The organism is Stenotrophomonas nitritireducens (assembly GCF_001431425.1).
Lineage (GTDB): Bacteria > Pseudomonadota > Gammaproteobacteria > Xanthomonadales > Xanthomonadaceae > Stenotrophomonas > Stenotrophomonas nitritireducens.
The window spans coordinates 57,672-114,089 of the sequence record NZ_LDJG01000002.1; the positions used below are offsets into that span (position 1 = coordinate 57,672).

Consider the following 56,418-nt stretch of genomic DNA (forward strand, 5'->3'; position numbering starts at 1 on the left):
CCGCTGGGCCAACCGCATCCGCGCGCGCATGCTGCGCGACGACACCCCCGACACCGGCTGCGGCATCAAGCTGTTCGAGCGCGCGTCCTTCCTCGACCTGCCGTACTTCGACCACATGCACCGTTACCTGCCGGCGCTGATGCAGCGCGCCGGCTGGCAGACCACCAGCGTGCCCGTCAACCACCGCCACCGCACCGCCGGCGTGTCCAAGTACAACAACCTCGGCCGCGCCCTGGTCGGCATCCGCGACCTGCGCGGCGTGGCCTGGCTGATCGTGCGCAGCAGGCGCACGGCGGTGGAGGAGGTCTGAGCATGGATTTCATGAACCAGCCGCTGGCCTGGCTGGAGTGGACCGGCGTGCACATGTCGCCGTGGAAGCTGATCGGCCTGACCGGCACCCTGATGTTCGGCGGCCGTTGGCTGGTGCAGTTCATCGCCAGCAAGCGCCAGGGCAAGCCGGTGATCCCGCGCCTGTTCTGGTACATGAGCATCTTCGGCAGCCTGATGACGCTGAGCTACTTCGTGTTCGGCAAGAACGACGCGGTGGGCATCCTCGGCAACCTGTTCCCGACCTTCACCGCGCTGTACAGCCTGTACCTGGACATCCGCCACCGCGGCTGGAAACGGGACAAGGCCGGGCACTGAGCGGTCCGGGCAGGGCCCGGTTCCGGCGTCCCTGCGCTTCCCGGGCGGCGCCGCGGCTTGCGGTCTGCGGCGGCGGTTCCGTGGGCAGGACTTTCGAACCATGCACGGGCGGGTCGCCGGTGACATGATCGGACCCTGCTTCCCGAAGAGTCCGCCGTACGTGAAAACCACCCTGTCCCTCGCCCTGCTGCTCGCCCTGGCCCTGCCGGGCGCCGTCGTCCACGCCGCGCCCTCGAAGGCGTCCGCGCCCGCCACGCTGGCCGCGCAGAGCGCCGATGCGCGGTTCAAGGCGATCTACGAGAAGGAATGGGCCTGGCGCCAGACCGGTGGCGGCGAGGCCAGCGAGGACGAGGACGGCCCGGCCAACGCCACCCGCCTGCCGGACGTCGGCGCGGAGGCGCAGCAGGCGCGGCTCAAGGTCTGGGACGACGTACTGGAGCAGCTCAAGACCGTCGACCCGGCCACGCTCTCGGCCGAGAACCAGGTCAACTACGCCATCTACAAGTACCAGGTCGAGAACCTGGCCGACGAGGTGCGCCTGCGCGCCTACGAGATGCCGTTCAATTCGGATTCCTCGTTCTGGTCGAACCTGGGCTTCATGGCCCGGCGCGAGATGAAGACCGCGCAGGACTACCGCAACTACATCGCGCGCCTGAACGACGTGCCGCGCTACTTCGACCAGCAGACGGCCAACATGCGCGCTGGCCTGGAGCGCGGTTTCAGCGTGCCGCGCGCGGTGCTGGAAGGCCGCGACGTGTCGATCTCGACCGTGGCCGAGCTCAAGGATCCGGCGCAGTCGCCGCTGTACGCGCCCTTCAGGAAGCTGCCGGCCGGCATTCCCGCCGACGAGCAGCAGAAGCTGCGCGAGGAGGCGCAGCAGGCGATCGGCGGCAGCGTGATCCCCGCCTTCGGCAAGCTGCTGGCGTTCTTCCGCCAGGAGTACGTGCCGCAGGCGCGCACCACCCTGGCCGCGGAGAAGATGCCCGGCGGCAAGGCGTTCTACCGCCAGCAGATCCGCGAATACACCACGCTGGACATGAGCCCGCAGCAGATCCACGCGCTGGGCCTGAGCGAGGTCAACCGCATCCAGCAGGAAATGAACGCGATCATCGAAAAGCTGGACTTCAAGGGAAAGAGCGAGCAGACGCGTTTCGCCGATTTCCTCGAATTCCTGCGCACCGATCCGCAGTTCTACGCGAAGACGCCGGAGGAGCTGCTGTGGCGCGCGGCATGGATCTCCAAGCGCGTGGACGGGGTGATCGGCAAGTTCATGACCCTGCCGCGCGCGCGCTTCACCATCGTGCCGGTGCCGCCGGACATCGCGCCGTTCTGGACCGCCGGCCGCGGCGGCATGGGCACCTACTGGGTCAACACCTACAACCTGCCGGCGCGCCCGCTGTACAACCTGCCGGCGCTGACCCTGCATGAATCCGACCCGGGCCATGCGCTGCAGGGCGCGCTCGCCGCCGAGCAGGGCGAGCAGCCGGACTTCCGCCGCGGCGCCTATATCTCCGCCTATGGCGAGGGCTGGGGCCTGTACAGCGAGAAGCTCGGCATCGAGATGGGCATCTACGAAACCCCGTACGAGGATTTCGGGCGCCTGACCTACGAGATGTGGCGTGCCTGCCGCCTGGTCATCGACACCGGCGTGCACCACTACGGCTGGAGCCGCGAGCGCGCCATCGCCTACCTGCGCGACCACACCGCGTTGAGCGAGCATGAGGTGACCACCGAGGTCGACCGCTACATCTCCTGGCCGGCGCAGGCGCTGAGCTACAAGCTGGGCGAGATCACCATCGTCAAGCTGCGCGCGCAGGCCGAGAAGGAGCTGGGCGACAGGTTCGACGTGAAGTCCTTCCACGACGCCGTGCTCAAGCAGGGCTCGGTGCCGCTGCCTGTGCTGGAAAGCCAGATCAAGGCCTACATCGAGGAACGCAAGAAGGCCTGACCGCCCGACGATCCGGGTTTGCAGCCGCCCGCACCCAGCCTTGTGGTGCGGGTTTTCCAGGGTCGTGCGGTTGGCCGGCGGTAAAGCCGCATCCTGTCACCGGGCGGCATCGGCCGGTGATATCCGGCGATGGACCCGCAGTGTTTCTCCGCGGCCGCTCCGGAAAACCTTCGGGCGCTCCCTTCCTTCGTCCGCGGCGACGAACATCAGCTGGTCGCCGTTGAAGGCATAGATCGCGGGGAACGTCCTGTTCCTGTCGGTTCCGCACGTGTCGGTCCAATCGACGGCGCTGGGTTCCCGGGACGGGTCAATGGTGAAATGGCCTTCCAGGACGACCTTTCCATCCGGGAGCGTCACGACATAGGTGTTTCCGGAGAAGGTGGTAAGCGGCCGGTCGCCGAATTCATCCGGGGGATTCTCGACGCCATCGGCTTCGCACCTGATCTGTACCCAGGTGCCCTGGAATTTCCGCAGCTCTTCATCGATGCGTGCCTGCATGAGGCGCCCCGTGGTCGTGTTGTCGGCAATGAGGATCGAATCCGTCCAGAGTGCTCCGCGCACTTGTGCCGGAAGGGTAGCGCGGACGCGCCGGTCAGGCTCGAGCGCCTGGCGGCGATGGCGCCCTGCGATTGTGTAACGCGCGTGGCCGCGGCTACCCTGCCGCGCATGATCGCGTTCCTGCGCCGCCGTCCGCCGTCGCTGCTGCTCCGCCTGCTGGTGCTGGCGGTGGTCGCGCTCGGCACCGCCGGCGGCGCACTGGCCTCGGCGCTGGGCGAGCTGCACGCGATGAGCCACGCCGATCATCCTGTCGCCGTGCACGATCCGGTGCTGGAAGCCGATACCGGCCACGACGAGGCCGACGGCAGCGCCCGCCTGCTGCATGCGCTGGTGCATTGCGGCCACTGCCACGGCCACGGCGGCGTGCTGCCGTTCGCCGCGGTGGCCTGGGACGTGGCGATGCCGCCTGCCGCCACCGGCGCCACCCCGCACGACACCCGCTGGCGCCCGGCGCCTACGGAAAGCCTGCTGCGTCCTCCGATTCCGGCCTGATCCGCCGTCCGCCGCGCGGACGTCCCGATCCCTTGCCGAAAACCGGAGATTCCCCATGTGGAAACGCCTGGCCGCGCTCGCGGCCCTGGCGATCGCACCGTGCGCCATCGCGCAGGTGCCGTCGCCGCCTGCACCCTTGACCCTGGACGAGGCGGTCAGCCGCGTCGCCCGCACCCATCCCGACCTGCGCCTGCCCGAACTGCAGCGCGCCGCAGCCCTGGCCCGCCGTGACGGCGCCGGCTTCAAGCCGCCGCTGGTGTTCGGCGTGGACATCGAGAACGCACTGGGCAGCGGCGACAGCCGTGGCTTCGATGCCGCCGAGGTCGCCGTCTCGCTGGCCGGCGTGCTCGAGCGCGGCGGCAAGCTGGACGCGCGCCGCACGCTGGCGCAGGCCAACATCGATGCGCTGGCCCCGCAGCGCGAGATCACCCGCCTGGACCTGATGGCCGAAGTGGCGCGTCGCTACCTGGCCATCACCGCCGCGCGCGGCCAGCGCCGGATCGCGCTGGACGACATCGAGCAGCGCCGCCGTGCGGTCGCCGCCGCGCGCCTGCGGTTGCAGGCCGGCGCTTCGCCGGCGTCCACGCTGATGACCGCGCAGGCCGCGCTGGCCCAGGCCGAACTGGACCGCGACCGTGCCGATGAAGCCGAACGCGCCGCACGGATGGCGCTGGCCGCCTTGTGGAACGCGCGCGAAGCCGATTTCGCCGAGATCAGCGGCGACCCGCTGCGGCTGCCGGCGCTGCAGGATTTCCAGCAGCTGGCGGCACTGTTGTCCGACACGCCGGAACTGGCGGTGGTCGCCGGCGAAGCGCGCGTACGCGAGGCGCAGCTGCAGCTGGCGCGTAGCCAGCTGCGCAGCGACCTGTCCTGGCAGCTGGGCGTGCGCAACAACCGCGCCAGCAGCGACACCGCGCTGGTCGGCGGCTTCAGCCTGCCGCTGGGCAGCGCCCGTCGCGCAGCACCGGAAATCCGCGCCGCCCAGTCCGAACTTGCAATGAGCGCGGTGGAGCGCGAATCGCGCGCGCTGCAGCTGTACGCGACGCTGGCCGAGGCCCATGGCCGCTACGGCACCGCGCGGCTGGAAGTGGCGCGCATGGACAGCGACGTGCTGCCGCAGCTGCAGCGCGCCGAGAAGGCCGCCGAAACCGCCTGGCGCGCAGGCGCCATCAGCTACCTGGAGTGGGCGCAGCTGCAGGCCATGCGCATCGAGGCGCGGCAACGCCAGCTCGATGCCGCGCTCGCCGCGCAGACCGCCCTGATCGAAATCCAGCGCCTGACCGGGCAACCCCTGGTCGCCACCGCTTCCGAAGGAAACACGCCATGAAGGCCTCCCTGCCGCTTTCCCCGCTGTTCCGGCCAGCTGCGCTGGCCGTGTTGCTGGCCGCGCTTGCCGCCTGCGGCGGCAATCCCGACACTGCCGCCAAGGACGCCGCCCAGGACAGCCCCGGCCATGCCGATGGCGACGACCACGCCGACGAAGACGGCGCACCCGAACAGACCACCATCCCGGCCGCGCGCGCGAAGGCCGCCGGCATCGTCAGCGCCGTCGCGGGTCCGGGCACGATCGCCGACGAGCACGACGTGCAGGGCCTGCTGGCGCCCATCGACGGGCGCATGGCGCAGGTCACCGCGCGTTTCCCCGGCCCGATCCGCGCGCTGCGGGCGAACGTCGGCGACCGCGTGCGCGCCGGCCAGCCGCTGGCCAGCATCGACAGCAACCTGAGCCTGACCACCTACGGCATCAGCGCGCCGATTTCCGGGGTGGTGCTGTCGCGCCAGGCCCAGGTGGGCGGCGTCGCCGGCGAAGGCCAGCTGCTGTTCGAGATCGGCGATCTCTCGCAGCTGTGGGTAGACCTGCACATTTTCGGCGCCGATACCCAGCACATCACCGCCGGCGTGCCGGTCACCGTCACCCGCATGACCGATGGCGTCAGCCAGGCCACCACGCTCGAGCGCGTGCTGCCGGGCACCGCCACCGCCAGCCAGAGCACCGTGGCGCGCGCCACGGTGGACAACGCCGACGGCCTGTGGCGGCCGGGCGCGGCGGTGCGTGCGCGCATCGTCGTGGCCAGCACGCCGGCCGACATCGTGGTGCCGCTGACCGCGCTGCAGAGCATGGACGGCCGCGACGTGGTGTTCGTGCGCGAGGGCGAAACCTACCAGGCGCGGCCGGTCGCGCTCGGCGCGCGCGACGCGCGGCAGGTGGCGGTCAGTGCCGGCCTGCAGGCCGGCGAGGAGGTGGTCGTCGAGCAGAGCTATACGGTGAAGGCCGACATCGGCAAGGCGGGGGCAGGCCATGAGCACTGACCTCACGCCACGCGCCGGCCTGCTCGAACGCATCGTCGGCGCGGCCATCGCCCATCGCTGGCTGATGCTGCTGCTCAGCGGCGCACTGGTGCTGCTCGGCGCCTGGAGCTTCACCCGGCTGCCGATCGACGCCACTCCCGACATCACCAACGTGCAGGTGCAGATCAACACCGCCGCACCGGGCTTCTCGCCGCTGGAGACCGAACAGCGCATCACCTTCCCGGTGGAGACGGTGCTGGCCGGGCTGCCGAAGATGGAGAAGGTGCGTTCGCTGTCGCGCTATGGGCTGTCGCAGGTGACCGTGGTGTTCGAGGATGGCACGGACATCTACTTCGCCCGCCAGCAGGTGGCCGAACGCCTGCAGCAGGCGCGCTCGCAGATCCCGGACGGCCTGGATCCGCAGCTCGGGCCGATCGCCACCGGCCTGGGTGAGATCTTCATGTACACCATCGACGCCGACCCGAAGGCGCGCAAGGCCGATGGCAGCGCCTACACCGCCACCGACCTGCGCACCCTGCAGGACTGGGTGATCCGCCCGCAGCTGCGCAACGTGCCCGGCGTCACCGAGGTCAACACCATCGGCGGTTTCCAGCGCCAGGTGCACATCACCCCGGATCCGGCGCGGCTGCGCGCGCTGGGCTTCACCCTGGAGGACGTCGCCGCCGCGGTGCAGGCCAACAACCAGAACGTGGGCGCCGGCTACATCGAGCGCAACGGCCAGCAGTTCCTGGTGCGCGTGCCCGGCCAGGTCGCCGACCTGGAGCAGATCGGCAACATCGTGCTCGACCGCCGCGAAGGCGTGCCGATCCATGTGCACGACGTGGCGACGGTCGCCGATGGCCCCGAGCTGCGCAGCGGCGCGGCCACCCAGAACGGCCACGAAGTGGTGATGGGTACGGTGGTGATGCTGGTCGGCGCCAACAGCCGCGACGTGGCGCAGGCCGCGGCGGCAAGGCTGGAACAGGCGCAGCGCAGCCTGCCTGAAGGCGTCACCGTCACCGCCAGCTACGACCGCACCGCGCTGGTGGACCGCACCATCCAGACCGTTGCGAAGAACCTGCTGGAAGGCGCGCTGCTGGTGATCGTGGTGCTGTTCCTGCTGCTGGGCAACCTCCGCGCGGCGCTGATCACCGCCGCGGTGATTCCGCTGGCGATGCTGTTCACGCTCACCGGCATGGCGCGCGGCGGCGTGTCGGCCAACCTGATGAGCCTGGGCGCGCTGGACTTCGGCCTGATCGTGGATGGCGCGGTGATCATCATCGAGAACTGCCTGCGCCGTTTCGGCGAACGCACGCATGCGCTGGGCCGGGCGATGACGCGTGCCGAACGCTTCGCCGAAACCGCGGCCGCCACCGCCGAGGTGATCCGCCCGAGCCTGTTCGGCCTGGGCATCATCACGGCCGTGTACCTGCCGATCTTCGCGCTCACCGGTGTGGAAGGGAAAATGTTCCACCCCATGGCGATCACCGTGGTGCTGGCGCTGAGCGGCGCGATGCTGCTGTGCCTGACCTTCGTCCCGGCGGCGATCGCGCTGTTCCTCGGCGGCCGCGTGCAGGAGAAGGAGAACCGGCTGATGGGCTGGCTGCGCCGGCGCTACCAGCCGCTGCTGGACTTCGCCCTGCGCCGCGGCCGCTGGATGGTGGCCGGCGCGCTGGTACTGGCGGTCGGCTGCGGCCTGCTGGCGACCCGGCTGGGCAGCGAGTTCGTGCCCAACCTCGACGAGGGCGACGTGGCGATGCACGCCATGCGCATTCCCGGCACCAGCCTGACCCAATCGGTGCAGATGCAGCAGCAGATCGAGCAGCGCCTGCTGCAGTTCCCCGAAGTGGCCAAGGTGTTCTCCAAGATCGGCACGCCGGAAGTGGCCTCCGACCCGATGCCGCCGTCGGTGGCCGACACCTTCATCATGATGAAGCCGCGCGGGCAATGGCCGGACCCGCGCAAGCCGCGCGCGCGCCTGCTGGCCGAGCTGGAGGAGGCGGTGGAGGAACTGCCGGGCAACAACTACGAGTTCACCCAGCCCATCCAGATGCGCATGAACGAGCTGATCTCCGGCGTGCGCGCCGACGTGGCGGTGATGCTGTACGGCGACGACCTGGACACGCTGATGGAGGTGGGCCGGCGCATCGAGAAGGTGGCCGCCGGCGTACCCGGCGCCGCGGACGTGCGGCTGGAGCAGACCAGCGGCCTGCCGCTGCTCACCGTCACTCCGGACCGGCAGAAACTCGCCGGCTACGGCCTCAACCCGGGCCAGGTGCAGTCCACCGTCGCCACCGCGGTGGGCGGGCAGGTGGCGGGACAGCTGTTCGAGGGCGACCGCCGCTTCGACATCGTGGTGCGCCTGCCCGAGGAACTGCGGCAGGATCCGGCGGCGCTGGCGGACCTGCCGGTGTCGCTGGAAACCGCGTTGGCCAGCGGCAATGCCGACGAGCTGAGCCGCACCGGCGCCGCCGGCGCGTTCACCGGTAACCCGCGCACGGTGCCGCTGCGCGAACTGGCGCGCATCGACACCAGCGAAGGCCCGAACCAGATCAACCGCGACAACGGCAAGCGCCGCATCGTGGTCACCGCCAATGTGCGCGACCGCGACCTGGGCGGTTTCGTGGGCGAGCTGCAGCAGGTGATCGACGCCGGCGTGCGACTGCCGCCCGGCTACTGGATCGACTACGGCGGCAGCTTCGAGCAGCTGATCTCGGCCAGCCAGCGCCTGGCGGTGGTGGTGCCGGCGACGCTGGCGCTGATCTTCGCGATGCTGTTCTGGGCGTTCGGCTCGGGCAGGGACGCGGCCATCGTGTTCAGCGGCGTGCCGCTGGCGTTGACCGGCGGCGTGCTGGCGCTGGCGCTGCGCGGCATCCCGCTGTCGATTTCCGCGGGCGTGGGCTTCATCGCGCTGTCCGGGGTGGCGGTGCTCAACGGGCTGGTGATGATCAGCTTCGTGCGCAGCCTGCGCGGGCAGGGACGCCCGTTGCTGGAGGCCGTGCGCGAGGGCGCGCTGGGCCGCCTGCGGCCGGTGCTGATGACCGCGCTGGTGGCCTCGCTGGGCTTCGTGCCGATGGCCTTCAACGTCGGCGCCGGCTCGGAGGTGCAGCGCCCGCTGGCCACCGTGGTGATCGGCGGCATCGTGTCCTCCACCCTGCTGACCCTGCTGGTGTTGCCGGTGCTGTACCGCTGGCTGCATCGCCGCGAGGCGTGACGCCGCCGGGCCCGCGCAGGCGGGCCCGGCTTTTCCCGCCGGCGTGGCCGCCGTTCGACGGTCGCGCCGGCGTGGGAAGCGGGAACACGAATCCAATCGTGGCCGGTATCTGAATGAAGCGCTCGGATAACGGTCACGGGAATGACGCAGCATGCAGGCTGGTTCCAGACCTGTCCCATGGAGAACGTCGTGCGCCTATTCCCCACCTCATTGCCGGTCCTGTTGCTGCTGGCCGCCTGCTCGCCCGGCACTGACGCCGATGCCGATGCGCCCCCTGGTGGAGGCGCTCCCACGCCGGCGGCGTCCCCGGCGACGGTGTCGCGCCTGGCAATCACCAGCTGCGACGCCCTGGCCGCCACGCTGGGCGGGCTGATCGGCGGCATGGAGCCGGTGCCGGGCGATCCGCAGCCCGCCGATGACGACCTCCAGTGCGCCTGGTGGGATATATCGACGGGGCGCTCGTTCAGCGTGCAGGCGCGTGTGGCCCCCGGCATCGGGCCGGTGCCGGTGGATGACGGTTCGCCCGCGGGCAGCGGCATCACGCCGGTCCCGGCGCCGGCGTTCGAGCGCCGCGGCGGGGCCGCGGCGATCCGCACGGAGCATGACGCCGGCGCGGTATCGGTGACCTTCTGGCTGCACCTGCCCGATGCCGAGGTCATGCTGGTCAACCAGGCCGGCAACTCCGCGCCTTTGGACGCGGCGCGGGCGCTGGAGATTTCCGGGCGGCTGCTGGGCGATTGATCCGGCCCCGGCACGGCCGGCCGGGGCCGACGCCCGGTGTTGCGGCTCGCCCTGCGCCGGATCCCAGGCCGGCGTCAGCGCCGCGCCAGCGCTTCGATCGCCGCCACCGCGGTCGCCACGCCGTCCTCGGCGGCCATCGCCTGCCCGAGGGTAGCGGCATTGGCGCGGGTCTGCGCCTGCTCGGCGAAGGCGATGGCCTTGGCCAGCGTCGGGCCGTCCAGCCGTTTCGGCGACAGCGCGGGCGGTGCCACGCCGAGCCGCCGCAGGCGGTCGGCCCAGAAGAACTGGTCGCCGGCGAACGGCATCACCAGCGAGGGCACGCCGGCCCGGCAGGCCGAATGCGAAGTGCCGCTGCCGCCGTGGTGGATCGCCAGCGCGCAGAGCGGCAACAGCGCCTCATGCGGCGCCGGTCCGGTCACGAAGACATTGTCCGGCAGCGGCGTGTCGGGCAACCCGGCCCAGCCGGGAAACAGCAGGACGCGGCGCGGTGCCAGCGCGGCCAGCAGGGCCGGCAGTACCTTTTCGCGGTCGAATCCGGCCATGCTGCCGAACCCGAGGTAGACCGGCGGCGGGCCGGCATCGAGGAAGGCCTGCAGATCGGCGGGCGGCACCCACTCCGTTTCCGGCAGGCGCCACTGGCCGCAGATGCGGTGGTCGGCCGGCCAATCGTCCGGACGCGGCAGCAGGCTGGGCGAAATGCCGTACAGCATCGGCTGGCTGGTCCACAGCGAGCGGCGCGGCGGCAGGCCCAGCACCTGCTGCCGGGCGCGGTTGAGCGGGCCGCGGAACTGGCGCCAGATCAGGCCGTTGACCAGTCCATGGCTGGCGCGGCCGAGCCAGTCGGCGATCCGCCCCGGCGGCAGGAACGGCGAGGGGAAGGCGCGGGTCGGCGTCAGCGGGATCATGCCGGTGCCGATCAGCGGCAGGCCGTGGCGCTCGGCCACGCTCATGCCGACGAAGGCGGCCAGGCCCCCGGTCAGGATCGCATCGCACTCCCGCGCGGCGGCATCGGCCTGCTGCGTCCAGCCGGCGATATGCCGCCGGGCCAGGCCGGCCAGCCCGCGGGTGGCGGCGGCCACGCCGCTGCCGCCGGCGACCAGGGCGCCGATCTCCTGGCGGATGTCGCCCTCCAGCGCCGCGTGCGGCACGCCGAGCGCCCGCGCGCTGTCCAGGGTGCCGCCGTCGGCCAGCAGGGTGGCTGGATGGCCGGCGCCGATCAGGCCATGGCACAGCGCGGCCAGGGGCCGGGTGTCGCCTTCGGTGCCGTAGGTCAGTGCCAGCAGTCGCATCGGGCCTCCGGGGTGGGTGTCTGTGGACAACTTGCCATCGCGGCATGCAGCACGCATAATGCGCGGCTCGCTGTGCCCGGAATCCCGGGCCGGCGGCCGGCAGCACGTCGCCCGGCCGCCCTGCAGCGTACCCCTGACTCCCGTGACGTGTGGCGGACAACCGCCGGGGCCGCCATCTTCCTGGCCAAGGGAGATACAACCGACATTACCGAGGTGCGCAATGTCCCGAGTTTGCCAAGTTTCCGGCAAGAAGGTGCAGACGGGTAACAACGTCTCGCATGCCAACAACAAGACCCGCCGTCGCTTCCAGCCGAACCTGCACGAGCGCCGTTTCTGGGTCGCCAGCGAGAACCGCTGGGTCAAGCTTCGTGTTTCCGCGCATGCACTGCGCACCATCGACAAGAACGGCATCGATTCCGTTCTGGCTGAGCTGCGTGCCCGCGGCGAAAAGGTCTGAGGAGTAAAACATCATGGCAGGCAAGCGCGATAAGGTCCGTATGATTTCCTCGGCCGGTACCGGCCACTTCTACACCACGGACAAGAACAAGAAGAACACCCCCGGGAAGATGGAATTCCTGAAGTACGACCCGGTGGTCCGCAAGCACGTTCTGTACAAGGAAGGCAAGATCAAGTAATCCGCACGGATTGCTTCGACAGCCGTTCCACACTGGACCCGCCGCAAGGCGGGTTCCGTGTTTCAGGGGTATGGAACGCGCCATCAGCGTGTTCCATCAGCACATGCGGCGGCGGCATCAGGCTTCGCTGGCGGCATCGCCTACAATCGGCACATGACAGTTTCCGACCAGACGCAGGCCTGCGACATCGCGATCATCGGCGGCGGTGCCGCCGGCGTGCTCACCGCGATCGGCGTGCTGCGCGGCGCCAGCGGCGCGCTGCGCCTGGCGATCGTCGAACCGCAGCTGCCGCTCGGGCGCGGCGTGGCCTATGCCACGCGCCATCCCGAACACCTGCTCAACGTGCCCGCCGGCAAGATGAGCGGCTTCCCCGACCGGCCCGACGATTTCCTCGACTATCTGGTCGCGCAGGACGCCTTCCCAGGCGTCGAGCGCGACGCGCTGGCGCAGGCTTTCGTCCCGCGCCGCCACTACGCGGCTTACCTGCGGCAGCGCCTGCAGGAGGCGGTGGAGGCCAGCCCGGCACAGCTGGACGTGCGCGCCGCGCGCGTCGTCTCCCTGGAAAAGCAGGCTGACGGCATCGTGCTGCAACTGGACTCGGGGCAGCCGCTGCTGGCCGCATCGGTGGCGCTGTGCACTGGCAATGCGCTGCGGCCGCTGCCCGCGCGCGGCGCCGGCGCCGTGCCGCCAGGCAAGCGCATCGAGGCCTGGGATTTCGACGCGGTGCAGGACATCGCCGCGACCGCGGACGTGGCCATCGTCGGTTCCGGCCTGAGCATGGCCGACAGCGTGGTATCGCTGACCGCCACCGGGCATCGCGGGCAGGTGCACGTGCTTTCGCGCCATGCGCTGCTGCCGCTGCCGCACGCCAAGGGGCCGGCGGCCGACTACGATCCGGAACCGCTGCTGGCGATGAACCTGCGCCAGCGCGTGCGCGCGCTGCGCCGCCATGCCGCCGAGGCCGCGCCGCGCGGCATTCCGTGGCAGAACGTGATGGAACGCATCCGGCCGCTGGGCCAGGCGCTGTGGCAGTCGCTGTCCTTCGACGACCAGCGCCGCTTCCTGCGCCACGTGGTGCGTTACTGGGACGTGCACCGGCACCGCATCGCCGCGCCGGTGCATGCCCAGCTGACGGAGCTGCGCCGGCAGGGCCGCCTGCACCTGCATCGCGGCCGCCTGGAAACCGCGATCGCCGAGGGCGCCTGCGTGCACCTGGGCGCGCTCGATCCGGGCCGGCAGCCGTTCCAGATCGACGCGCACTGCGTCATCAACGCCACCGGCGTGGAGATGCGCGCGCAGGCCATGCGCAACCCGCTGCTGCAGCAGATGCTGGGCAGCGGCGCCGCCCGCCCCGGCCCGCACGGCATCGGCATCGACAGCGCCGCCGACGGCTGCCTGCTCGACGCCGACGGCATCGCCGAACCGCGCGTGCAGGTCGTCGGCAGCCTGCGCATCGGCCGCCTGTGGGAAAGCCTGGCGGTACCGGAGCTGCGCGGGCAGGCGCAGCAGGCGGCGCGGAGCCTGCTCGGCGTGGTCGCGTAGCAGTATGGCGGTCGCGACCGGGCCGCTCCGCCATGCCTGGCCGCTCCTGCAGTCGGCTAAAATGACCGCATGGATGTTTCCCACCTGCTCGACGGGCTGAACCCGGCCCAGCGCGAGGCCGTTTCCGCTGCTCCCGGCCACTACCTGATCCTTGCCGGCGCCGGTTCCGGCAAGACCCGCGTGCTGACCCACCGCATCGCCTGGCTCAACGAAGTGCATGGCGTGCCGACCCACGGCATCTTCGCGGTGACCTTCACCAACAAGGCCGCCGGCGAGATGCGCCACCGCATCGACCTGCAGCTGCGCAATGGCGCGCGCGGCATGTGGATCGGCACCTTCCACGGCCTGGCGCATCGCCTGCTGCGCCTGCACTGGGCCGATGCCAGGCTGCCCGAGGCATTCCAGGTAATGGATTCGGACGACCAGCTGCGGCTGGTCAAGCGCGTGGTGCAGGCGCTGGAGCTGGACGACGGCAAGTTCCAGCCCAAGCAGATCGCCTGGTGGATCAACGCGCAGAAGGACGAGGGCCGGCGCCCGCAGCACATACAGCCCGAGCCGCACGACGCCTGGCTGGAAACCATGCGCCAGGCCTACATCGAGTACCAGGCGCGCTGCGACCGCGCCGGGCTGGTGGATTTCGCCGAACTGCTGCTGCGCGCGCACGAGTTGCTGCGCGACAACCCGGCCCTGCTCGCGCATTACCGCACGCGATTCCGCGAGATCCTGGTCGACGAATTCCAGGACACCAATGCCATCCAGTACGCCTTCGTGCGCGTGCTGGCCGGCGACTCGGGCAACGTGTTCGTGGTCGGCGACGACGACCAGGCCATCTACGGCTGGCGCGGCGCCAAGGTCGAGAACGTGCAGCGCTTCCTCAAGGATTTCCCGGGCGCGCAGACCATCCGCCTGGAGCAGAACTACCGCTCCAGCGCCAACATCCTCAATGCCGCCAACGCCGTCATCGCGCACAACCCGGACCGCATCGGCAAGCAGCTGTGGACCGACAGCGGCGACGGCGAGCCGATCGACCTGTACGCGGCCTACAACGAGATGGACGAGGCGCGCTACCTGGTCGAGCGCGCGCGGCAGTGGGTGCGCGATGGCGGCAGCTATGGCGATGTCGCCGTGCTCTACCGCAGCAACGCGCAGTCGCGCGCCTTCGAAGAAGCGCTGTTGTCCGAACAGGTGCCGTACCGCGTGTACGGCGGCATGCGCTTCTTCGAGCGCGCCGAGATCAAGGATGCGCTGGCCTACCTGCGGCTGCTGACCAACCGCAACGACGATGCGGCGTTCGAGCGCGCGGTGAACACGCCGACGCGCGGCATCGGCGAGCGGACGCTGGACGAGGTGCGGCGCATCGCCCGCGCGCAGGCGGTGTCGCTGTGGGAGGCCTCGATGCTCGCCACCCAGGGCAACGACCTCACCTCGCGCGCGAAGAACGCGCTGGCCGGTTTCATCAACCTGGTCCAGCAGATCGGTGGCGAAACCGCGCAGATGACCCTGGCCGAGCGCATCGACCACGTGCTGGTGCGTTCGGCGCTGCGCGATCACTGGAGCAAGGAAAGCCGCAACGCGCTTGATTCGGAATCGCGCAGCGACAACCTCGACGAACTGGTGTCGGTGGCCTCGCGCTTCGTCCAGCGCGACATCGACGAAGAGGGCGCCGCCGACATGAGCGAGCTGGTCGCGTTCCTGTCCTACGCATCGCTGGAGACCGGCGAAGGCCAGGCCCAGGCCGGCGAGGACGGCGTGCAGCTGATGACGCTGCATTCGGCCAAGGGCCTGGAGTTCCCGCTGGTGTTCCTGGCCGGGCTGGAGGAAGGGCTGTTCCCCGGCGCGCGTTCGCTGGAGGAAAGCGGGCGGCTGGAGGAGGAGCGCCGCCTGGCCTATGTCGGCATCACCCGCGCCCGCCAGAAGCTGGTGCTGGGCTATGCCGAGTCGCGTCGCATCCATGGCCAGGACAACTACAGCCTGCCGTCGCGCTTCCTGCGCGAGATCCCGCGCGAGCTGCTGCACGAAGTGCGGCCCAAGGTGCAGGTCTCGCGCCCGGCCTCGCTCGGCACCAGCCGGGTGATGGGGCACGCGGCCATCGAGGCGCCGCCGGTCAAGCTCGGCGCGCTGGTGACCCATCCCAAGTTCGGCGAAGGCATGGTCACCGACTACGAAGGCAGTGGCGCGCATGCGCGCGTGCAGGTCGAGTTCGCCGATGCCGGCAGCAAGTGGCTGGTGATGGCGTATGCCAACCTGACCGTGCTGTAGCGCGTCCGGGCTGCCCCGGGCCGGCGGCAGCGCCGGCCGTTTGATCGAACTCAATGCGCGGCGACAACATCGGGTGTGCAATGGTGGCCTCCCACCCTTCCCAAGGAGAACCGCCATGTACAAGCGCATCCTGATCGCGACCGATGGTTCCGAACTTGCCGGCAAGGGCCTGCAGAAGGGCCTGGAGCTGGCTGCCCAGCTCGGTGCGGCGGTCGACATCGTCACCGTCTCCGAGCCCTGGGCCGTGGGCATGTACGACGCCATGGGCTGGAGCGCCGGCTATGAAGCCAGCCCCGAGTACAAGCAGGACCGCGAAGCGGCCGCGCAGAAGATCCTGCAGCCGTCGCTGGACGCGGCGCGTGCGGCCGGCGTGGCCGGCGTGCAGGGCCATCACGTGCTCGACCGCTATGCCGCCGACGGCATCATCGAGACCGCCGACACCTGCGGCAGCGACCTGCTGGTGATGACCTCGCATGGCCGCCGCGGCGTCACCCGCGTCCTGCTGGGCAGCCAGACCGCCGAAGTGCTCGCGCGCAGCACGGTGCCGGTGCTGGTGATCCGCTGACGCGCGCCCCTCTGCCTGACCGGCCCGGGATGCCGTCACGCGGCGTCCCGGTGACGGCCGGCGTCTTCCGTTTTCAGCGTACCCCCCTTCATCGCCATCGTTGCCGAAGGGGGCTTTTCTTAGGCGATTGCAGGGCGCGTGCCCAGTGGAAGCGTGGCCGGCGAAGCCCCAGCGGGGCGTTGCCCCGCTCTACAGGGTGGCTCGCCGCGGTTCCGTAGCGCCGGGCAGCGCCCGGCGGGGCTTTCCCGGCGAAGCCCCAGCGGGGCGTTGCCCCGCTCTACAGGGTGGGCCGCCGCGGTTCTGTAGCGCCGGGCAACGCCCGGCGGGGCTTTCCCGGCGAAGCCCCAGCGGGGCGTTGCCCCGCTCTACAGATTGGATCGCCGCGGTTCCGTAGCGCCGGGCAACGCCCGGCGGGGCTTTCCTGGCGATGCCCCATCGGTCGCGCGCCGTGCCGCGCATCCGATGCGGATCACCAGCTGTACAGCTTCCAGTAGACCGGCGAAACGCCGTCCTTGTCGTTGTCCATGCGGCCATCGCCGTTGCGGTCGTAGAGATAGAACGGCGCGCCGCGCGCCGGGGTGACCTTGACCATGCGCAGCTGGGTGCCGACGCGGTACTCCTCGACGGTATCGCCGTTGTCCATGGTGCGGCGGGTGACTTCGGCGCCGCTCACGTCCACCGGCGGCGCGTCGGCGTTCCGGCCCGTACTGGCGCAGCCGGCCAAGGCAAGCAGGGGAATCAGCAACAGGTGTTTCATCGTGGCGGCTCCTCGCGTCGGTATCTTTCCGGATTATGCCTGCGCCGGAGTTGGCGCGCGTCGTCCAGCGGTCCGGCGCGTAGAATCGACGCATGAGCAGATTAGTCCTGATCGACGGGTCCAGTTACCTGTACCGCGCGTTCCACGCGTTGCCGCCGCTGTCCAACGCCGCCGGCGAGCCCACCGGCGCGCTGTTCGGCGTGGTCAACATGCTGCGCGCCACGCTGAAGGAGAAGCCCGACTACGTGGCCTTCGTGGTCGACGCGCCGGGCAAGACCTTCCGCGACGACCTGTACGCCGAGTACAAGGCCAACCGCCCGCCGATGCCCGACGACCTGCGCGCGCAGGTGCAGCCGATGTGCGACATCGTGCACGCGCTGGGCATCGACATCCTGCGCGTGCCGGGGGTGGAGGCCGACGACGTGATCGGCACGCTGGCACTGGCCGCGGCCGCCGACGGGCTGGAGGTGACGATCTCCACCGGCGACAAGGATTTCGCCCAGCTGGTGCGTCCGGGCGTGGAGCTGGTCAACACCATGACCGGCAGCCGTACCGATTCCGACGCGGCGGTGATGGACAAGTTCGGCGTGCGCGCCGACCAGATCGTCGATTACCTGGCGCTGATGGGCGACACCGTGGACAACGTGCCGGGCGTGGAGAAGTGCGGCCCCAAGACCGCGGCCAAGTGGCTGGCCGAATACGGCACGCTGGACGGCGTGATCGCCGCCGCGCCGGCGATGAAGGGCAAGATCGGCGAGAACCTGCGCGCCGCGCTGCCGCGGCTGCCGCTCAACCGCGACCTGGTCACCATCCGCACCGATGTGGAACTGGAGCAGGGCCCGCGCGACCTGCGCCTGCGCGACCAGCACGTGGACAGCCTGCGCGAACTGTACGGCCGTTATGGTTTCACCCAGGCGCTGCGTGAGCTGGGCGGCGTGGCGGCGCCCGCCGCGGCCGACGAGGCCAAGGTCAGCCTGCGCGGTACCGCCGCCGGTTTCGCCCGCTCCAGCGAGGGGGTGCCGGCCGTTGAGACGGATCCGGCGATGGCGGACAAAGGCCAGTACGAGACGGTGTTCACCGATGAACAGCTGCAGGCCTGGATCGAACGGCTGCAGGCCGCTACCGAGTTCGCCTTCGATACCGAGACCGATGCGCTGGACGCGATGCGCGCGCGGCTGGTCGGCGTGAGCCTTGCGGTCGAGCCGGGCAGGGGCGCTTACATCCCGGTCGGCCACGATTACCCCGGCGCGCCGGTGCAGTTGCCGACGGCACAGGTGTTGGACGCGCTGCGCCCACTGCTGGAAGACGCCGGCAAGCGCAAGCTCGGCCAGCATGGCAAGTACGACATCCACGTGCTGCGGCGCCATGGCGTGGAGGTGCGCGGCTACGCCGACGACACCATGCTGGAGAGCTTCGTGCTCAACTCCACCGCCACCCGCCATGACATGGATTCGCTGGCGCACCGCTATCTCGGCTACACCACCACCAAGTTCGAGGAAGTCGCCGGCAAGGGCGCCAAGCAGATTTCGTTCTCGCAGGTGGGTATCGACGAGGCCGGCCACTATGCCGCCGAGGACGCCGACATCACCCTGCGCCTGCATCGCGTGCTGGCGCCGCAGCTGGCGGCCGAACCGGCGCTGGAAAAGGTGTATCGGCAGATCGAGATGCCGCTGGTGCCGGTGCTGGCGCGGATCGAGGCCAACGGCGTGTGCATCGACAGCGCCGAACTGCGACGGCAGAGCGCGGACCTGTCCTCGCGCATGCTCGCCGCGCAGCGCAAGGCCACCGAACTGGCCGGGCGCAGCTTCAATCTGGATTCGCCCAAGCAGCTGCAGGCGGTGCTGTTCGACGAACTGGGCCTGCCGGCGCTGGTGAAGACCCCCAAGGGCCAGCCCAGCACCAACGAGGAAGCGCTGGAAGCCATCGCCGAGCAGCACGAACTGCCGCGCGTGATCCTGGAGTACCGCGGCCTGGCCAAGCTGCGCAGCACCTATACCGACAAGCTGCCGGAGATGGTCAATCCCGATACCGGCCGCGTGCACACCAGCTACCACCAGGCCGGTGCCGCCACCGGGCGCCTGTCCTCGTCCGATCCGAACCTGCAGAACATCCCGATCCGCACCGACGACGGCCGCCGCATCCGCAAGGCCTTCATCGCACCGCCGGGGCGCCGGCTGATGGCCTGCGACTACTCGCAGATCGAGCTGCGCATCATGGCCCACCTGTCCGAGGACCCGGGCCTGATCCGCGCCTTCGAACAGGGCGTGGACGTACACCGCGCCACCGCCGCCGAGGTGTTCGGCCGCACGCTGGAAGAGGTCACCGCGAACGAGCGCCGCGCCGCCAAGGCGATCAACTTCGGCCTGATGTACGGCATGAGCGCCTTCGGCCTGGCCAAGAACCTGGGCATCGACCGCGGCCAGGCGCAGGACTACGTGGCGCTGTACTTCAGCCGCTACCCGGCGGTGCGCGATTTCATGGAGCGCATGCGCGTGCAGGCGCGCGAACAGGGCTACGTGGAGACCCTGTTCGGCCGTCGCCTGTACCTGAACGACATCCACGCCCGCAACCAGGGCCTGCGCGCAGGCGCCGAACGTGCGGCGATCAACGCGCCGATGCAGGGCACCGCCGCCGACATCATCAAGCGCGCGATGGTCAGCGTGGACGACTGGCTTGCCGGCCATCGCGGGCAGGCGCAGATGATCCTGCAGGTGCACGACGAACTGGTGTTCGAGGCCGATGCGGACTTCATCGACACGCTGCGCCGGGAAGTGGAGTCGCGCATGACCGCCGCGGCGGAACTGCGGGTGCCGCTGGTGGTGGATACGGGGGTGGGTGACAACTGGGACGAGGCGCACTGACGGCAATTCACCTCGATGGCGCGTGGCGGCGCGGCGGACATGGCCGTGGCCGAACGGCATGCGTGGCGCAGGACCAGGTACACTCCATTTCGCCCGCGCATGCTCCGTCCAGGAGTAATTCCCGGAGGATCATGCGCTCCTTGGTGCCGGGGTATTCGCATAGCGAATGAGGCCCAGTGAATTTCACGATGCATGCCATTCGTCTGCATCGAACCACGCGGATTTCCAATTATTTAACGCTTGTGGCGCCATTGCTGGAACGTTGCGTAATGCATTGCGTGGCCAATCATGCGTGCCTTCTTTTCCGGATGAATCCCTCCTTAATCATCCCGAAATAAATGGCTGTTCTTCACGAACCATCAATGTCCGTGGTGGTCATATAGCCCGTGACAGGTGCAACGCCTGTCGCGGATCTCTCCCATCCCCTGGAGCAGATCTCGGAGCGGGGATTCCTCCCCAAATCGCCGCTCCTCCAGCCCCGTCGACCCCCCCCTGGTCGGCGGGGCTTTTTTTTGCGTTGTCCGTTCCGGCCTGCCGGCCAGCGCAGGCAATACGCTCGGGCGGATCGTGCAAGGCTTCACCCCCTGCCCGCAGATCCGCGCACGTGCCGAGGTGGCGGTTGTCGCGCGCCGGCGGCGGTCTAGGCATCATGGCGGGACAGACAGGAACGGGAATGCAGGCCGATGTCGGACATGTTCACGCTGGCGATGCCGTGGTGGGAGTTCATCCTGCGCGCGGTGGTGGTCTACGTCGTGGTGCTGGGGATGGTGCGGCTGACCGGCAAGCGCGCTCTGGGCCAGATCACGCCGTTCGACGTGCTGCTGATCGTGCTGCTGGGCAACGCGGTGCAGAACGCACTGCTGGGACAGGACACCTCGCTCGCCGGCGGCCTGCTGCTGGCGGCGACCCTGATCGCGATCAACTACGCGGTGGGCTGGCTCACCACGCGCAACCTGCGCATGGAGCGACTGATCGAGGGCGAACCCGTGCTGATCGCGCGCGATGGCCGCCTGCTGGATTCGGTGCTGCGCCGCGAGCTGATCACGTACGCCGATTTCGACGCCGCGATGCGCCAGCAGGGATGCCGCGGCATCGAGGAGGTCGAGCTGGCGCTGCTCGAGATAAACGGCCACATCACCATCGTGCCGCGCAGGCAGGACGCATAGGGTCGGACCGCCGCAGGAACCTGTGGCGGATGACCCGGCGCCATCGCCCATGACCTTCCGCACGCGGATGGGGCGGAAGACGGTCGCCAGCGCAGCGTATTCGCGTGGCGGGGCGATGGCGCTACCGCGCCGGATGACGCGCGGTCACAGCCACTCGCGCGGAACCAGGTACCCGGCCAGCCGCGCCTCGTCGCTGCCGCTTTCCGGCTGGTAGCCGTATTCCCAGCGCACGCGCGGCGGCAGGCTCATCAGGATGCTTTCGCTGCGCCCGCCGCTCTGCAGGCCGAACAGGGTGCCGCGGTCGTAGACCAGGTTGAATTCGACATAGCGGCCGCGCCGGTACAGCTGGAACTCGCGCTCGCGCTCGCCGTACGGCGTGTCCTTGCGGCGCGCGACGATGGGCAGGTAGGCATCCAGGAAGCCGTCGCCGACCGCGCGCAGGTAGGCGAAGTCGCGCTCGAAATCGCCATGCAGGTCGTCGAAGAAAAGGCCGCCGACGCCGCGGGTCTCATTGCGGTGCTTGAGGAAGAAATACTCGTCGCACCAGCGCTTGTGCTCGTCGTAGCGCTGCCCGCCGAACGGCGCGCACAGGTCGCGCGCGGTTTCGTGCCAGTGGCGCACGTCCTCGTCGAACGGATAGAACGGGGTCAGGTCGAAACCGCCGCCGAACCAGGCCGCGACCGCCTTGCCGTCGCGCTCGGCCTGGAAGTAGCGCACGTTGGCGTGGGTGGTGGGCAGGTAGGGATTGAGCGGGTGGAACACCAGTGATACGCCGCAGGCGCGCCACGAGGCGCCGGCCAGTTCGGGGCGATGGGCCGAGGCGGAGGGCGGCAGGCGGGTGCCGGAGACGTCGGAGAAGCCGATGCCGGCCTGCTCGAACACCGCGCCATCGCGCAGCACACGGGTACGGCCGCCACCGCCCAGGGATGGGCCGGTATCGCGGGAGGAGGGGTTGCCGTCGCCGGCGCGCTGCCAGCGGTCTTCGACGAAGCGGGCATGGCCGTCGGCCTGTTCGATGGCGCTGCAGATGCGGTCCTGCAGATCGGTGAGATAGTCGCGTACGCGGTCGAAATCGTTCATGCGGCTACTGTAGCGCAGGCGCTCAGCGGAACAGCGCGCGCACCTCGTCGCGGCACAGCTTGACCACCAGCCAGCCATGCAGGCCGGCGAAGGCCAGCGCGGTGGCGCCGGCGCCGATCAGTGCGGTCCAGCGGCTGGCCTGCATCTGCGCCAGGACTTCCCGGCTGTCGGGCGAATCCTGGAAGCCGGACGGCAGGATGGTCTGCATCGCCGCGAACATGCCGTCCACCAGCGGCAGCATGGCGAAGTTGGCCAGCGCTACCACGACCAGGAACACGATGAAGCCGATCCGCCCCCATTCGCGGTGGCGCAGAAACGCCCACGACACCACGAGCAGGGCCACGGACGACAGCAGCATCAGCAGGGTGAGCGACAGCGCATGCCGTGCGGCCCATTGCATCGCCGTGGGCACCGGCAATCCCTGCTGCTGCAGCCAGCCCATCGGGTCGAGCCGGCCCAGCACCGCCACCAGCAGCAGCTGGAACAGGCTCCAGGCGATGGACAGGCCGGCCATCAGCAGCGACAGCCTGGCGGTGACGTCTACGAAGGCGGCGGCCGGCGAGCGCGTGGAACGCAGTGGGGGAAGTTCGGGCTGGATCACACGGGGCATTGTGGGCGACGGTCGGGCGCACTATCGCCGGATTCGCGGCTTTTTTACAGGCAGCGGGAACGGCTCCGGCCCTCCCGGCAGCGCCAGGGGGGGCGGGCTACAGCGGTTGCCGCGCTGCCATCGGCAGTACGTGGCGTTCGCTCAGCGGTGCCAGCTTCACGCCGTGCGGTGGCCGCAGCGGAATCCAGGCCAGTTCGGCGATTTCGGCCTGCGCGCGCGGCGTGCCGTCCACCCGCACCAGGAACGATTCGCCCTGCACGCGCCGGCCTGGCTCGTTGACCGCCTCGTCCTCGAAAGTGCCGAGGGCGAGCGCGCCCTCGGGGCGCAGCGCCACGCCCAGTTCCTCGCGCAGTTCGCGGGCCAGGGTGCGCAGCGCATCCTCGCCCGGTTCGCGCTTGCCGCCGGGCTGGATGAAGGTGCCCGAGCCGTGCTTGCGCACCACCAGCACGCGGCCGGCGTCGTCGAGGATCACCGCGGTGACGATGCGGATGGGGGAGGTCATGGAACAGAACCGGGAAGAGTTGGAGGCGCGACCGGGCACAGGATGCACGGTGTTTCCCGGCGGTCAATCGTCGTTGATCAACTGGCGCATGATTTCCATCCAGCGCGCCTGCTGCTGTTGGCTCGGCATGTCGATGCGCCACTCGGGCATGTCGATGTCGCGCATCTGCACGAACAGGCCGCTGGCCTGTTGATTCTCGCGACGGATGCGGCTGTTTGCCGAAGCGGCGGCGACGCTGCTTGCCAGGTTGGTACTCGTGTTGATGATGCCCCCTCCCGACTGGGAGTTGACCCTCCAGGAGCGGACATCGGCAAACGTGTATTGCTTGATGAAAGGCCCATTTTTCAGGCGGATGACACGTTCGTCCGGAACCAGCGCGATGCCCGTATGGCCCTCCATGTGGGAGTACTTTGCGCCTTGGGTGAACGCGTTGACGACCTCGGCGGGGAGGACGTGTTTACTGGAGCCGGCCAGCACGATGATGACGGCGATGATCCAGCCGATGAAGCCGATGATGGGGATCAACCCGCAGACGGTACCGATGGCGCCCCATGCCAGCCAGGACCTGCCTTTCAGTTTTGCAATGAGGGCGAGCAGTCCACCTCCGAACAGGGCGAACACGATGGAGGGCAGGAAGATATAGGCAAGATCCATGTTCATTTTTTTGGCCGGTGTGTGCCAAGGCTGCCGCCATGGCGGCAGCCTTCAGGGCGTGGGTTTGAAGATTTTTTTCGGCCTTCGAGCAGGCCGGCTACCAAATGATCGAGCGCTTTGCCGCCGACCTCGCTGGGCAGGTTTTGCCCAGGCTGGCCGGCGCCAGGACCGGCTGCCGACGGCGAGACGTTGATGAAGGCCACCGGGTGGGTGTTGATCTTGCGAACGCGCCCCTGGCCTTCATCCTGGTATTGGCCGAACGAGGCATTCACGTCGAGAACCGTGCCTGGCGTCTGGCCACGGCGCATGCTGCGGAAGGCAGAGAATGCCGTGGGGTATCGTCAGAACCCCTGCATGATGCAATCGGCGGGGTTGCCTCGACATTCTTTCCCCGCGGCAGGGGCGTTCGTCGGAATGCTGGTGTCGGGTCCGTATTCGACCAGCACGCGTCCGGAGCGGTCGGTGATCTGCACGCGGGTGACGACGGCATTTACCTTTTGCGCGTTCAAGTCCGCCGACTGTGCGAAGAAGAAGACCTTCAGGCGTGGCTTCCGGTCCCACCGGGTGCGCATGGCTTCCAGCTCGCGGGCGATGGCTTCGTCGGCAACCGGGGCAAAGGCCATCTGGTCGCGGTTGGCCCACGTATAGGTGTACTGCGGGGAGTCGCTGAAATAACGGGTGATGCCGCCTTCGAACTCCTTGACTACAAAGCCCTTGCGCTGGAAGTCGTAGCTTTCCAGTTGCGTATCTTCCAGTTCAACCCACGCATAGGGATGCGCTGCGGCCTGGGCGATACCCTGCTCGATCTGCGGCTTGATCGCCTGCAGCAGGTCGTTCTTGCGGAAGGCGTCGCTGCTTTGGCGGTATTCGCGGGAGTACACCTCGGCCATCTTCTCGAAGTCCGGCGGCAGCTTCGAGGCGGCGGCATACAGGAACATCACCTGCTGCCCGCTGGTCAATTCGGGGTAGCTGGACAAGGGCCTGTCGGCGTCGGGCTTGGGCAGTGCGTCCTGCTTTGCGGCTTCTACGCCCTTTTCCTTTGCGGCTTCAAGCAGGCTGCCGGCGGGCGGAGCATCGTTGTTGCTGTCGTCGTTCTTCTTGCCGCCACAGGCGGCCAGCAGCAGTGCGGCTGCCAGTGCGGTGAGGTGCAGGGTGGTTTTGGTCATCGCTTGTCTCCGGTGTTCTGGCTGGAGGTGAAAGGGATCAGAAAAGCGGCTCGTTCCAGCTGCTGACGTGGCCGTTCAGGAGATTGACCTGTCCGATCTGCAGGCCATTGGCGTAAGCCATGATGGTCAGCGTCTGGCTGGCGGCCTGGTTGTTGCGGTTGCCGGTAGTTGGCTTGCCCAGCAGGTCGCGTACTTCCTGCTCGGTCATGCCTTTGCGCAGGCGCTTCCATTTCTCGGGGTCCTGCCATGCCTCGGCGGCGCCTTGCGTGCCGTTGGATGACGGGCCTTCAAGTGCCGCCACCCGCGCTTCGAGGGTGGCGAGGCGTTGCAGCACCGCGCTGTTGTCCTGCTGTGCGGCGGCGTTGAAGGCAGTGGCCGACAGCAGCGTGGCGGCGACCGCCATGCGGGCGATGGGAATGTGCTTCATGGTTTTTATTCCTGGGGAGTGGCGGTATCGGTGGGCGGGAGCACGGTGCGCTTGAGGCCGAAGGCCGCCAGCGCCAGGGCGGTAAGCAGGCATAGCCACAGGCCGACGCCGGTGCCCAGCGTGTCCAGCAATCGTCCGGCGATGGCGTTGCCCATCCGTGCATCGAACTGGCTGGCCTGCTGGGTGACCTTCCTGATCGCCCAGGCCACGTCCCAGAACGGCTTGAGGGTGGCCAGCAGCGGCAGCAGCAGCGCCAGCCAAGCAATGCGGCTGCGCCAGAACAACGGCAGCGCGCAGGCGAGGATGGCCAGCCACGGCAGGAAGCTGCCGCCTACCGAAGTGCCGAGCTGCTGGGACAGGTCCGACAGGCCGACGAGGCTGAAAGAGCGGCCCTCGCCGCCAAAGGGGTGCCTGATTTTCAGGTAGGGCAGGAGCAGGGCCGATACCGCGAACACTGCGTACAGGCCCAGCACGGGCTTGCCCAGTCGCGTGATCCCGCCTTGCAGGCCCTCGGCCGCACCGGGGGAGTTGGCCTTGAGCGTGCCAAGCGCGGCACCGCCCACGCCTCCCAGCCTGCCGGCCAGCTCGCTGGCCTTCTCTCTCAGCAGGACTTCGTCGCCGACCTTTGCCAATGACTGCAGGGTGCCGTCTTCGCCGAACTGCAGTTCGACCGTCTGGTTGACGGCCGGAGCGCTGTCGCTGCGCCACTGGCCGATCTGGAAGGCGAATTGCTGGCCGGTGGCGGCAACCAGTCCTTTGCCATCGCTGGCGTTGTAGTGAATGATCTTTCCCCGCATGTGGATCCCTCGCTGTGCGTTGCCCCGGACGACGGTTGCCGGTGTCGCACTGTTGGCGAAGGCGGGTGGAATCGTCCCCACGCGCTTCAAACGAAGTTCAAACGTTTTTCATGTTGCTGATCTGAAAGGATTTTCAGGATCGGCAGTGGGGCAGCAGGGGGAAGGGAATGGAAGTAGAAACGGGTACGGGGGGGGCGCCAGTGGCGTATCGCTGGAGGTTCGGCAAGGCCGAGTTCGACGAGGGACGTCTGCAACTGGTCGTTGATGGTCATGTCGTCGACCTGGAGCGCAAGCCGCTGGAGGTCCTGCAGTACCTGTTGCGCCATGCCGGCGAAGCGGTGACCAAGGAAGAGCTGCTGTCCGCCGTCTGGGACGGACGGGTAGTCGTGGAGGCCGTGCTGACCAATGCCGTAGGCAAGCTGCGTCGTGCGCTGGGCGATGAAACCGGGGCGATGATCGCCACCCTGCCCCGGGTGGGTTACCGGCTCGAAGGCCGGGTCAACCATCAGGTGGTGGAGTACATCCCGCTCGGCAGCCGGCTTTCGGCCGGCGACAGCGTGCCCCGTCGCAGCAACTGGCGGCTGGAAGAGGCGCTGGCCCGTGGCGGTGATGGCGAGGTATGGCTGGCACGGCATGCCAAGACCGGGCAGGCGCGGGTATTCAAGTTCAGCCTGGATGGGCAGCGCCTGACTGGCCTCAAGCGCGAGGTGACGGTCGCGCGCCTGCTGGAGCAGGCTTTGGGCGAGCGCCGCGAATTCGTCAAGCTGATCGACTGGGATTTCGAGCAGGCGCCCTATTTCATCGAATTCGAGCATGGCGGTACCGGGCTCGATCGCTGGCAGGACGATGCCGGGCATGGCATCGACGCCATGCCGCTGGCTGCCCGGTTGGCGCTGTTCTGTGAGGCCGCCGATGCGGTAGCCGAGGCGCATGGTGTCGGCGTGCTGCACAAGGACCTGAAGCCGGCCAACCTGTTGCTTGCCGGCGAGCCGGATGCGCTGCACCTGCGGGTGGCGGACTTCGGCAGCAGCCGCGTGTTCGAGTTGGGCGTGCTGGAAGGGCTGGGCATCACCCGTCTGGGCCTGACCCAGACCCAGGCGCTGTCATCGGACAGCGGCACACCGCTGTACCTGGCCCCGGAAGTGGTGGCCGGGCAGGCGCCCAGCGTCAGGAGCGACGTCTATGCGCTGGGCGTCACCCTGTATCAGATGGTGGTGGGCGACTTCCGGCGTCCGCTCGCGCCGGGCTGGGAAGCGGATATCGAAGACCCGCTGCTGCGCGAGGACATTGCCGATGCCGCCAATGGTGACGCGACCAAGCGGCTGGATTCTGCCGCGCTGCTGGCCGCGCGCATCCGCGACCTGTCCGGCAGGCGGGAAAGAAAGGCGCTGGAGGAGGCCGTCAGGGAGCGCATCGCCCAGGGTGAGGCGAAGCTGGCGCGGGTACGTGCAAGGCGACCGTGGGTGATTGCGGCGATGACGGCGCTTGTCGCGGGCCTTGCTGCCACTGGCTGGCTACTGGAGCGCTCCATAACCGCGGAACGCACCGCGGACGCCCAAAGGGAGAGGGCGGAAAGGCAGGCCGCGCGTGCCGAGACTGTAGTCCATTACCTCAGCAACGACCTGATCCGCTCGCTCACACCCGAGGGCAGTGGTTACGAGAACGATCCCACGATCAAGGAGATGGTCGAATATGCGTCGCTCAGCGTGGACGATAGTTTCCCGGACGATCCTGCCACGCGCGGCAACCTGCATGCTGCCATCGGCGCATCGTGGGCGGCGTTGTCTGATGTGGATCGAAGCGTTGAGCATTATCGAAAGGCATGCAAAGACTACGCCGCGGCGTTTGGCGAAACAGACGACCTGACGCTGCAGACCAAATACGATCTGGTGCGCCAATTGGCCAAGGTCTCGGCTTTCGACGAGGCGCATGCGACCTTGGCGGACACCGACCGGATTGCCGGGCAACGTCTGAACGAAGATGGATGGTTGGCGTTGTGGGCGGTGTGGACCCGGGGCGAACTGCTGTACCAGGAATTGAAATTGGACGACGCCGAGCTGGCGCTGCAGCGTGCCTTGGTTCTTCAGGGGAAGGTGGCCCCGGACCGGCAGGTGATCGCATCGAATATTCGGATGAGCCTGATTGATGTGTGGCAGCGGCAAGGCAAGTTCACGGATGTGATCGCGCTGCTGCGCGAGGTCTTGGCGGATCCTGCGCTGGTGAGCGAGGAGGCCAGGAACAGCTATCGTCATGTGCTTGCAAAAGTGCTGCGCATGCAGAACAAGCAGCCCGGGGCGTTGGAGGAAGCGTTGGCAATGGCAGAGGCTGCTGCCGAGTCGACCGCACGGATGCAGGGTGCGGACGCCCAGGCCGCCCTTCAGCGCCGGGCTGAGGTTGCCGCCATCCATTCGCGTTCGGGAAATTGCGAAAAGGCAGTGGAAATCTACAGGGAGGTATGGGCAGCCGGTGTCCGGCGCCATGGGTTCAAGAAGCGTGCGCTGTTGGTGAACGGCCTGAACCTGGCCACGACTGAACTCAGGTGTGGTGAGCGGCAGGCGGGCGTCCAGTTGCAGTTGCAGGTACTGGATGCTCTGGAAGCAAATTTCCCACATGATGCATTCATAGACAGCACCCGCTACAACATGGTGCTGCGCTTGATCGATGAGAAGCAGTACCGCGATGCATCAGGCGTGCTCGAGCATATTGACGCAAGCAAGATGGCGGCTGCCATGAGCAGCCCGGCCGCGGCCCATTGGGTTGAGGTGCAGCGCGGGCGGATTCAGATGGGACTGGGCGACAAGGCCAGGGGCAGGAGGACGATCGCCGCGGCGTTGGATGAAATGGTACGGATGGGCATAGATCCCAATGCGCCCGGAATAGTCAAGGCAAGGGAGTTTCTCAAGGGTTAGCGCGATGCGGTGGGATTGCTCCACTCTGCCGCTTTGCTGCCACCTGCATGAAGGCCCGCCCTGCCGGAAGCCGTTTCCAGCTCGATGAGGCTGAAAGGCTCACTGCCCTTTGGGCATGACGCGAAGGACAAAAACCAACAAGGGCGCCTTGCGGCGCCCTTGTATTGATGCTTACTTCAGGTGTTCCTCGAACAGCTTGAGGATGCGCTTGTACTCGTCCAGCCAGGAATCGGCGCGGGTGAAGCCGTGGCGTTCCAGCGGGTACGGGGCGATCGACCAGTTGTCCTTGTGCAGTTCGATCAGGCGCTGGGTCATGTTGACCGAATCCTGGAAGAACACGTTGTCGTCCATCATGCCGTGGGCGATCAGCAGGTGGTCCTGCAGGCCCTCGGCGTACTCGATGGGCGAGGACACGCGGTAGGCCTCGGGGTCGATGTCCGGGGTGTTGAGGATGTTGCTGGTATAGCCGTGGTTGTACTGGTGCCAGTCGCCGACCGGGCGCAGCGCGGCGCCGGCCTTGAACGTGCCCGGCGCGCGGTACAGCGCCATGAAGGTCATGAAGCCGCCGTAGGAGCCGCCGTAGATGCCGGCATGGTCGCGGTCGCCCTGCTGGGTTTCCACCAGCCAGTCCAGGCCGTCCTGGTAGTCCTCCAGCTCCGGGTGGCCCATGTTGCGGTAGATGGCCGTGCGCCAGTCGCGGCCGTAGCCCTCGCTGCCGCGGTAGTCCATGTCCAGCACGATGTAGCCCTTCTGCACCAGCAGGTTGTGGAACATCTGCTCGCGGAAGTAGGTGGGGTAGCGCTGGTGCACGTTCTGCAGGTAGCCGGCGCCGTGCACGAACATCACGACCGGGTACTTCCTGCCCGGCTCCTTCTGCGCGGGGCCGTAGTACTTGGCCCAGACCACGCCGGCGCCATGCTTCGATGGCACTGCGACGAGCTGCGGCTGGATCCACTCGCGCGCCTTGAATTCGGCGCTGCGGGTGTCGGTGAGCACGCGCGCGCTGCCGCCCGCGGCCGGCACCACCGCCAGCTGCGCCGGCAGGTAGGCGCCGGAGTAGCGCACCAGCAGCTGCTGGCCGTCGGGGGAGAGCGAGAAGTCCTCCACGCCGTTGAGATCGGTGAGTTCGCGCACCTGGCCGCTGGCGGCATCGACGCCGCACACCTCGTAGTCGTGCGGCGCCTGCTGGTTGCACAGCACGTAGAAGCCCTTGCCGTCGGCCGAGGGCACCGGCGCGGAGGTCTCCCACTTGCCGCTGGTCAGCGCGCGCGGCTTGCCGGTGCCGGCCTGGGTGTACAGGTGCGAGAAGCCCGATTCCTCGGACAGCAGCCACAGCGTGCGGCCGTCTGCCATCCAGCCGAAATCGTTGAAGCCCCAGTTGATCCAGCCCGGATCGGTGAGGCGGTGGCGGTTCTGCATGCGGCCATCGCCGCCGACGCTGACGATCCAGCGGTCCTTGTTGTCGTTGGCGCGCAGCATCACCGCGGCCTGGCTGCCATCGGCGCTCCAGCGGATGCCGCCGCCCATGAAGTCGCTCATCACCTGCACGGTGCGGTCGCCCTTGAGCGGCTCCTTGCCGGCAGCCTTGCGCAGCGCGGCCAGCGGATCGGTGCCGATGCCCGGCAGGGCGTCCAGCGCCAGCGGGCGGACCTGGCCGGTGGCCACGTCGACGAACCACAGCGCATGCGGCGCGGAACCGTTGCGGCCGACGCGGGTGCGGGTGTCCTCGGTTTCCTCGTAGCCGGACTCGGTCACGTACAGCGGCATCTTGCCGCCGCGGCCGTCCTCGAAATTCTTCGGCTTGGTCGCCACGATCAGGTGGGCGGCATCGGGCGAGAGCGCGCTGTCCACGATCTCCACGTCCGCGCCCAGGTAGACCGGACCGGGCGCACGGGTCGGGTCGGCCTGGCGCCAGCGCTCGCCCTGCTCGCGCAGCGTGTCGCGCTGGGCGCGGTCGCGGCGCAGGGTTTCCAGCGTGCGCATCTGCTGGTCGCGCAGCACGTCGGCCTTGGGCGCGTCGGCGGGGTTCTTCTCGGCCTTGAGCTGTGCGGCCAGGGCGATCGCACCGCTGCCGGCGTTCCAGTGGTACCAGTTGTTGCCAACGTTCCAGATCAGGCCGCCATCGGTGGCGAAATCCACGCCCGAGGCACGCTCGTTGCCGCGCGTGAGCTGGGTCAGCGCACCGCTGCGCAGGTCGCGCACGAACACGTCGCCATTGCGCACGAAGGCCATGCGCTGGCGCTGGCGGTCATAGACGCGGTTGGCCGCGTCCAGGGTGCCGCGCTGGTCGTCGGCGACCTGGGCGGCCACGCCACCGGCCAGCGGCTGGCGGAAGGTGTCGCGTACCGGGCTGCCCTGGCGCTTGAGCGTGTACTCGACCTGCTGGCCGTTCCACGACCACCAGGCCGATTCCACCGGCGGCCCGATCCAATCCGGGTCGGCCATCGCCTGTTCGATGGTGATCGGCGTGGGCGCGGCATGGACGCTACCGGTGGCGGCGGCCAACAGCAGCAGGGACAGGGGCAGGAGTCTGGGCATCACGGGCACCGTTGGAGAAAACCGGCAAAGCCTAGCAGCCCGCTCCCGGGATGGGCTGGGCCACTGGTCATGGGCCAGCCGGCAAACCGCCGGCCAGGCCGGCGCGGCAGGGGCTCCGGTGGCGCCGCCGCGTTTGTCCGGTTTCCGCCAGCGGCTATGCTGGGCGCCGGCCGCGCCCTGGTTCCGCGGCGGTTTTCCCTGAAGGTCGTCCCGCGTGCCTGTTGCCCCTCCGATTTCTCCTGCCCCGCATCCTCTCGCCGTCGGTGCGCCCGGGCGGCCGCTGGCGGCGATCGCCACTTCGCGGATCGACCTGTCCACATTCCTTGAACACGTGCGTGGCGTGGCGGCACTGCTGCCGCCCGGCCGCCATGCGGTCAACCTGTGCGAGGACCGCTACCGGTTCCTGGTCGGCTTCTGTGCGGTCGCCCTGCGCGGACAGGTGAACCTGCTGCCGCCCTCGCGCGCGCCGGCGGTCGTGGCCGAAGTGCAGCAGCGCCATGACCAGGCCTGGTGCCTGGGCGACGCCGCACCCGATCCGCTGCCGTCGGGCTGGTTCGCGTTGCCGGAGGAACTGCCGCGGCTGCCGGGCGATGTTCCGCAGCTCGATGCGGCGCAGCTGGTCGCCATCGGCTTTACATCGGGCAGCACCGGCGCGCCGGCGGCCAATCCCAAGACCTGGGGCGCGTTCGTGACCAGCACCGCGCAGAACCTGCAGGCGCTGGGCGACCTGTGGAGCGGGCAGGTGCCCTCGGTGGTCGCCACGGTGCCGCCGCAGCACATGTACGGCATGGAGATGTCGGTGCTGCTGCCGCTGCTGGCGCCGGCGGTGCTGCATGCCGGCCGGCCGTTCTTCCCGCAGGACGTGGCGCAGGCGCTGGCCGAGGTGCCCGCGCCGCGGCTGCTGGTCACCACGCCGGTGCACCTGAAGGCGCTGGTCGAAGCGGGCGTGGACCTGCCGCCGCTGGCCGGCATCGTCACCGCCACCGCGCCGTTGCCGCAGCCGCTGGCCGAAGCGGCCGAAGCGCGTTTCGCCACGGAAGTGCGCGAAGTGTTCGGTTCCACCGAGACCTGCATCTTCGCCCGCCGCCGCACCGCCCGGGAGCAGGCATGGACGCTGTTGCCGGGCGTGCGCCTGGAACCGCAGGAGGACGGCACCCTGGTCCACGCGCCGCACCTGCCGGCGGCGGTGCTGCTGGCCGACCTGGTCGAGCTGTTGCCGGCAGGCCGTTTCCTGCTGCGCGGCCGCCGCGCCGACCTGCTGGAGATCGCCGGCAAGCGCGCGTCGCTGGGCGACCTGACGCGGCGCCTGCAGGCGGTGCCCGGCGTGCGCGATGCGGTGATGGTGCAACTGGACCCGGAGCCGGGTCAGTCGGTGGGCCGCATCGCGGCACTGGTGGTGGCGCCGGAGCGCGATGAGGCGGAGATCCTGCGCGAACTGCGCGCGGGCATGGACCCGGTGTTCCTGCCGCGTCCGCTGCGCAGGGTGGCGTGCCTGCCGCGCAATGAGACGGGGAAGTTGCCGAGGGATGCGGTGCTGGCGTTGCTGCGGGGCGGGGAATAATTCCGCCGTTGCCGTTGCCGTTGCCGTTGCCGTTGCCCGTGATTTTGCTGTGCCCTTGGTATTTGACTCACCCCGGCCGTAGAGCGAGCCGAGCACCGCAGTGGGCTGAGGGGCGAAGAGGCGCACGTGTCTGAGCGAAGCAAGTTGTGCGCCGTCCCCTCGGCACGCGAGGAGCGCAGGGAACCGGCGGGCGCAGCCCGACGGATCGCGGCCCGGCCCGTGTTTCTCTTGGTCACTTCTCTTTGCACGAGCAAAGAGAAGTGACTCGCGCCCCGAAGGGGAGCGAAAGCCTTTGATCCTGCCTCTGCCGCTGCTTCGGCTTTTCAAGGACAAACGGCAACAGCTAAAGCAACAGTGCAGAGCCAAAACTGAAGCTTGAAAGCAAAGCTTTCACTCCTGCTAAGCAGGAGCGAGTTACTTCTCTTTGCTCGTGCAAAGAGAAGTAACCAAGAGAAGTGTTTTTCCAACAGCCGAATGGCTGGTCAAGCACGCCCCTGCCTCCGCGCCCTCTGTGCCTGCGGCACTCCGGGTCCACTACGCCGCCGGGATTTTTCGACGAGACATCCCTGTCTCGTCGAAAAACGACGTGCGTCCCTGCACGTCGCCCCTGCGGGGTCTTGTCCGTCGGCTCCGTCGCTACGGAAGGGGATCCGGAAGTCAAAAGCCAAGGCAAGAGCAGAATCAGGGGCAACCGCAACCGCAACCGCAACCGCAATCGCAATTGCGGTCAGGCGCCGTGCACCCCGTCGATCTCCACCCGCAGATCGCGCCGGCACACTTCCGCGTGCAGCACGATGTATGGCACCTCCGGCGGCAGGTGCCGCGCCAGCGCCTGCCGTATCGCCGGGATCTCCGCCGCATCGCGTACGTAGACCTTCAGCCGGCTGCCCGCGCCGAAATGTGCCGGCAATGCCGGCAGGCGCGCGCGCGCCGTGCCCACCAGCGCGTCGAGATTGGCGAAGGTTTCCTCCAGCTGGCGCAGCGTGTCCTCGCCGTGCAGCGTGGCGTGGCCGACCACGCTGGCGGTGCCGGACAGCAGCAGCGGCAGCGCGCTGCCCGGCGCGGCGAGCATGCCGCGGGCGAAGCTGGGCGACTGCGGGCCGTACTGGCGCGGATAGCGCCAGGCACTGACCTGGCGCGGGTTCTCCAGCGGTGTGCCGGGCACGCGCGCGGCCAGCCAATAGACCTGCAGCACGCGCACGCCATCCAGGCGGCCGATGGCGGTGGCCGCGGGCAGGGTGCCGACGTCGATGGTGCCGATGCCGCGGGCGCGGCCGATGCAGAACTGGCGGTAGCGCTCGTCGTCGCCCTCGCCCTCGGTGATCGCGTCCAGGTAGTTCCAGATGCGCAGCAGATGCGGGTAGCCCTGCTGCGGCAGCGCCGACAGCAGCCGCGCATAGGCATGCGCGCCGGCTTCGAGGATGCCGCCGTGGCGGGATTCGGCGATCTGCAGCGCGCCGAACATCAGCGCGCCGTCGCTGGCCCAGGCCAGGCCGTCGGCCTCGCGGCCGCTGCGCACCGTCCCGGCGCCGCGCCAGACTTCCAGCCGCGCCTCGCCTTCCGGTTGCAGGCCGACCTGCAGGTAGCGCGGGTCGTCGCTGGCGGGGGCGCCGTCGCCGGCCTGGAAGCCGAACACGGCCAGCACCTGCGGATCGGCCAGCAGGGCCGGCAGCTGCGCCGGATCGGCGTAGTCCACCTCCAGCCCGGCGGCGGGCGCGAAGCCGGAAACCGCGTTCATCGCGCGCTCCCGCAGCCATGGAGGCAGGCAGGTTGGGCGGGAGGGAAAACGGAAGCAGGGCAGGGGAACAAGGACGTCATCGTGCGGGCGGATCGGTGCTGCAGAAAGCGCCATGATACCGCGCGCGCCGTGGCGGCCATGGTTGCGCCGCGGGCGGCGATACCTGATCGTTGCGCATCAATCTCCTAGTGGAAGTGGCGATGTCGCAACAAACCGAGGCCGAGCGCGAGCTGGCCGGGCTGCTGGTCCAGAGCCTGAACCTGGAAGACGTGGACCCGGCGGCGATCGATCCGGAGGCGGCGCTGTTCAACGACGGGCTGGGCCTGGATTCGATCGACGCGCTGGAGCTGGCCCTGGCCATCGGCAAGCGCTACGGCTTCCAGCTGCGCTCGGACAACGACGACAACCGCCGCATCTTCGCCTCGCTGCGCGCGCTGTCGGCGCACGTGCAGGCCCACCGGACCGCCTGAACGCCATGAGCGGCGCCGGCCACGCGCCCGGCCACGGGCCGGCCGCCAGCATCCTGCGGATCGTGCTGTTGCTGGCCTATCCGGCGCTCTCGCATGTGGCCAGCCTGCGCAGCGAGGGCGGCTGGGCCGCGCTGGCGCTGTTCGGGCTGGTGCTGCTGTGCCTGCTCGATGCGCTGGGCCGCCGCCGGCCCGTGGCCTGGGCCGCGCTGCTGGCATCGGGGCTGCTGCTGGCCTGGCTGGGGCGCTCGCCGTGGGCGTGGATGCTGCTGCTGGCGCCGCCGGTGGTGTTCCCGTTGCTGGTGGCCTGGGGCTTCGCGCGCTCGCTGCGGCCGGGCCGGGTACCGCTGATCACCCGCATCGTGCAGGCCCTGCATGCGCGTGCCGGAGTACCGGTCGACGACCGGCTGGAGCGCTATACACGACGCCTGACCGCAGCGTGGGCGCTGCTGCTGGCGCTGCTGGCGGCGATCAACCTGGGGCTGGCGATGAGCGCGGTGCCCGACGGCCTGCTGGCCGCGTTCGGCCGGCAGCCGCGCTGGCCGCTGAGCCATGCGCAGTGGTCGTGGTGCGCGAACGTGGCCGACTGGGGCCTGATCGGCGGCTTCTTCGTGGCCGAATACGCGCTGCGCTGCCGGCTGTTCCCGCAACGGCCCTACCGCAGTGCCGGCCAGTTCGTGCGCCAGATGGGGCAGCTCGGCCCGGCATTCTGGCGCGACCTGCTGCGTTGAACGCGGCGGGCCGCGGGTATCCTGTGGCCCACCCCGCCGCCCGTCACGCCATGCAGTTCACCGTTCCCCGCGAGCATCCCTGCCTGCCCGGCCATTTCCCGGGACGGCCGCTGGTGCCGGGCGTGGTGGTGCTCGAACACGTGCTGCGCGCGGCCGAGGCCTCCGCCGGCAGGCCGTTGGAGGCATTGCGCCTGCCGCAGGTGAAGTTCATGGCGCCGCTGCTGCCCGGGCAGAGTGCGCGGATCGAACTGGACGGGCACACGCCGCGCTGGAAATTCCGGGTATGGCGCGGCGACGAGCTGATCGCGCGCGGCGAGCTGGTGGCCGCTGGCGGGGGCGCGGCCGCATGAGCGATGCCGACTGGAAGCGCCGGCCCGAGGGCGGCGGCCGCGCCGCGATCCGCCTGATCGCCGGCATCGCCCGCCACGGCGGGCGCGGCATCGGCCGGCTCTGCCTGTATCCCATCACCGCCTATTTCCTGCTGGTGCGCGGCAGCGAACGCCGCGCCTCGCGCGCCTATCTGGGCCGCGCGCTGGGCCGCCGCGCCAGCCTGTGGGACGTGGCGCGGCATATCCATACCTTCGCCGCGACCATCCTCGACCGGGTGTTCCTGCTCGGCGGGCGCATGGACCTGTTCGACATCCGTACCGACGGCACGCAGGCCCTGCTCGAGCAGCTGGACGAAGGCCGCGGCGTGCTGCTGTTCGGCTCGCACCTGGGCAGCTTCGACGCGCTGCGCGCGCTGGGCCGGCAGCGGCCGGACCTGAAACTGCGGGTGCTGCTGGACCGTGCCCACAATGCCGCCATCACCGAGCTGCTGGCCGAACTCGACCCGGGCCTGGCCGCGGGCATCATCGATGCCGGGCAGGGTGGGCCGGCGGTGGTGCTCGCCATCCAGCAGGCGCTGGAGGAAGGCGCGATGGTGGCGCTGCTGGTAGACCGCGCGCGGCCGGGCGAAACCGCCTTGCAGGCGCCGCTGCTCGGCGCGCCGGCGCCGTTCCCGACCGCGCCGTGGCTGATCGCCAGCGTGCTGAAGGCGCCGGTGATGCTGGCCTTCGGCCTGTACCGCGGCGGCAACCGCTACGATCTGCTGTTCGAGCCGTTCGCGCCGGCGCTCGACGTGCCGCGCGCGCAGCGCGCCGAGGCCTTGTCGGCGCTGGTTCACCGTTATGCCGGCAGGCTGGAACAGCATCTGCACGGCGCTCCCTGGAACTGGTTCAATTTCTATGATTTCTGGCATTCAGACGTTCCTCTTTCCGCGCCGCTGGATGCTGGCGACGCTCCTGGCCGCGGGCTGCGGCAGCGTGCCGGCGATGGCGGCCGAGGTTGATGCGGGGTGGATCCTGCGCCAGCTGGCGCAGCCGGCGCCAAGCCAGACCGGCTTCGTCGAACTGCGCGGTTCGGCGCTGCTGAAGGAACCGCTGCGGGTGGAGGGCCAGTACCGCCGCCCGGATGCCGGCACGCTGGTGCGCGAGGTACGCGCGCCCTACGCCGAAACCACCACGATCGCCGATGGCAAGGTCAGCATCGAGCGCGCCGGCAAGCCGCCGCGCGTGTTCTCGCTGCAGCGCGTGCCGGAGCTGTCGGACCTGCAGGCCAGCTTCGGCGCCTTGCTGTCCGGCGATCTGGCCGCGCTGGAACAGGCCTATCGCCTGCAGGCGTCCGGCACCGCGCAGCGCTGGCAACTGGTGCTCACGCCCAAGGCGCAGGCGCTGGCCGCACGGGTGCGCGAGGTGACCCTGCGCGGCCGCGACGGCGAGCTGCGCTGCATCGAGACGCAACCGGCGCGCGGCGACCTGCAGCGCACCCTGCTCGGCGGCGCGGCCGGTGCCGCCGGCGACGTGCGCCAGGCCGATGCGCTGGCCGCGCTGTGCCATGACGGCGCGCGCGATGGTTCCGCGCCGCCGGGGTCCGCTCAGGACAGGAGCCGCCGTTGAAGCTGACCCCGCGCCGGCGCATCGGCCTGGCGATCGGCTGGATGCTGCTGCTGGGCCTGCTCACCGCCTGGGTGAGCGGGCGCATGCAGGTCAGCGGCGACCTGCGCAAGTTCATGCCCGATGCGCGCACCCCGGCGCAGAAACTGCTGCTCGACGAACTGGGCGAAGGCCCGGGCGCGCGGCTGCTGCTGCTGGCGCTGTCCGGCGCGGCGCCGGAGCAGCTGGCCGCGCAGTCGCGGCAACTGCACGAGGCGCTGGCGGCCGATCCGCAGTTCGAGCTGGTCGCCAATGGCGGGCAGGCCGGGCTGGACGCCTTTCCCGAACGCCTGCTGCCCTACCGCTACCTGATCGACGAGTTGCCCGGCGATGCGTTCAGCGCCGCGAACCTGCACGACGAACTGCAGGCGCGGCTGCAGGACCTGGGCTCGCCGGCCGGCGGGCTGGTCGAACCGCTGCTGCCGTCCGATCCCACCCTGCAGGTGCTGCGCGTGGCCGAAGCGCTGCAGCCGGCCAACGCGCCGCAGCGTATCGACGAGGTCTGGTTCGACCACGGCGGCCGGCAGGCCCTGCTGCTGGTGCAGACGCGCGCGGCCGGCTTCGATCCCGGCGCGCAGCAGCAGGCGGTGGACACGATCGAGGCGGGCTTCGAGCGCATCGCCGCCGGCAGCGGCAGCCGCCTGGAAATGAGCGGGCCGGGCGCGTTCTCGGTGAAGATCGGCAACCGCACCGCCAACGAGGCCGGCGTCATCGGCACCATCGATACGATCGGCATGATCCTGCTGCTGTGGGTCGCCTATCGCAGCTGGAAAATGCCGATCCTGGGGTTCCTGCCGCTGGCCAGCGCTGGCCTGGCCGGGCTGGCCGTGACGGCATTGGCCTTCGATGGCGTGCACGGCATCACCATCGCCTTCGGCTTCACCCTGATCGGCGTGGTACAGGACTATCCGATCCACTTCTTCAGCCACGAGCGCCCCGGCCGCTCGCCGTGGGACAACGTGCGCGCGCTGTGGCCGACGCTGGGCACCGGCGTGGTCGCCACCTGCATCGCCTACCTGACGTTCCTGTTCTCCGGCGTCGAGGGACTGAAGCAGCTGTCGGTGTTCACCATCACCGCGCTGGCCACCGCGGCACTGGCCACGCGCTACCTGCTGCCGGCGCTGGTCGATCCGGCCACCCGCGACTTCGCCGATTCGGCATGGCTGGCGCGGCTGTGGCGCCACACCCGGCGGTTGCCGCGCCCGCGGCGTTCGCTGGCGGTGCTGGCAGCGGCAGCGCTGGCGGTGCTGGTGTGGGCGCCGGGGCCGTTCTGGCAGAACGACCTGGGCAAGCTGACGCCGGTGGATACGGCCGACCTGCTGCGCGATGCGCAGCTGCGCGGCGAACTGGGCGCGCCGGACGTGCGTTACGTGATCACCGTGCGTGGCGACGACGCGCAGGCGGCGCTGGCCGCGAGCGAACGGCTGCGGCCGGTGCTGGACCAGCTCGTCGCCGACGGCGCACTGGACCGCTACGACATGGCCGCGCGCTACCTGCCCAGCGCCGCGCTGCAGCGCCAGCGCCAGCAGCGGCTGCCGGACGAAGCCACGCTGCGCGGCGCACTGGCCGCGGCGGTGGCGCAGACGCCGTTCCGCGACGATGCCTTCGAACCCTTCGTCGCCGACGTGCAGCGCGCCCGCGGCGCGCCTGCGCTGCAGCCGCAGGACCTGCAGGGCACGCCGCTGGCGACCGCGGTCGGTGGCCTGCTGCTGCGGGGCAGCGGCCACGCCACGGCGCTGGTGTCGCTGAGCGGGCTGCACGACGTGGCCGCGGTGGCGACCAGCGCGCGCCTGCACGGCGCTGAACTGCTGGACCTGAAGCACGCCTCCGAATCGCTGGTGGCCGAATACCGCGGGCGCGTGCTGGCGGCGCTGGCGGTGGCGGTGCTGCTGCTGGCCGCCACGGTGTGGGCGGCGCTGCGCTCGCCGCGCCGCGTGCTGCGCGTATTGCTGCCGATGGCGCTGACCACGCTGGTGGTGCTGGCGCTGCTGCGCGGGGCGGGCATCGAACTGAACCTGTTCCACCTGATCGGGCTGATCCTGGCCGCCGGCCTGGGTCTGGACTACGGGCTGTTCTTCGAACACGCCGGCGACAGCCTGGCCGACCAGCTGCGCACCCTGCATGGCCTGCTGGTGTGCAGCGCGATGACGCTGCTGGTGTTCAGCCTGCTCGGCCTGTCCTCGATCCCGGTACTGCGCGCGATCGGCAGCACGGTGGCGCTGGGCGTGGTGTGCAATTTCGCGCTGGCGCTGCTGATCTCGCGCGAGCCCTGGCAGGAGGCCGCCGCCGATGCTGGCGCGTGAGGACATCCTGCGGCTGGTGCCGCACCAGGGCGGTATGTGCCTGTGGGACGAGGTGACCGCCTGGAGCGCCTCGGACATCGCCCTGCGCGCCTTCAACCATCGCGACCCGGCGCACCCGCTGCGCAGCGACGGACGGTTGCGCGCCATCCACCTGTGCGAATACGGCGCGCAGGCGATGGCGGTGCACGGCGGCCTGCGCGCGCGCCAGCGCGGCGGTGCGGTGGTGCCCGGCGTGCTGGTGGCGCTGCGCGACGTGCAGCTGCATGTCGCGCGCATCGACGATCTGGAAGGCGCCATCGAGGCGACCGCGCAGGTACTGGCCGAAGCGGAAACCAGCCAGCAGTACAGCTTCCGCATCACCCATGGCGCGCGCGTGCTGGCCGAAGGCCGCGCCGCGGTGATGCTGCAACCGGACAGCGTGGGAGACGACATGCAGGGAGAGCGGCGATGAACACGAAACGACGCGCACTGGTCACTGGCGGCAGCGGCGACCTGGGCGGGGCGATCTGCCGGCGCCTGGCGGCCGACGGTGCGCACGTGATCGTGCACGCCAACGGCAACCTGGCCCGTGCGCAGGCGGTGGCCGCGGACATCCTTGCGGCCGGCGGCAGCGCGCAGGTGGTGGCGTTCGACGTGGCCGACGGCGAGGCGACCGCCGCGGCGCTGGACGAGCTGCTGGCCGACGGCCCGATCCAGATCGTGGTCAACAACGCCGGCGTGCACGACGACGCGCCGATGGCCGGCATGGACGAGGCGCGCTGGCGGCGGGTGATCGACGTTTCGCTGCACGGTTTCTTCCACGTCACCCAGCCGCTGCTGCTGCCGATGGCGCGTACGCGCTGGGGCCGCATCGTCAATGTCTCGTCGGTGGCGGCGGTGCTCGGCAACCGCGGCCAGACCAACTACGCCGCGGCCAAGGCCGCGCTGCACGGCGCCTCGAAATCGCTGGCGCGGGAAATGGCCAGCCGCGGCATCAGCGTCAACGTCGTCGCGCCGGGCGTGATCGAAGGAAAGATGGCGGCCGATGCGTTCCCGCCGGAGCTGATCAAGCAGGCGGTGCCCGCCGCGCGCGCGGGAAAGCCGGAAGAAGTGGCGGCGCTGGTCGCCTTCCTGTGCGGCGACGACGCCGGCTACATCAACGGCCAGGTGATCGGCATCAATGGCGGCATGGGGTGAGGGCAGGAGTGGGCGAGGAGCAGTGAGGAGCGGGAAAGGGCAAAAGCCCCGCGCTGCCGCCGCCGCTTTCTCTCACTCTTCATTCACCCCTGGCTTCATCGATCACCGGCGGATGCGCACGGATCGTGCGGTGCACCTGCCGCACATGGCCGTGGCGCAGTGCCAGCCGCACGATGTGCACGGTGATGCGGGTGAGGTCGCGCAGCGGGCGGAAGTGACTGGGGCGGAAGCATTCGTCGCTGCCGGCGGCGCGGTAGCGCGACTCGATCGGCACCGAGACGCAGCGCGTGCCCAGTTGCCGCGCGGCCGAGATCAGCACCTGCGCCTCGAACACGAAGTCCTCGCCGGGCACCTCGCGCATCGCGATCACCTCGGCCGGGTAGAAACGTTGCCCGCTCTGGCTGTCGGCGACCTGGTAATGCGTGCCCCAGGCCACGCCCCAGTCGCCGAATTCGTTTGCCAGCCGCCGCAGCAGCGGCTGCGAGGCGCGCTTGCGCAGCCGCGCACCGATGACGATGCAACCGGGGTGGCGATTGGCACTGGCCAGCAGCCGCGGCAGGTCGGCGGCGGCATGCTGGCCGTCGCCATCCAGGGTCAGCACGCCGCGCAGGCCGCGCCGCACGGCCTCGGCGAAGCCGCTGCGCAGGGCCTGGCCCTTGCCGCTGCGCCGCGGATGGCGCAGTACCGTGACCGGCAGGTCGGCGATGCAGCCGGCGGTGCCGTCGTCGGAGCCGTCGTCGACCACGATCACGTGCGGGAACCACGCGAGCGCGCCGCTGACCACTTCGCGGATGCGCAGCGCTTCGTTGAGCGCCGGGATCACCACCGCCACCTCGTCGGGGCGCAGCGCCGGTGTGCGGGAATCAGCCATGGCCGATGTCGATCCGCAGCCATTGTTCGATGCCGGCCGGCAGCAGCACCTGTCCGCGCTCCAGCGCGAGCGCTTCCAGCAGCGGCAGCGCCGGTTGCATGGCGTTGCCGGCCAGCAGTTGCGACAGCGGCCCGGCCACGTCATCGGCGTCCGTCCCGGCGTGTTGCACCAGTTCCATGCGCAGCGTCGGCAGGTCGGGGCAGGGCACGCGCGACAGCACCAGGGCGACGCCGAGCAGGCCTTCGCTGGGCGCCACCTCGCCCAGCGGACCGCAGGACGGGCCGTCGTAGGCGACCAGCAGCACCGCCTCGCTGCCGGCGGCCAGCTGCGCCATCGCCTCGACCAGCCCCTGCGCGAAGCTGCCGGAGCCGGCGCTGATCGCGGTGGCCGGCACGTGCGCGCCGGCGCCGATGGTCCAGTAGCCGGCGGCGGCGTTGTGCACCGAGTTGTGGAAGCGGGTGGGCGACACCGCGCGCGGGTCGCTGGCCAGGGTCGCGCACATGTAGTCGGTGATCGACATCTCGCCATGGGTGGAGGCGAATACCGAGGGCAGCGCCGCCGGCTCGCGCCCGGCCGCCTCGCAGGCGGCCAGCGCGGCTTCCAATGCCACCGCCACGGTGGCCGGCGCGCGGCGGCGCTCGTTCGCGGCCAGCAGCGTGGGCGCCGGCCGCGCCGCTGCCTCCGCGGGGCGAATGCCCGCGCGCGCCCAGGCGCAGGCGGCATCCCAGTCCGGCAGTCCGCTGCCCCAGAAACCGATGCCTTCGACGATCGCTTCGCGCATGTGCTTCATTCCGCCTTGCCGAATACCAGCGAGCAGTTGTTGCCGCCGAAGCCGAAGGAGTTGTTCATCGCGTGGCCGATGTCCGCCCGCGCGTTTTCGAACCGGATCTGCGGACCGCAGGCCGGATCGGGGACTTCGCTGTTGAGCGTGCCCGGCAACAGCCCGTCGGACAAGGCCAGCAGCGCGAATACCGATTCGACGATGCCGGCCGCGCCCAGGGTGTGCCCGGTCCAGCCCTTGGTCGAACTGGCGTGCAGGGACGGCGGGAACAGCGCGGCCACCGCGGCGGCCTCGATGCTGTCGTTGGCCGGGGTCGAGGTGCCGTGCAGGTTGAGATAACCCAGCTGCGCCGGCTCGAGCCCGGCGCTGCGCAGTGCCTGTTCCATCGCCAGGCGCGCGCCCAGCCCCTGCGGATGCGGTGCCGACATGTGGTGGGCGTCGCTGGATTCGCCATGGCCGCACAACTGCAGTGCGGTCTGCGGGCCGGCGCCGGCGCGTTCCAGCACCGCGTAGCCGCCTGCCTCGCCCAGCGACAGCCCGCTGCGGCGGGCGTCGAACGGCTGGCAGGGCGCGCTGGCGACCAGCTGCAGCGAGTGGAAGCCGAACAGCACGCTGCCACACAGCGTGTCGACGCCACCGACCAGGGCGGCGTCGGCGAAGCCGGCGTGGATCAGCCGCGCGGCCTGCGCGAACACCTTGGCGCTGGAGGAACAGGCAGTGGCCACGGTCACGCAGGGGCCACGCAGGCCGGTGGCGGCCTGCACGAAATCGCCCAGCGCGTGCGGGGTATGGATGCGCGGGCGCTGCAGGTCCGGCGGGAAATGCGCCACGCCTGCGGCATCGGTGGACAGGCGCGCATAGGCCTCTTCGGTGGCGCCGATGGCGGAGGTGGAGGTGCCCATCACCACCGCCACGCGGTGGGCGCCATGGCGGGCGACGACGCCGGCCAGTGCGTCGAGCAGGCCGTCCTGCTGCAGCGCCAGCCACGCCAGCGCGTTGTTGCGGCAGGCGAAACCGGCCAGCGCCGGCGGCAGCGCCACATCCTCCACGCCATCGACGCGGCCGATCCAGCAGTCCAGCGGATCGGCGCCGAAATCGTTGCGGCGCAGGCCGCTGCGGCCCTGCGCCAGCGCCTGGCGCTGCGCGTCCAGTCCCGCGCCCAGCGCGGTGGTGGCGCTGTGCGCGAGGATGTTCAGCGGGAGCAGGCGCGGTGGCGATGCGGCGGTCACGCGGTCTTCCGGGGCTTGGACGGGGCGCGAGTATATCGGGGTGCCGTCTGCCGCACGGTATCCGCCCGGGAGTGACGGCGTGCGCGTTTCTTGATGAAAATGAATGAAGCTTCGGCGAAGAAGCCGACAGCTCTGTAGGGCAATGCCTTTCACCGGCGTCAGGTTTCCGACACAATCTCCTGCATTCCCAAGCAGGGCAAAGCCCGCGGGCATGCAAGCCTACGTTTACAAAAGCCAACGCAAGCAGGACACCTACGTCTACCTTGCCAAGCGCGACGACTTCGACGCGATCCCGGCCACGCTCGGCGCCGCCCTGGCGCCTTTCGCGTTCGTGCTGGAGGTCGCACTGACCCCGGAACGGCGGCTGGCGCAGGCCGATGCCGCGCTCGTGCGCGCCAACCTGGCCGCGCACGGTTTCCATCTGCAGCTGCCGCCGCAGCCCCTGGCGCCGGTGAAGATCGCCCGCATCGACGGCCGCGATGACTGACGTCCTGCGTACCCGTGCACTCGGCGCGCTGGCGGTCGGCGCGCTGCTCGCGCTCGTCGCCGGGTTCGGCGGCATCGCGGCCGCGGTCGCCGGCCTGCTGGCGCAGCCGGCGTTCGCGCTGGGCGCGTCGTGGTGGCGGCGCACGCGCGCGGCCGCACCGCTGTCGGCGCTGCCGCGGCAGGATCTGCCGGGCCTGCTCGCGGTGTGGGCCGGCGGCACCCTGTTGCTGGCGTTGCTGGTGTCCTGGCCGCTGGCCGCACTGCACGACAGCGGCAGCCTGCAGGCGGTGCTGGCGCTGTGCGTGGCGGTGAGCATCGTGGTGGCGGCGCTGTGGCGCACCTGGCCGCTGTGGCAGGCGCTGGAACGCGAGGGCGGCACGCTGCGCGCGCAAGCGCAGGCGCTGTCCGGCCGCGCGATGGATTCCTGGCACGGCGTCGGCGCGGCGCTGCTGTTGTGCCTGCTGTGCGCGGCGGTGGTTGCCCCGGCCTGGCCGGGCCTGGTCGGCGACGGCCTGCGCTGGCCGCTGGCTGTCATCACTGCGCTGCTTTCGCCGCTGCTGCATGCCGCGCTGCAGGCGTTGCCGGCGGCGCAGGCAATGCCGGCAGCGGCGGTGCAGGCCTTCGACCCGTTCGCCGAGGCCCTGGCCGAACCGGCGCCGCTGGAGCCGATGGCGCAGCACGAATGGGTGCCGCAGCTGTACGAGGCCGCCCGCGCCGGTCGCGTCGACCGCGCGCTGCAGCTGCTCGACGCCGGCGCCGATCCGCATGCGCCGCCGCCGGCCGATTCGCGCGACCAGCGCAGCCTGGCGGTACTGGCCGCGGTGCTGCCCGACCTGCGCCTGCTGCGCGCCCTGATCGGCCGCGGCGTGGACGTGAACCTGGCCCATCGCGGCATGACCCCGCTGCTGGCGGCGACCCGCGACAGCTGGCACGGCCGCCCCGAGGCGGTGATGACCCTGCTGGCCAACGGCGCCGATCCGCGCGCCACCGATGCCGACGGCAACACCCCGCTGCACCACGCCGCGCGCAGTTCCGACCCCGGCGTGGCCGCGCTGCTGCGCGATGCGGCCGCCGCGATCGACGCGCTCAACCAGGAAGGCCACAGTCCGCTGGCGGTGGCCTGCCAGGCCGGCAACTGGCGGCTGGCCAAATTCCTGCTCGAACGCGGCGCCAAGGTCGAACCGGCCGATGGCGTACCGGTGCTCATTCCCGCCGCCGCCACCGAGGACGATGATCCGGCCGGCGTGCAGCTGCTGCTCAAGCACCGGGCGCGGCTGGACGCGCGCGACCGTAGCCGCCGCAGCGCGCTGCACGAAGCCGCCGCGGCTGGCCATGGCGACATCGTCGATGCCCTGCTTGCCGCCGGCGCCAATGTCGAACCGCGCGACGCCGCCGGCCGCACGCCGTGGCTGGATGCGGCCGCGCAGGGCCATGCCGGCGTGCTCGAACGCCTGCTCGCGCACAAGCCCGACGTCGCCGCGGTCGATGGCGAGGGCTGCAACGCGGTGCTGCTGGCCTGCCGCGCGGACAACGTGACCGCGGCGCTGGTGCGGCGCCTGCTGGACCTGGGCATCGCCGCCGACGTCGCCGCCGCCGATGGCCGCCGCGCCATCGACCACGCGGCCTCGGCCGGGCGCTGGAGCATCGTTTCGCTGCTGGACCCGGCCTATCCGCTGCCGGCAGCGGTCAGCGACGCGCTCGCCGGCGGCGAAGCCGGCGATGGCGCCGCCACGCCGGCGCAGCTCGACGACCGCGCGCCGCTGGCGCTGCTGCGCGAGGCGCTGGCCTTCGGCAACACCGAGGGCATGGCGCCGCTGGCGCGCCTGTGCGCGGCGCCGGAACTGGGCGGCCTGCTGCACGACGTGGAACTGGCGCTGCAGCCGCGCGTGGTCGACTGGCTGCTGGCGCTGGGCGCCGACGCCGAGGTGGCGGACGCCTGCGGCGATACGCCGATGTTCGCGCTGCTGGCGCGCGGCGTGGACGCCATCCCGACCCTGCAGGTGCTGCTGCGGCATGGCGTGTCGCCGGCCGGCCGCGGCGGGCTGGGGCGCCTGCTGGCCGCCTGCGTGCAGCACGACCAGGGCTCGCGCGGCACCGAACAGTTCGCGCTGGAACTGCTCGAACGCGGCGCCGATCCGTTCGGCGCATCGCCGGCCGGCGATCCGCCGCTGGCGCTGGCGGTGCGCCTGGGCTGGTTGAAGGTGCAGCACTGGCTGCTGGCGCATGGCGTCGACCGCGAGGCGCGCGACAGCCACGGCATGACCGCGCTGCACCTGGCCACCGCGCTCGCGCGCGAGGCCTCGCTGAAGCTGCTGGTGATGCAGGGTGCCTCGCCGGACGCGCGCGCCGCCGACGGGCAGACGCCGCTCGGCGTGGCCCTGTCCAGCGGCCGCCGCGACCTGGCCGACTGGCTGGACTGGCGCGGCTGGCCGCTGCCGCTGCGCGCGCTGCGCGAAGCCGACGTGCCGGCCGCGGCGATGGCCGGCGATGCCGACGCGGTGCGCCGCTTGATCGAACTGGGGCTGCCGGTGGATGCGGTCGATGCGCAGGGCTGCACCGGCCTGCTGCGCGCGGCAGGCGGCGGCCACGTCGCCACGGTGGACCTGTTGCTGGCGCGCGGCGCCGATCCGCAGCACGCGGCCGCCAGCGGCGCCACGCCACTGTCGGCGGCAGTGAGCATGCGCCAGGCCGCCATCGTCACCGCCCTGCTCGATGCCGGCGCGCGCATCGACCACCGCCTGCCCGGCGGGGTCACCGTGCTGATGCTGGCCGCCGCGCTGGGCCTGCCGGACATCGTCGCCAAGCTGCTGACCGCCGGCGCCGACGTGCACGCCGGCGACGACCAGCAGCTGGCACCGCTGCACTGCGCCGCGCTTTACGGCTTCACCGCACGCGACCGTTCGCGCCTGCTGGCGCTGCTGGACACCCTGCTGCTGGCCGGCGCCGAACCGGACCAGCCCTCGGCCGGCACCGTCACCCCGCTGCTGCTGCTGCTGGGCGCGCGCGCCGAACCGGGCACCGCCTGCGACGAACAGGTGGTGCTGGCCGCGGTCGAGCGCCTGCTCGACGAGGACGTGGCGCTGGACGTGCGCGATCCGCGCGGTTTCGGCCCGCTGCACCTGGCCGCCCTGCACGGCCTGCCGCTGCTGGTGCAGCGCCTGCTGCGCGCCGGCGCCGACCCCGACCTGCGCGATGCGCTGGGCCGCAGTCCGCGCGAGATCGCGGTCATGCGCGGTTTCATCGACGTGGCCGGCGAATTCGAGCCGGCGGTGCCGGGCGTTTCGTCGATGGCGCGGTTCCTGCGCGATCGCGGCTGACCGCGCCGCACCCGCGTCCTTGCTGCTGCGAGGGGACGCGGCAATGGCCGCGGGCGGATGATCCCGGCGTTGGCATATTTCGACAGCACCGCACGGCAGCCGGACGCGCTGCTCGCGCAGGAGCGGCTTCAGCCGCGATGGCGCGTTCCCGGTAAAGTTTCTTCGCGGCGGTAGCGGCTCCCGCAGGGCGCCGGGAGGCGGGCTATTCGCCGCCCGATGCCGGCCTTTCCGCTGCGACCTCGCCGTCGCCGGCGTCGGCTTCGAACAGGTGCATCAGGTCGGTGCGGGCGTCGCGCGAGGTCTGCATCACCGCGGCCTCGTCGTCGTAGACCAGGTGCTGGGCCTTGAGCAGTTTCTCGTCGTGCTCGCGGAAACGGCGAACGTGCTCGCGTGCCGTGTGCTCGGCGATGCCCAGCGCGGTGAGCACGCGCTCGCTGATTTCCAGGCTGGAGCCGAACACCTCGCGGAACGGTTCGGCCGACATGTCCATCAGTTTCCAGGCGTGCTGGCGGTTGCGCGCGCGCGCCAGCACCCTTGCCTGCGGGTACAGCCGGCGTACCAGCCGCACCGCGCGCAGGTTGGTGTCCGGGTCGTCCATGGCCATCACGAACACGCGGATCTGGTCGCCGCCGGCCGCGCGCAGCAGGTCCGGCCGGGTCGGGTCGCCGTAGTAGAGGTGGTTGCCGAAGCGGCGCAGGTCTTCCACCGTGTCCGGATCGGCTTCCAGCGCCACGAACGGGATGCGCTGCGCGGTGAGCAGGCGCGCGACGATCTGGCCGAAGCGGCCCATGCCGGCGATCAGTACCTGCGGATGCTGGGCCTGCGCATCGTTCAGATTGTCCGGCGCGCGCTCCGGGCCAGCGCTCGGCGCATGCGTCCCGAGCAGGTGCTTGAGGCCGATCATCAGCAGCGGGGTCAACGCCATCGACAGGCTGACGATGGCGACCAGCCGGTCGTGATCGATGCGGCCCAGCAGGCTGGCGCGCTCGGCCTCGTTGAACACCACGAAGGCGAACTCGCCGCCCAGCCACAGCACGCTGCCCAGCATCAGCGCGCTGCGCAGCGGCATCCTCGCGGCCAGGCCGATCAGCACCAGCAGGCCGAACTTGACCGCAAGCAGCACACCGACGCCGATGGCGATCACCGTCGGCTCGGCGGCGATGCGCGCCAGGTCGATGCTCATGCCCACCGCGATGAAGAACAGCCCCAGCAGCAGCCCCTTGAACGGTTCGATCTGCGACTCGATCTCGTGGCGGAACTCCGAGTCGGCCAGCAGCACGCCGGCCAGGAACGCGCCCAGGCTGGGGCTCAGGCCCGCTTTCTGCATCAGCCAGGCGGTGCCCAGCACCACCAGCAGCGCGCTGGCGGTGAACACTTCCGGCATGCGCGTGCGCGCGACCATGCCGAACAGGTAACGCAGCACCGGCCGGCCGAGCAGGATCACCACGGCCAGCGCGCCCACCGCGGTGGCCACGTTCTGCCAGGTGAGGGTCTCGTTGCGGATGCCGCCCAGCAGCGGGATCGCCGCCAGCAACGGGATCGCGACCAGGTCCTGGAACAGCAGGATGGCGAAGCCGAAGCGGCCGAAGTCGCTGTTGAGCGCCTTGTGCTCGGACAGCAGCTGCAGGCCGATCGCGGTGGAGGACAGCGCCAGCGCGGTGCCGATCACCAGCGCGCTCTTCCACTGGAAGTGGTACAGCAGCAACAGCCCGCCGAGCACGCCGGCGGCGGTCAGCACCTGCAGCGTGCCGCCGCCGAATACCGGGCGCCGCATCACCATCAGCCGTGCCGGCGACAGTTCCAGGCCGATCAGGAACAGCAGCATCACCACGCCGATCTCGGCGGCATTGAGGATGCGGTCGGCATCCTGCACGAAGGCCAGCACGTGCGGGCCCAGCGCCACGCCGGCGGCGAGATAGCCCAGCACCGCGCCCAGCCCGAACCGCTTGAACACGGGCACGGCGATCACCGCCGCAAGCAGCAGCACCAGGGCCAGCTCCAGACCGCCGCCATGCATCGGTATCACGCTCTAAGAAAAGTGAGGGGAACGGCAGCGTGGCGGCCGGATCGGACGCAGGCGCATGCCTGCACGGAAGAGTACCGCGCACCTGCCGGCTTGGAAAATTTCACGGAACGCCGCTTGACCGCATCGCGCGACGGTCGCAGACTCGCGCAGCCGCCGGTCCATGCCGCGCGGCGATCCCTTCGGAGTCCCACCCATGCCCAGCGACAGTAGCAGTCGATCTCGTTCGACGCCGGTGACGGCGAACGCCTGAGTGGGTGGTTCGCCGGTGCCGGCGTTGCGGTCGCAACCCAGCAGCCGACCGGGTCGGCAAGGCGAAACACGATGAACCAGAAGCAACTCCTGCGGCCGGCAGCAGACGCCAGCACCCTTGGCGCGCCCCTGGCGGAGTTCAACACCGCCGACGCGGTGGTCTACCTCAATCAACTCGAACAGGCCGATGCCGGCGCCGTTCTGGCTGCGCTGCCGTTGCCGCGCGCGGTCAAGCTGCTGGAAGCACCGGAACTGCAGCGCGCCGGCGAACTGGTCGCGGCGATGCCGCCGGCCCGCGCCGCCGCGCTGCTCGGGCTGATGGCCGACGACCGCGCCACCGACATCGTCCACGAGCTGGACGAGGACGAGCGCGCGCGGCTGATCCCGCTGCTCGACCCGGAGGCGCGCCGCTCGATCCAGCTGCTGCTCAGCTACCCGCCCAACACCGCCGGCGCGCTGATGACCACCGAGTTCGTCAGCGTTCCGGCCGACTGGACCGTCGCCCAGACCCTGCAGCACATCCGCGAGGTCGAGCGCACCCGCGAGACGGTCTACGCGATCTACGTGCTCGACCCGCAGACCCGGCAGCTGCTGCAGGTGGTGACCATGCGCCGGCTGATCACCGGCGCGCCGTCCGATTCCATCCTCGACGTGGCCCAGGTCAATCCGCCGGTCAGCGTCGGCCCGCAGCTGGACCAGGAAGAGGTGGCGCAGCTGATCCGCCGCCACGACCTGCTGGCGATCCCGGTGGTGGACGCGCGGCAGCACATGCTCGGCATCGTCACCGTGGACGACATCCTCGATGCGCTGATCGACGAGTCCACCGAGGACGTGCACAAGTTCGGCGGCGTCGAGGCGCTGGACCGGCCGTACATGCAGATCGGCTTCTTCGACATGATCAGGAAGCGCGCCGGCTGGCTGAGCGTGCTGTTCCTCGGCGAGATGCTCACCGCCAGCGCCATGCAGCACTACGAGGACGAGCTGGCGCGCGCGGTGGTGCTGACCCTGTTCATCCCGCTGATCATGAGTTCGGGCGGCAACTCCGGCTCGCAGGCGACCTCGCTGCTGATCCGTTCGCTGGCGCTGCACGAGCTGCGCCTGCGCGACTGGTGGAAGGTGGCCCTGCGCGAGGTGCCCACCGGCGTGGTGCTGGGGGGCATCCTCGGCCTGCTGGCCATCGTGCGCATCACCGTCTGGCAGCTGGCCGGCCTGCACGACTACGGCGAGCACTGGAAGCTGCTGGCGTTCACCATCGGCGCGGCGCTGGTGGGCATCGTCACCTTCGGCTCGCTGTCCGGGTCGATGCTGCCGTTCGTGCTCAAGCGCCTGGGCTTCGACCCGGCCAGCGCCTCGGCGCCGTTCGTGGCGACCCTGGTGGACGTGACCGGCCTGGTCATCTACTTCAGCATCGCCGCGATGATCCTCGGCGGCACGCTGCTGTAGCGCGCTGGCGGTCCGGTGGCGGGCGGTTGTCGCAGGCCTGGCGTGGCACGATCGGCGGCATTGCCTACAGTGGTGGCTCCCTACGCAGGAGCCATCACATGGAGCAGGGCATGAAGCTGGACCCGTCGATCGTCCGTCGCCTGCGCGAGGCCAGGCACTGGTCGCAGGAGCAGCTGGCGGCCGCTGCCGGCCTGAGCCTGCGGACCGTGCAGCGGGTGGAAACCGAGGGCGTCGCCTCGCGCGAGACCCGGGTCTGTCTGGCGGCCGCGCTGGATACCGATGTCGGCGCGATCCTGGAGGCCGCATCCGGTCCGGTCGCCGCGTTCCGCTGGAGTCCATGGGTGCTGCCGATCCTGGCCGGAGTGCTGGTGTTTGCCGTCGGCACCATGCTGGGCGTGCCGCGGATCGTCGATTACTACGCGATCCTGCTGGTCTCCACCGGCGTACTGGGCCATTCGCTCCGGAAGTGACTGCCGCCGCGGGTCGCCGCACGGCGATGCCCGTTTGATCCAGCTCATGCCATCGCCCCCCGCACGCGTGTACCTTTGATCGCGTTCCCGTTGTCGGCGTCGCGATGAGCACCTATCACCTGCAGACCGTGTTCCGTCCCCGTTCCGTGGCCGTGGTCGGCGGCAGTCCGCGCGAACGCTCGGCCGGGCGCGCGGTGGTACGCAATCTGCGCGCGGGCGGCTTCGCCGGGCAGATCGGCTGGGTCAACCCGCGCCATGCCGAAATCGACGGCATGCGCACGGTCAAGCGGCTCAAGGACCTGCCGTGGGTGCCGGATCTGGTGGTGGTCACCACGCCGGCGGCGATGGTGCCGCAGGTGGTGGCCGCCGCCGCCGAACTGGGCGTGGCCGCGGCGATCATCCTCACCGCCGGCCTCGGCCGCGGTGCCGGCTCGCTCGCCGCGCAGGTGGAGGCGGCGGCGCGGCCGAAGGGCATGCGCATCCTCGGCCCGCACTGCCTGGGCGTGATCGCGCCGCACGCGCGACTCAACGCGTCCATCGCCGCGCACACGCCGCAGGCCGGCGACCTGGCGCTGATCTCCGAATCCAGCGCGATAGCGGCCGCGCTGGTGGAGTGGGGCGTGGCGCGCTCGATCGGCTTCTCCGCGGTGGTCTCGCTGGGCGACGCGCTGGACGTGGATTTCGGCGACCTGCTCGACTACTTCGCCGCCGACTACCGTACCCGCGCGATCCTGCTCTACGTCGACCAGATCAGCGACGCGCGCAAGTTCATGTCCGCCGCGCGCGCGGCCGCGCGCGCCAAGCCGGTGGTGGTGGTCAAGTCCGGGCGCCAGCCGCGCAGCGCCGAGGCCCGCGCGCAGACCCATTCGCAGACGCTGGCCGCGTCCGATGCGGTGTACGGGGCGGCCTTCAACCGCGCCGGCCTGCTGCGGGTCAACGCGCTGGACGAACTGTTCACCGCGGCCGAGACGCTGGGCCGGCTCGGTACGTTCCCGGGCCACCGGCTGGCGATCCTCAGCAACGGCGGCGGCATCGGCCGGCTGGCGGTGGACCAGCTGCAGGCGCTGGGCGGCACGCTGGCGGCGTTGTCGCCGGCCACCATCGAGCAGCTGGACCGCGCGCTGCCGCAGGGCTGGTCGCGCGACAACCCGGTCGACATCGTGGTCGACGCCGGCGGCGAGCGCTACGCGGCCGCGGTGGAGGCGCTGCTGGCCGACGAGGCCAACGATGCGCTGCTGGTGGTCAACGTGCCGACCGCGTTCACCTCCTCGGCCGAAGCGGCGCAGGCGCTGACCCGCACGCTCGGCCTGCGTTCGCGGCAGCTGCGCGACAAGCCGGTGTTCGCGGTCTGGCTGGGCAACGACGAACAGGCAACGGCCACGCTCAACACCGCGCGGGTGCCGACCTATCCCAGCGAGGCCGAGGCGGTGCGCGGTTTCCAGCACCTGGTGCGTTACCGCCAGGCGCAGGCGGCGTTGATGGAAACGCCGCCGAGCCTGCCCGCCGATTTCGTGGTGGACGTCGCCGCCGCGCGCGCGCTGGTGGAGGCGGCGCTGGACAACGGCCAGCAATGGCTGGACCCGGTGGCCACGCACGCGCTGCTGCAGGCCTATGGCATTCCGTCGCTGGCGGTGATGGTCGCGCGCGACGCGCACGAGGCGATGGACCTTGCGCAGCCGCTGCTGGAGCGGGGCGCGACCGTCGCGGTGAAGGTGTTCTCGCCGGACATCCCGCACAAGTCCGACGTCGATGGCGTGCGCCTGAACCTGGGCACGCTGCAGGCGGTGCACATGGCGGCGACCTCGATCCTGCAGCGCGCGCGCGAACTGCGCCCGCAGGCACGCATCGAAGGCGTGCTGGTGCAGCCGACGCTGGTGCGGCCCAAGGCGCGCGAGCTGATCGCGGGCATCGCCGACGACCCGGTGTTCGGCCCGGTGCTGGTGTTCGGACGCGGCGGCATCGCGGTGGAAGTGATCGACGACAAGACCCTGGCGCTGCCGCCGCTGGACCTGCGCCTGGCCCACGAGGTGATCGGTCGCACCCGCGTCTCGCGCATCCTCAAGGCCTACGGCGACGTGCCCGCCGCCGACGAGCGCGCGGTGGCGCTGGTGCTGGTCAAGCTGGCGCAGCTGGCCGCCGACATTCCCGAGATCCGCGGCCTGGACCTCAATCCGCTGCTGGCCGACCGCGACGGCGTGATGGCGCTGGACGCGCGCATCGCCATCGCCCCGGTGCGGCGCCTGCACAAGGGCCGCGGCCATCCGCGCTTCGCGATCTTCCCGTACCCGACCGAGTGGGAACGCAGCATCGACCTGTCCGACGGCGGCAAGGCCTTCGTGCGCCCGGTGCGGCCGGAGGACGACGCGCTGTTCCGCGCCTTCTTCGCCCGCGTAAGCGACGACGACCTGCGACTGCGCTTCTTCCAGTCGGTCAAGCATTTCAGCCACGAGTTCATCGCGCGCCTGACCCAGCTCGACTACGCGCGCTCGATCGCGCTGGTGGCCATCGACCCCAGGAGCGGCGACATGCTCGGCGCGGTGCGCCTGCACGCCGACGCCGACTACGACCGCGGCGAGTACGGCATCCTGATCCGCTCCGACCTCAAGGGCCACGGCATCGGCTGGAAGCTGATGCAGATCATGATCGAGTACGCCGGCTGGCAGGGCCTCAACATGGTCGAAGGCCAGGTGCTGCGCGAGAACAGCACCATGCTGGCGATGTGCCGCACGCTGGGCTTCAAGGTCAAGCCCGATCCGGACGATCCGACCCTCATGAACGTCACGCTGCCGGTGCAGCCGCTGGAAACGGCCTGATCCAGCGTCGGGCCGCGATTCCCTGGGCGGCTTCCAGAGGCGCGTGCGAACCGCGCCGGGGCGGTGAAGGCGCGGCCCGCGCCTCCGTTCGCGCCGAGAGAGTTGCCCGGGATGGCCGCGCGTTCGGGCGGCATGCGCTGTGGATGGGCTGCGCGCACGGCCGGCCCACCGGCGTGATCGGCGCCGATCATGCGGACGGCGGCAACGCCAGATTCGGTCGTGGTGCCCGCACCTGCTACCTGTCGGCGGCCGCGGACGCGACAATGGCGCCATGGAAACCGCCATCGCCGGGAACGCGCCCGGGAAAGTTCCGCTGCTGTTGCTGCCCGGCCTGCTCAACGATGCCGAGCTGTGGCGCGCGCAGATCGCCGCCCTGTCCGACATCGCCGACTGCATCGTCGGCGACCAGACCCGCGGCGAAACCCTGCAGGCGGTGGCCGAGGACGTGCTGGCGCAGGCGCCGCCACGCTTCGCGCTGGCCGGGTTCTCGCTGGGCGGGTTCGTCGCCCAGCAGATCCTGCGCATCGCCCCGGAACGCGTGCGGCGGCTGGCGCTGGTCGACACCTCGATCCATGCCGATTCGCCGGAGCGCGCCGCACAGCGCCGCGCGCAGCGGGCCAGCGTGCGCCTGCCCGGCACCTTCCACGGTTTCGGCGACAGGCTGATGCGCAGCTACATCGACGCCTCGCGCCTGGACGACCAGGCGCTGGTGCAGCGCGTGCGCGACATGACCTCGCGCCTGGGCGCGGAAGTGTTCCTGCGGCAGAGCGCGCTGGAGCGGCCCGACGGCCACGACGTGCTGGCCGCCTACCGCGATCCGCTGTTGATCGTGTGCGGCGCCAACGACCGCATCACGCCGCTGCCGGTCAGCGAGGAAATGCACGCGCTGGCGCCGCATTCGCGGCTGGTGGTGCTGCCCGGTTGCGGGCACCTGGCGCCGATGGAGAAGCCCGACGAGGTCAGCGCGGCGCTGCGCGACTGGCTGCATGCGCCGGCCTGACGCGCCTGCCGGATCCTGGGCGCTTCAGTGCAGCGACTGCGCCTGCTCGGCATGGTGCCAGGCATGGCGCACCAGCCAGCGCGCTTCGTCCCACGGCACCGCCAGCGCCGGCGCATGCCGGTGATAGCTGTCCTGCAGCG

The 56,418-nt window shown here is 70.3% G+C and carries 49 protein-coding genes (2 of these 49 running past the window's edge); 31 read left to right on the forward strand and 18 right to left on the reverse strand.

Features of this window, described 5'->3' with window-relative positions:
- The 3 genes from ABB22_RS01095 to ABB22_RS01105 all read left to right on the forward strand — a co-directional run.
- On the forward strand, nt 1-310 hold the 3' end of the coding sequence (locus ABB22_RS01095) for a glycosyltransferase family 2 protein (RefSeq protein WP_057505009.1). The gene continues 413 nt to the left of window position 1, outside the view; only the last 310 of its 723 coding nucleotides appear in the window; its start codon lies off the left edge, out of view; its stop codon occupies nt 308-310.
- A 2-nt stretch (nt 311-312) separates the two neighbouring features.
- Complete coding sequence (locus ABB22_RS01100) at nt 313-645, forward strand: lipid-A-disaccharide synthase N-terminal domain-containing protein (protein ID WP_055767245.1); 333 nt, start codon at nt 313-315, stop codon at nt 643-645.
- Between the two features lie 160 nt (nt 646-805).
- Nucleotides 806-2,593 carry a DUF885 domain-containing protein gene (locus tag ABB22_RS01105; RefSeq protein ID WP_057505022.1) on the forward strand — a complete coding sequence of 596 codons (1,788 nt, stop codon included), beginning with the start codon at nt 806-808 and terminating at the stop codon, nt 2,591-2,593.
- 96 nt (nt 2,594-2,689) lie between these two features.
- Here ABB22_RS01105 and ABB22_RS18350 read toward each other — a convergent pair whose 3' ends face one another.
- Nucleotides 2,690-3,091: a TIGR03067 domain-containing protein gene (locus tag ABB22_RS18350; RefSeq protein ID WP_057505010.1), complete on the reverse strand. Its 402-nt coding sequence runs from the start codon at nt 3,089-3,091 to the stop codon at nt 2,690-2,692.
- Nucleotides 3,092-3,235: 144 nt separating this feature from the next.
- Between ABB22_RS18350 and ABB22_RS18355 the strand changes: the two genes are divergently transcribed.
- The 5 genes from ABB22_RS18355 (at nt 3,236) to ABB22_RS01135 (ending at nt 9,887) form a co-directional block, all read left to right on the forward strand.
- A complete protein-coding gene (locus tag ABB22_RS18355) occupies nt 3,236-3,643 on the forward strand; it encodes a hypothetical protein (RefSeq protein WP_161809334.1) in 408 nt (135 codons plus the stop codon).
- Nucleotides 3,644-3,698: 55 nt separating this feature from the next.
- Nucleotides 3,699-4,970, forward strand: a complete 1,272-nt coding sequence (locus ABB22_RS01120) for a TolC family protein (RefSeq protein ID WP_057505011.1) — start codon at nt 3,699-3,701, stop codon at nt 4,968-4,970.
- Nucleotides 4,967-5,953 carry an efflux RND transporter periplasmic adaptor subunit gene (locus ABB22_RS01125; protein WP_055767200.1) on the forward strand — a complete coding sequence of 329 codons (987 nt, stop codon included), beginning with the start codon at nt 4,967-4,969 and terminating at the stop codon, nt 5,951-5,953. The genes ABB22_RS01120 and ABB22_RS01125 overlap by 4 nt, the downstream gene beginning before the upstream one ends.
- A complete protein-coding gene (locus ABB22_RS01130) occupies nt 5,943-9,146 on the forward strand; it encodes an efflux RND transporter permease subunit (protein WP_055767197.1) in 3,204 nt (1,067 codons plus the stop codon). The genes ABB22_RS01125 and ABB22_RS01130 overlap by 11 nt, the downstream gene beginning before the upstream one ends.
- Nucleotides 9,147-9,287: 141 nt before the next feature.
- Nucleotides 9,288-9,887, forward strand: coding sequence for a hypothetical protein (locus ABB22_RS01135; protein ID WP_152983980.1), 600 nt, complete (start codon nt 9,288-9,290; stop codon nt 9,885-9,887).
- Nucleotides 9,888-9,961: 74 nt separating this feature from the next.
- On the opposite strand, the gene ABB22_RS01140 is transcribed toward ABB22_RS01135, so the two are convergent.
- On the reverse strand, nt 9,962-11,176 hold the full coding sequence (locus ABB22_RS01140) for a glycosyltransferase (RefSeq protein WP_055767192.1): 1,215 nt from the start codon (nt 11,174-11,176) through the stop codon (nt 9,962-9,964).
- Between the two features lie 220 nt (nt 11,177-11,396).
- On the opposite strand from ABB22_RS01140, the gene rpmB reads away from it, so the two are divergent.
- The 5 genes from rpmB to ABB22_RS01165 all read left to right on the forward strand — a co-directional run bounded on the left by rpmB (nt 11,397) and on the right by ABB22_RS01165 (nt 16,177).
- On the forward strand, nt 11,397-11,633 hold the full coding sequence (gene rpmB, locus ABB22_RS01145) for a 50S ribosomal protein L28 (RefSeq protein ID WP_054668347.1): 237 nt from the start codon (nt 11,397-11,399) through the stop codon (nt 11,631-11,633).
- Nucleotides 11,634-11,643: 10 nt separating this feature from the next.
- A complete protein-coding gene (gene rpmG / locus ABB22_RS01150) occupies nt 11,644-11,811 on the forward strand; it encodes a 50S ribosomal protein L33 (RefSeq protein WP_169411268.1) in 168 nt (55 codons plus the stop codon).
- A gap of 153 nt (nt 11,812-11,964) precedes the next feature.
- Nucleotides 11,965-13,353: an FAD/NAD(P)-binding protein gene (locus ABB22_RS01155; protein WP_055767189.1), complete on the forward strand. Its 1,389-nt coding sequence runs from the start codon at nt 11,965-11,967 to the stop codon at nt 13,351-13,353.
- A gap of 69 nt (nt 13,354-13,422) precedes the next feature.
- Nucleotides 13,423-15,612: a DNA helicase II gene (uvrD, locus tag ABB22_RS01160; RefSeq protein ID WP_055767187.1), complete on the forward strand. Its 2,190-nt coding sequence runs from the start codon at nt 13,423-13,425 to the stop codon at nt 15,610-15,612.
- A gap of 115 nt (nt 15,613-15,727) precedes the next feature.
- Complete coding sequence (locus ABB22_RS01165; RefSeq protein WP_055767184.1) at nt 15,728-16,177, forward strand: universal stress protein; 450 nt, start codon at nt 15,728-15,730, stop codon at nt 16,175-16,177.
- A 469-nt stretch (nt 16,178-16,646) separates the two neighbouring features.
- On the opposite strand, the gene ABB22_RS01170 is transcribed toward ABB22_RS01165, so the two are convergent.
- On the reverse strand, nt 16,647-16,934 hold the full coding sequence (locus ABB22_RS01170; protein ID WP_055767181.1) for a DUF2782 domain-containing protein: 288 nt from the start codon (nt 16,932-16,934) through the stop codon (nt 16,647-16,649).
- A gap of 92 nt (nt 16,935-17,026) precedes the next feature.
- Between ABB22_RS01170 and polA the strand changes: the two genes are divergently transcribed.
- Together polA and ABB22_RS01180 are read left to right on the forward strand one after the other, a co-directional pair.
- Entirely contained in the window at nt 17,027-19,795 is a 2,769-nt protein-coding gene (gene polA / locus ABB22_RS01175; RefSeq protein WP_055767178.1) for a DNA polymerase I, read from the forward strand.
- A 683-nt stretch (nt 19,796-20,478) separates the two neighbouring features.
- A complete protein-coding gene (locus tag ABB22_RS01180; protein ID WP_055767176.1) occupies nt 20,479-20,961 on the forward strand; it encodes a DUF421 domain-containing protein in 483 nt (160 codons plus the stop codon).
- A gap of 144 nt (nt 20,962-21,105) precedes the next feature.
- Here ABB22_RS01180 and hemF read toward each other — a convergent pair whose 3' ends face one another.
- The 8 genes from hemF to ABB22_RS01215 form a co-directional block, all read right to left on the reverse strand.
- Nucleotides 21,106-22,041, reverse strand: a complete 936-nt coding sequence (gene hemF, locus ABB22_RS01185) for an oxygen-dependent coproporphyrinogen oxidase (RefSeq protein WP_055767174.1) — start codon at nt 22,039-22,041, stop codon at nt 21,106-21,108.
- Between the two features lie 22 nt (nt 22,042-22,063).
- The gene (locus tag ABB22_RS01190; RefSeq protein ID WP_082592133.1) at nt 22,064-22,651 is read right to left on the reverse strand and encodes a hypothetical protein; all 588 of its coding nucleotides are present in this window, start codon (nt 22,649-22,651) and stop codon (nt 22,064-22,066) included.
- A 97-nt stretch (nt 22,652-22,748) separates the two neighbouring features.
- The gene (locus tag ABB22_RS01195) at nt 22,749-23,153 is read right to left on the reverse strand and encodes an NUDIX hydrolase (RefSeq protein WP_055767171.1); all 405 of its coding nucleotides are present in this window, start codon (nt 23,151-23,153) and stop codon (nt 22,749-22,751) included.
- A gap of 63 nt (nt 23,154-23,216) precedes the next feature.
- Complete coding sequence (locus tag ABB22_RS01200) at nt 23,217-23,813, reverse strand: DUF4755 domain-containing protein (protein ID WP_055767169.1); 597 nt, start codon at nt 23,811-23,813, stop codon at nt 23,217-23,219.
- Nucleotides 23,810-24,079, reverse strand: a complete 270-nt coding sequence (locus ABB22_RS18010; protein WP_152983981.1) for a hypothetical protein — start codon at nt 24,077-24,079, stop codon at nt 23,810-23,812. Before ABB22_RS18010 ends, ABB22_RS01200 begins: the two co-directional genes overlap by 4 nt.
- A gap of 69 nt (nt 24,080-24,148) precedes the next feature.
- Nucleotides 24,149-24,973, reverse strand: a complete 825-nt coding sequence (locus ABB22_RS01205; RefSeq protein WP_055767166.1) for a hypothetical protein — start codon at nt 24,971-24,973, stop codon at nt 24,149-24,151.
- A gap of 37 nt (nt 24,974-25,010) precedes the next feature.
- Nucleotides 25,011-25,400 carry an outer membrane protein assembly factor BamE domain-containing protein gene (locus ABB22_RS01210; protein WP_057505012.1) on the reverse strand — a complete coding sequence of 130 codons (390 nt, stop codon included), beginning with the start codon at nt 25,398-25,400 and terminating at the stop codon, nt 25,011-25,013.
- 5 nt (nt 25,401-25,405) lie between these two features.
- Nucleotides 25,406-26,197 carry a hypothetical protein gene (locus ABB22_RS01215; protein ID WP_055767160.1) on the reverse strand — a complete coding sequence of 264 codons (792 nt, stop codon included), beginning with the start codon at nt 26,195-26,197 and terminating at the stop codon, nt 25,406-25,408.
- 167 nt (nt 26,198-26,364) lie between these two features.
- Between ABB22_RS01215 and ABB22_RS01220 the strand changes: the two genes are divergently transcribed.
- Complete coding sequence (locus tag ABB22_RS01220; protein ID WP_082443534.1) at nt 26,365-29,106, forward strand: protein kinase domain-containing protein; 2,742 nt, start codon at nt 26,365-26,367, stop codon at nt 29,104-29,106.
- A 171-nt stretch (nt 29,107-29,277) separates the two neighbouring features.
- Here ABB22_RS01220 and ABB22_RS01225 read toward each other — a convergent pair whose 3' ends face one another.
- A complete protein-coding gene (locus tag ABB22_RS01225; protein ID WP_055767155.1) occupies nt 29,278-31,644 on the reverse strand; it encodes a S9 family peptidase in 2,367 nt (788 codons plus the stop codon).
- A gap of 232 nt (nt 31,645-31,876) precedes the next feature.
- Here ABB22_RS01225 and ABB22_RS01230 point away from each other — a divergent pair, with 232 nt between their 5' ends.
- The gene (locus tag ABB22_RS01230; protein WP_425477762.1) at nt 31,877-33,205 is read left to right on the forward strand and encodes an AMP-binding protein; all 1,329 of its coding nucleotides are present in this window, start codon (nt 31,877-31,879) and stop codon (nt 33,203-33,205) included.
- Nucleotides 33,206-33,932: 727 nt separating this feature from the next.
- Here the strand turns inward: ABB22_RS01230 and ABB22_RS01235 are convergent.
- Nucleotides 33,933-34,943: a chorismate transformation FkbO/Hyg5 family protein gene (locus ABB22_RS01235; protein ID WP_055767150.1), complete on the reverse strand. Its 1,011-nt coding sequence runs from the start codon at nt 34,941-34,943 to the stop codon at nt 33,933-33,935.
- A 200-nt stretch (nt 34,944-35,143) separates the two neighbouring features.
- Here ABB22_RS01235 and ABB22_RS01240 point away from each other — a divergent pair, with 200 nt between their 5' ends.
- Genes ABB22_RS01240 through fabG form a run of 8 tightly spaced genes read left to right on the forward strand, consistent with a single transcriptional unit; the run spans nt 35,144 to nt 41,593 of the window.
- Entirely contained in the window at nt 35,144-35,413 is a 270-nt protein-coding gene (locus ABB22_RS01240; RefSeq protein WP_055767147.1) for a phosphopantetheine-binding protein, read from the forward strand.
- A 5-nt stretch (nt 35,414-35,418) separates the two neighbouring features.
- Nucleotides 35,419-36,141 (forward strand): hypothetical protein, encoded by a 723-nt coding sequence (locus tag ABB22_RS01245; RefSeq protein ID WP_057505013.1) that lies wholly within the window; start codon nt 35,419-35,421, stop codon nt 36,139-36,141.
- A gap of 50 nt (nt 36,142-36,191) precedes the next feature.
- Nucleotides 36,192-36,491: an ApeI family dehydratase gene (locus ABB22_RS01250; RefSeq protein WP_055767141.1), complete on the forward strand. Its 300-nt coding sequence runs from the start codon at nt 36,192-36,194 to the stop codon at nt 36,489-36,491.
- Entirely contained in the window at nt 36,488-37,471 is a 984-nt protein-coding gene (locus ABB22_RS01255) for a lysophospholipid acyltransferase family protein (protein WP_055767138.1), read from the forward strand. Before ABB22_RS01250 ends, ABB22_RS01255 begins: the two co-directional genes overlap by 4 nt.
- Nucleotides 37,410-38,078, forward strand: a complete 669-nt coding sequence (locus ABB22_RS01260) for a LolA-related protein (RefSeq protein ID WP_055767135.1) — start codon at nt 37,410-37,412, stop codon at nt 38,076-38,078. Before ABB22_RS01255 ends, ABB22_RS01260 begins: the two co-directional genes overlap by 62 nt.
- A gap of 41 nt (nt 38,079-38,119) precedes the next feature.
- Nucleotides 38,120-40,417 carry an MMPL family transporter gene (locus ABB22_RS01265; RefSeq protein WP_055767426.1) on the forward strand — a complete coding sequence of 766 codons (2,298 nt, stop codon included), beginning with the start codon at nt 38,120-38,122 and terminating at the stop codon, nt 40,415-40,417.
- On the forward strand, nt 40,404-40,868 hold the full coding sequence (locus tag ABB22_RS01270) for a hotdog family protein (protein WP_055767132.1): 465 nt from the start codon (nt 40,404-40,406) through the stop codon (nt 40,866-40,868). Before ABB22_RS01265 ends, ABB22_RS01270 begins: the two co-directional genes overlap by 14 nt.
- On the forward strand, nt 40,865-41,593 hold the full coding sequence (fabG, locus tag ABB22_RS01275) for a 3-oxoacyl-ACP reductase FabG (RefSeq protein ID WP_055767130.1): 729 nt from the start codon (nt 40,865-40,867) through the stop codon (nt 41,591-41,593). The genes ABB22_RS01270 and fabG overlap by 4 nt, the downstream gene beginning before the upstream one ends.
- 79 nt (nt 41,594-41,672) lie before the next feature.
- Here fabG and ABB22_RS01280 read toward each other — a convergent pair whose 3' ends face one another.
- Genes ABB22_RS01280 through ABB22_RS01290 form a run of 3 tightly spaced genes read right to left on the reverse strand, consistent with a single transcriptional unit; the run spans nt 41,673 to nt 44,450 of the window.
- On the reverse strand, nt 41,673-42,464 hold the full coding sequence (locus tag ABB22_RS01280) for a glycosyltransferase family 2 protein (RefSeq protein WP_055767127.1): 792 nt from the start codon (nt 42,462-42,464) through the stop codon (nt 41,673-41,675).
- On the reverse strand, nt 42,457-43,245 hold the full coding sequence (locus ABB22_RS01285; protein WP_055767423.1) for a beta-ketoacyl synthase chain length factor: 789 nt from the start codon (nt 43,243-43,245) through the stop codon (nt 42,457-42,459). The genes ABB22_RS01280 and ABB22_RS01285 overlap by 8 nt, the downstream gene beginning before the upstream one ends.
- Nucleotides 43,246-43,250: 5 nt before the next feature.
- Nucleotides 43,251-44,450 carry a beta-ketoacyl-[acyl-carrier-protein] synthase family protein gene (locus ABB22_RS01290; protein WP_055767420.1) on the reverse strand — a complete coding sequence of 400 codons (1,200 nt, stop codon included), beginning with the start codon at nt 44,448-44,450 and terminating at the stop codon, nt 43,251-43,253.
- 235 nt (nt 44,451-44,685) lie between these two features.
- Between ABB22_RS01290 and ABB22_RS01295 the strand changes: the two genes are divergently transcribed.
- Entirely contained in the window at nt 44,686-44,961 is a 276-nt protein-coding gene (locus ABB22_RS01295) for a YcgL domain-containing protein (protein ID WP_055767125.1), read from the forward strand.
- Entirely contained in the window at nt 44,954-48,277 is a 3,324-nt protein-coding gene (locus ABB22_RS01300) for an ankyrin repeat domain-containing protein (protein ID WP_055767122.1), read from the forward strand. Before ABB22_RS01295 ends, ABB22_RS01300 begins: the two co-directional genes overlap by 8 nt.
- Before the next feature lie 202 nt (nt 48,278-48,479).
- Here ABB22_RS01300 and ABB22_RS01305 read toward each other — a convergent pair whose 3' ends face one another.
- Nucleotides 48,480-50,294 (reverse strand): monovalent cation:proton antiporter-2 (CPA2) family protein, encoded by a 1,815-nt coding sequence (locus ABB22_RS01305; RefSeq protein WP_055767119.1) that lies wholly within the window; start codon nt 50,292-50,294, stop codon nt 48,480-48,482.
- Nucleotides 50,295-50,624: 330 nt separating this feature from the next.
- On the opposite strand from ABB22_RS01305, the gene mgtE reads away from it, so the two are divergent.
- The 4 genes from mgtE to ABB22_RS01325 all read left to right on the forward strand — a co-directional run bounded on the left by mgtE (nt 50,625) and on the right by ABB22_RS01325 (nt 56,278).
- A complete protein-coding gene (mgtE, locus tag ABB22_RS01310; protein WP_055767116.1) occupies nt 50,625-51,995 on the forward strand; it encodes a magnesium transporter in 1,371 nt (456 codons plus the stop codon).
- Nucleotides 51,996-52,093: 98 nt separating this feature from the next.
- Nucleotides 52,094-52,465, forward strand: coding sequence for a helix-turn-helix domain-containing protein (locus ABB22_RS01315; protein ID WP_055767114.1), 372 nt, complete (start codon nt 52,094-52,096; stop codon nt 52,463-52,465).
- A gap of 104 nt (nt 52,466-52,569) precedes the next feature.
- Nucleotides 52,570-55,278, forward strand: coding sequence for a bifunctional acetate--CoA ligase family protein/GNAT family N-acetyltransferase (locus ABB22_RS01320; protein WP_055767112.1), 2,709 nt, complete (start codon nt 52,570-52,572; stop codon nt 55,276-55,278).
- A 271-nt stretch (nt 55,279-55,549) separates the two neighbouring features.
- On the forward strand, nt 55,550-56,278 hold the full coding sequence (locus ABB22_RS01325; RefSeq protein WP_055767109.1) for an alpha/beta fold hydrolase: 729 nt from the start codon (nt 55,550-55,552) through the stop codon (nt 56,276-56,278).
- Between the two features lie 24 nt (nt 56,279-56,302).
- Here ABB22_RS01325 and ABB22_RS01330 read toward each other — a convergent pair whose 3' ends face one another.
- Nucleotides 56,303-56,418, reverse strand: the final stretch of a protein-coding gene (locus ABB22_RS01330) for a hypothetical protein (protein WP_055767104.1). It continues 187 nt past the right edge of the window; the window shows 116 of its 303 coding nt (coding positions 188-303); the start codon falls outside the window, past its right edge — the gene reads right to left on this strand; the stop codon is at nt 56,303-56,305.

Bases quoted from the DNA above. Each gene is read 5' to 3' on its own strand.
- ABB22_RS01100 (WP_055767245.1), top strand. From the start codon at position 313: ATGGATTTCATGAACCAGCCGCTGGCCTGGCTGGAGTGGACCGGCGTG.
- ABB22_RS18350 (WP_057505010.1), bottom strand. From the start codon at position 3,091: ATGCAGGCACGCATCGATGAAGAGCTGCGGAAATTCCAGGGCACCTGG.
- ABB22_RS01120 (WP_057505011.1), top strand. From the start codon at position 3,699: ATGTGGAAACGCCTGGCCGCGCTCGCGGCCCTGGCGATCGCACCGTGC.
- ABB22_RS01125 (WP_055767200.1), top strand. From the start codon at position 4,967: ATGAAGGCCTCCCTGCCGCTTTCCCCGCTGTTCCGGCCAGCTGCGCTG.
- ABB22_RS01130 (WP_055767197.1), top strand. From the start codon at position 5,943: ATGAGCACTGACCTCACGCCACGCGCCGGCCTGCTCGAACGCATCGTC.
- ABB22_RS01135 (WP_152983980.1), top strand. From the start codon at position 9,288: ATGACGCAGCATGCAGGCTGGTTCCAGACCTGTCCCATGGAGAACGTC.
- ABB22_RS01140 (WP_055767192.1), bottom strand. From the start codon at position 11,176: ATGCGACTGCTGGCACTGACCTACGGCACCGAAGGCGACACCCGGCCC.
- rpmB (WP_054668347.1), top strand. From the start codon at position 11,397: ATGTCCCGAGTTTGCCAAGTTTCCGGCAAGAAGGTGCAGACGGGTAAC.
- ABB22_RS01155 (WP_055767189.1), top strand. From the start codon at position 11,965: ATGACAGTTTCCGACCAGACGCAGGCCTGCGACATCGCGATCATCGGC.
- uvrD (WP_055767187.1), top strand. From the start codon at position 13,423: ATGGATGTTTCCCACCTGCTCGACGGGCTGAACCCGGCCCAGCGCGAG.
- ABB22_RS01165 (WP_055767184.1), top strand. From the start codon at position 15,728: ATGTACAAGCGCATCCTGATCGCGACCGATGGTTCCGAACTTGCCGGC.
- ABB22_RS01170 (WP_055767181.1), bottom strand. From the start codon at position 16,934: ATGAAACACCTGTTGCTGATTCCCCTGCTTGCCTTGGCCGGCTGCGCC.
- polA (WP_055767178.1), top strand. From the start codon at position 17,027: ATGAGCAGATTAGTCCTGATCGACGGGTCCAGTTACCTGTACCGCGCG.
- ABB22_RS01180 (WP_055767176.1), top strand. From the start codon at position 20,479: ATGTCGGACATGTTCACGCTGGCGATGCCGTGGTGGGAGTTCATCCTG.
- hemF (WP_055767174.1), bottom strand. From the start codon at position 22,041: ATGAACGATTTCGACCGCGTACGCGACTATCTCACCGATCTGCAGGAC.
- ABB22_RS01190 (WP_082592133.1), bottom strand. From the start codon at position 22,651: ATGCCCCGTGTGATCCAGCCCGAACTTCCCCCACTGCGTTCCACGCGC.
- ABB22_RS01195 (WP_055767171.1), bottom strand. From the start codon at position 23,153: ATGACCTCCCCCATCCGCATCGTCACCGCGGTGATCCTCGACGACGCC.
- ABB22_RS01200 (WP_055767169.1), bottom strand. From the start codon at position 23,813: ATGAACATGGATCTTGCCTATATCTTCCTGCCCTCCATCGTGTTCGCC.
- ABB22_RS01205 (WP_055767166.1), bottom strand. From the start codon at position 24,973: ATGACCAAAACCACCCTGCACCTCACCGCACTGGCAGCCGCACTGCTG.
- ABB22_RS01210 (WP_057505012.1), bottom strand. From the start codon at position 25,400: ATGAAGCACATTCCCATCGCCCGCATGGCGGTCGCCGCCACGCTGCTG.
- ABB22_RS01215 (WP_055767160.1), bottom strand. From the start codon at position 26,197: ATGCGGGGAAAGATCATTCACTACAACGCCAGCGATGGCAAAGGACTG.
- ABB22_RS01220 (WP_082443534.1), top strand. From the start codon at position 26,365: ATGGAAGTAGAAACGGGTACGGGGGGGGCGCCAGTGGCGTATCGCTGG.
- ABB22_RS01225 (WP_055767155.1), bottom strand. From the start codon at position 31,644: ATGCCCAGACTCCTGCCCCTGTCCCTGCTGCTGTTGGCCGCCGCCACC.
- ABB22_RS01235 (WP_055767150.1), bottom strand. From the start codon at position 34,943: ATGAACGCGGTTTCCGGCTTCGCGCCCGCCGCCGGGCTGGAGGTGGAC.
- ABB22_RS01240 (WP_055767147.1), top strand. From the start codon at position 35,144: ATGTCGCAACAAACCGAGGCCGAGCGCGAGCTGGCCGGGCTGCTGGTC.
- ABB22_RS01245 (WP_057505013.1), top strand. From the start codon at position 35,419: ATGAGCGGCGCCGGCCACGCGCCCGGCCACGGGCCGGCCGCCAGCATC.
- ABB22_RS01250 (WP_055767141.1), top strand. From the start codon at position 36,192: ATGCAGTTCACCGTTCCCCGCGAGCATCCCTGCCTGCCCGGCCATTTC.
- ABB22_RS01255 (WP_055767138.1), top strand. From the start codon at position 36,488: ATGAGCGATGCCGACTGGAAGCGCCGGCCCGAGGGCGGCGGCCGCGCC.
- ABB22_RS01260 (WP_055767135.1), top strand. From the start codon at position 37,410: ATGCTGGCGACGCTCCTGGCCGCGGGCTGCGGCAGCGTGCCGGCGATG.
- ABB22_RS01265 (WP_055767426.1), top strand. From the start codon at position 38,120: ATGCTGCTGCTGGGCCTGCTCACCGCCTGGGTGAGCGGGCGCATGCAG.
- ABB22_RS01270 (WP_055767132.1), top strand. From the start codon at position 40,404: ATGCTGGCGCGTGAGGACATCCTGCGGCTGGTGCCGCACCAGGGCGGT.
- fabG (WP_055767130.1), top strand. From the start codon at position 40,865: ATGAACACGAAACGACGCGCACTGGTCACTGGCGGCAGCGGCGACCTG.
- ABB22_RS01280 (WP_055767127.1), bottom strand. From the start codon at position 42,464: ATGGCTGATTCCCGCACACCGGCGCTGCGCCCCGACGAGGTGGCGGTG.
- ABB22_RS01285 (WP_055767423.1), bottom strand. From the start codon at position 43,245: ATGCGCGAAGCGATCGTCGAAGGCATCGGTTTCTGGGGCAGCGGACTG.
- ABB22_RS01295 (WP_055767125.1), top strand. From the start codon at position 44,686: ATGCAAGCCTACGTTTACAAAAGCCAACGCAAGCAGGACACCTACGTC.
- ABB22_RS01300 (WP_055767122.1), top strand. From the start codon at position 44,954: ATGACTGACGTCCTGCGTACCCGTGCACTCGGCGCGCTGGCGGTCGGC.
- ABB22_RS01305 (WP_055767119.1), bottom strand. From the start codon at position 50,294: ATGCATGGCGGCGGTCTGGAGCTGGCCCTGGTGCTGCTGCTTGCGGCG.
- mgtE (WP_055767116.1), top strand. From the start codon at position 50,625: ATGAACCAGAAGCAACTCCTGCGGCCGGCAGCAGACGCCAGCACCCTT.
- ABB22_RS01315 (WP_055767114.1), top strand. From the start codon at position 52,094: ATGGAGCAGGGCATGAAGCTGGACCCGTCGATCGTCCGTCGCCTGCGC.
- ABB22_RS01320 (WP_055767112.1), top strand. From the start codon at position 52,570: ATGAGCACCTATCACCTGCAGACCGTGTTCCGTCCCCGTTCCGTGGCC.
- ABB22_RS01325 (WP_055767109.1), top strand. From the start codon at position 55,550: ATGGAAACCGCCATCGCCGGGAACGCGCCCGGGAAAGTTCCGCTGCTG.